A 45,759-nucleotide genomic window follows, 5' to 3' on the forward strand; every position below is an offset into this window, starting at 1 on the left:
TGCCCGCGAGCACGCCCGGCGCGTACATGATCGCGATCACCTGCGAAATGTGCCCGGCTTCGAGGTTAATGACGTTGAAACAGGAGAATGAGAATGCCACGGCGCCTATCGCTGCGAGCCAGCCGCCCGCGCCCAGCACGAGGAAAAGCACATAAGCGCTCACCATGCCGATCAGGAAATAGTTGGCCGGCGCCGGGAGCAGCTTGTTCACCCCCTGCCCGATTTTCGTGGGAATGCTGGTAGGATAGTCGGCCGACACCAGGTATGCGGGCATCCCGGCAAACATGCCGTTCGTCCACCACGAACGCTCGTTGGTTTGCTTATAATAATCCATTACCTCCCGCGCACCTCCCAGCGCCTGTATCTCGTCGGTAGCGCTGAGTTTCTTGCCTTGCAGCACCGGAGAAACGTAAGCGACGGACAAGATCATGAAGCCAATGACAGCTACCAGGTGGGGCCAGAGACGTTGCCAGGAGAACAGATTTTTCATTTTGGTAATATTAAAGCTACGGGTTGATTTCGGATGAAAGCGGTACCGGCCACGGTCCGCCCTGAATATGACTTTTCAAACAGTAATAGTAGCAACGAACGCCGGTTGAGGGATATTAAATTTCCATTAACCGGCGCAAATATAGGAGTATTGGTATATGTTTGAGATGCTGAAAACGATTCTTGTTCCGGCATTTTTTTAACATAATTAAGAATCAAGGCATATATTTTAAGAAAATACCGGATAAATTTGCGGAAATTGTGCCTTTTAAGGTTCGATTGGAGCTGTACATAGAAAGATTAGAAGTAACCCGAAATTATTAAATGAAACGAATTGGAGTTTTTACCTCAGGAGGAGATGCCCCTGGTATGAACGCCTGCATCCGGGCGGTAGTACGCGGAGCATGCTACCATGGTATTGAAGTATTTGGAATCAGAAGAGGATATAGCGGAATGATCGCCGGTGATGTCTACAAAATGGAGTCTCACTCGGTCAGCAATATAGTTCAAAGAGGAGGTACTATCCTCAAATCGGCCAGAAGCAAAGAATTTATGACCCCGGAAGGCCGCAAGAAAGCATACGACAACTTGCAGGAACTCGGCATCGAAGGGCTTATCGCCATCGGTGGTAACGGTACTTTCACCGGCGCGATGATCTTCGGAAACGAGTACGGCATCCCTACCGTAGGCGCTCCGGGAACGATCGACAACGACTTGTACGGAACCGACTACACTATCGGGTTCGACACGGCGGTAAATACTGCATTGGACGCGATCGACCGTATCCGTGACACCGCCAGTTCACACGACCGCATTTTCTTCATCGAAGTAATGGGCCGCGACTCAGGCTACATTGCCATCCAGTCGGGTATCGCAGGTGGCGCGGAACTGGTAATGGTTCCGGAAGTACTGACGCCAATCTCGCAGGTGGTCGACACCCTGAAACAGGGATGGAGCCGTTCGAAATCATCTTCCATCATCATCGTGGCGGAAGGCGACGAAGAAGGCAGCGCGCAGGAAGTAGCCGATAAAATCAAAGTTCAGGTGGATGAGAATGCGGATATCCGCGTAACCACGCTCGGCCACACCCAACGTGGAGGAACGCCGTCTGCGTATGACCGTATCCTCGCTAGCCGCCTTGGATTGGGCGCATTGGAAGGCCTCATTGCAGGACAAAAGAATGTAATGGCCGGTATCATCAACAATGAGCTGGTGTATACGCCTTTCGAAGACACTATCAGACTTCCGAAGCCTATCAACGAGGATTTGTTGAGAATGGTGAAGATCCTGAGTGTGTAACCCAGGCAACGTTTAGCAGTAACCTACTGCTTTATAGGCAACATAGCCTACAAATTCATGCCATAGCTTGCAGAACTGCATGAAGGCATTGGGGTCAGGTATCAGGTCCTGAAGATCAAACTTATTGTATCCCCCACGAAAGTCGGCCGGGAAGGGGTCTGTATCGATTCCTATTTTTTCGAAACACCCGGCCGACCGGCGCATGTGAAATGCGGAAGTAATCAGCAGGTATTTTCCGGAAGGAAACATTTTGTTCAGGATACGGCGCGAGTACACGGCATTTTCATGTGTATTACGGGCCATTTCTTCAAAAACAATATCATTGGCAGGCACCCCCCAGCTTACCAGGAGCGACGCTGCCTGGCGCGTTTCTCCCTGCCTTTTCGCCATCAGCATCTCCCCGCTTGTGCCGGTGATCAATATTTTCCTGATCTTGCCGTGCTTGTAGAGCAGATATGCTTGCAGGACCCGGTCGCCATGATTACCCATTGCCGGGCGTTCCTGCCTCGGGGTGGTGGTGGAAATCAGGCCGCCCGACAGCAGAATACCAACGTCGTAAGTCCCTTTCACTTCATCGGGGTTCAAGAATTTCGCTTCCCACGCGTTAATAGCCTTCGTAACCAGGTACGAGTTGGAAGCCAGCCCCAGCAGCACGATCACCATGCCCACCGAAAGCTTCCTGCGCCGGTCGCTTTTGGTGAAAAATGAATAGATAAGTATAAAAAACACAACGCTCAAAGGCATTATGAGAAAGTCGATTGCTTTGGAGAGAAAATAAAACATTTGAATAAGAACCCTGCTGATGTTAGCGTTTTGAAGTTAATTTTACAGACTTCAAAATTTGAAATAATCCAATAAACTGCTTTAAAGCAAACTTCCCATAGCCCGATGAGAGATTATACCCGCACTTTCCTATTGCTAGTACTCGCCGTTTCCGGCCTTTTTTCAACCAGTTACGCCCAGGGCTACCGCATCGAAGCCACCATTAAAGGAATGGGCGATTCCTCTTTCGTCATCGGGCATTATAACCGCAATGCTACGCTGTTTGTCCCCAAAGATACCGCCAAGGCCGATGCTACCGGGAAGGTTGTGTTCGAAGGCAAAACGGCACTTCCCGGCGGCCTTTATGTGATCCTTTTCCCGGGTAACCAAAAGATGATCGAACTCATCTATTCGGGCAAAGAGACCAACTTTTCACTCGAAGCGGATACCGCCGACGTAAATACCTCCATTAAGATAACCGGCTCCAAAGAAAACGACCTTTTCTATGGTTATCGAAAAGAATTAGCCAAAGGCAGCAAGGAAATCGAGGCGTTGGGCAAGCAGTCGACACCCGAGGCGCAGGCACGCATTCGTACCATACAGGAAGGATTTGGCACCTATCGCAAGAAATTGCTGTCGGAAAACACCGGAAGCTTCACCGCACAGCTGCTGAAAATGTCGGCCGACCCCGAAATTCCTGCCGCCCCTAAATTAGCCAACGGCAAAACCGATTCGATGTGGGTGTTCAACTACTACAAGGCGCATTACTGGGACGCATTCGATTTTTCGGACCCGCGCATTGTAAATACCCCGTTCCTCGAACCTAAAATGGAACGTTACTTCAAAAACCTGGTCGTTCAGGTACCTGATTCCATTATCAAGGACGCAGACCTGATCGTGAAGAAGGTTTCGGCCAACAAAGACCTTAAATCGTGGACGGTATTTTACATTACCAATCAGTATGAAAACCCCAAAACGGTAGGTACCGAGGCTGTGTGGGTGCATATGGCCAACAAATACTACCTCTCCGGTGAAATGGGTGTGGGGGAAGATGTTAAAAAACGCGTTGCCGAAAAGGTAGCGACGATGAAGGATCTGCTGGTGAATAAAACCTTCCCCGCATTGACATTGACCGACCCTGCCGGTAAAAAAGTGAGCGTACAGGCCATCGACGCCAATTATACCGTGCTATTCTTCTTCGCACCCTCGTGCGGGCATTGCAAGGAAGCTTCGCCTGTACTGAAAGCGTTTTATGATAAGAACAAGGCTAACGGCATCAAGGTAATGGCCATTTCGACCGAGCATAATGTGGAAGAATGGAAGACTTTCGTGAAGACTTATCACCTCGAAGGATTGCTCAACGGCTACGATGCCCTGAACCAGATCGATTTCAACCGGAAGTTCGATGTGGTGACGACGCCGACGATCTACATTCTCGATAAAAACAAAAAGATCATCGCCCGCAAAATGCCTGTGGAGCAAATCGAGGACTTTTTGAACTACTACCAAAACAAAATGGCCAGAAAACTCTGACCATCTCGCTGAGGCGCTATTTAAATCTCACTTACAGGAATGCTACGCAAATGGGCATTTTCACGGCAATGCTTTCGTGCTTGAACGTGAATTTGCCCGTTTTTTCATCCACATCATACACCACCAGATTGTCCGACGCCTGATTGGCCACGATCAGGTATTTCCCGGTCGGGTCGATATTGAAATCGCGCGGAGTAGCGATGGATTTCGTCTGCTGGTCTACCATTTCAAGTTCGCCATTGCCCAATATTTTGAATGCGGTGATCGAATTATGGCCGCGGTTCGAAACATATACGTAATTGCCGTTCGGGTGCAAATGGATGGCCGCGCTGGTATTGCTCGGCCCCGAATAGTCGGCTGGGATTGTAGGATAGGTCTTAATGGCCGTAATCGCCCCTTTTTTATCAATCGAGCAGGCGGTAACTGTTGCATCCAGCTCGTTCAGCAGAAACAGGCGCTTGCCTTGCGGATGGATGATCAAATGACGCGGGCCGGCACCGGCTTTGCCCTGAAAAAAGGGCTGAGCCTCATTTGGCGTCAGTTTTCCGGCAATGGCGTCGGCACTGTAATTCATCACTTTGTCGCTTCCTAGATCCGTCACATACACGTACTTCCCATCGGGGCCCGCCGTCGCGAAATGCGCGTGGGCTTTTTCCTGGCGTTTGGCATTGGGTCCGGTCCCGGTGTATTGCTCTTTGTAAACGGGCGCGCTTAGCTTTCCATCGGCGTCGATGCTATAAGCTGAAAAGCTGCCGCCGCCGTAATTGGAAACAAAAGCCATTTTACCCGTTGGGTGTACCGAAACATGGCAGGGTCCCATACCTTCCGAGGGCTGGCTATTCTGAAATTTCAGTTTCCTGTCCGCGCCGATGGCATAGGCCGACACTTTATTATCCGACCCGATCGCATACAAATGCTGCTTGTTGGGCGAAATGGCCACATAGCCCGGCGCTACCGACTTGTTGATCGTGTCGATGAGCGTAATCTGGCCCGAAGCCAGGTTCAGCTCGCAGCGGGTGATCGAGGAATTCGACCCTTTGTCCTGTGTACCGACGTAAAAAGTAATGTTCCTGTCCTGCGCGAAGGCATTTAACCCGGCCGAGAATAGTATAATGGACAACAGCAGTTTTTTCATGTTTGTGTTTTTAGTGAATCCCCTATTGCTTGGGAAAGGGATGTTAAGGGCTTTTTTAATGTTGGTTTCCGCGAATCTTGCAAACCGCAGCCAGAATTGTGTAACGCTGCCGGCAGCATTGGATTTTATTTTTGTATACCAATTCTGAAAGACTATGGAAACGACAACAGATATAAAAAAAGCTACCCTCCCGGTTACCGGCATGTCGTGTGCGGCGTGCGCGGTGAGCGTGGAATCCATGCTGAGCCATACCGAAGGGATCACGAACGCCGCGGTGAACTACGCCAATCAATCGGTGTCCGTATCCTACGACCCCGAACTCGTCGACTTCGCGGCCATGGACCGTGTACTGCAAAGCATCGGTTATGGGCTTATAATCGAAGAAAACGAGGAAGATGCGATTGCCGAACAGGAGAAAATCCAGCAGGAGCATTACCAGAAACTGAAAAATAAAGCCATTTATACCGGCATTCTGACGTTACCGGTGGTGGTACTGGGCATGTTCTTGATGGACTGGGAATATGCCAATTACATTATGCTGGCCCTCACCATCCCGGTGCTCTTTGTTTTCGGGCAGGATTTCTTCGCAAATGCCTGGAAGCAGGCGCAGCACGGCAAGGCTAATATGGATACGCTGGTCGCGCTTAGTACCGGCGTGGCTTTTCTTTTCAGCACATTCAACACCTTCTTCCCCGCGTTCTGGCATGCGCGTGGCCTGCACCCGCATGTATATTTCGAGGCGGCGGCGGTAATTATCTTCTTCATTTTGCTGGGTAAACTCATGGAAGAGCGTGCCAAATCGAATACCTCCGATGCATTGAAGAAGCTGATCGGTTTGCAGCCGAAAACCGTACGGGTGTACCGCGACGGCGTCGAAACCGAAGTCCCTGCACGCGACGTACGCATGGGCGACGAGGTCATTATCCGCTCTGGTGAAAAAATCCCGGTCGACGGAAAAGTAGCCAGCGGCAGCTCGTTCGTTGACGAAAGCCTCATGACCGGCGAGCCGATTCCTGCCGAAAAGAAACCCGGCGATAACGTGTTCGCCGGAACGCTCAACCAGACCGGCAGCTTTACTTTCATTGCCGAAAAAGTGGGCAAACAGACGGTCCTGGCGCAGATCATTAAAACCGTCCAGGCGGCCCAGGGCAGTAAAGCTCCGGTTCAGCGGCTCGCCGACCGCATTGCCGGCATATTCGTACCGGTCGTGATAGGCATCGCCATTCTGACATTTATTACCTGGATGCTACTGGGAGGTGAAAATGCCATCACGCACGCCATGCTCACGGGGGTATCCGTGCTCGTGATCGCCTGCCCGTGTGCGCTCGGGCTCGCCACACCCACGGCCATGATGGTGGGGGTAGGTAAAGGTGCCGAAAACAATATTCTGATCCGCGACGCGGAAAGCCTTGAAAAAGCCTATAAAGTCGACGCCGTGATACTCGACAAGACCGGCACGCTTACCGAAGGACGACCCGAAGTAACCGATTGGAAATGGATCAGTACCCTTGAAGACCGGGACTTGCACCTGGCCGCTGTTAAAACACTTGAAGCCCGCTCGGAGCATCCGCTCGCACAGGCCATCGAACAATACATCGAAGACGACACCCAAATAGCCGTTTCCGACTTCCAATCGATAACTGGCAGCGGCATCCGCGGCATTGCCGGCGGCAGCGAATACATTATCGGGACATTGAAATTCCTTGAAAAAGAGCACATCGACATCGCTCCCGAGCTTCAAGCCGCCTACGAAGTACTCACAGCTCAGGCCAAAACCGTGATCGGCATCGCCATCAACGGCCGGCATGCCGCGCTCGTAGCCATCGCCGACCAGCTGAAACCCACCTCGCGCGAAGCCGTTCAAAAACTGCACGCCCAAGGCATCGAAGTACATATGCTCACCGGCGATAATGCACAAACAGCCGCGGCAGTAGCCTCACAAGTCGGCATCGATAGCTTCCAGGCCGAAGTAAAGCCCGACGACAAGATGCAGTTCGTCAAAAAATTGCAGGCGCAGGGCAAGACCGTCGCGATGGTGGGCGACGGTATCAACGACTCCCAGGCCCTGGCACAGGCTGACGTGAGTGTGGCCATGGGCAAAGGCTCCGACATCGCCATGGATGTCGCCAAAATGACCCTCATCACCTCCGATCTCCTTGCATTGCCCAAAGCCTTACGGCTATCCCAGAAAACGGTGGTAACCATCAAACAAAACCTCTTCTGGGCATTCATTTATAATATCATCGGCATTCCCATCGCCGCCGGTATCCTCTACCCTCTCAACGGCTTCCTCCTAGACCCCATGATCGCCGGCGCCGCGATGGCACTGAGCTCGGTTTCAGTGGTGATGAACAGCTTGCGGTTGAAGGGCGCGCGGCTGTAAAAACACGGCTGATTGGATAGAATCCCAATTGTGCAAAAAATGCACAATTGGGATTTGCCTTAATGCGGAGGTCAGGCTAATTGTTTTGATTGATCAGACTGACCACCACTTTCACCATCATATCCTTTTCCGAGGGACTGCTTTCGGCAATCATCAGCGTAAGCGCCACCAATGCATTGTCCGCAAGCCTCTTTGAGCCATCCGGTTTGTAGAGAATGCTGTTACGTTCAAGAAACCACACGAAAATCAACGCCGCGATTCGTTTGTTACCATCTGTGAACGAGTGATTTTTGATGATAAAGTACAGAAGATGTGCGGCTTTCTCTTCAATGCTGGGATAAAGTTCGATCCCATCGAAAGTCTGGTAGATTGTGTTAATGGAGCTTTTGAAAGAATCGTCCTTTTCGCGTCCGAAGAAACTGTGTTGTTCAAATTTGCTCCGTAAGCCCTGGATGGCTGAAATAGCTTCTTCATAGGTAATTACGTAAAGTTGCTTTTCGGATACGCTCTCGATGCCTAGTGCCTTTTGATCGTAGCGATCGAGAATATCGAGTGCATAGGCGTAATCTGAAACCACCTGGATGAGGCCTGTCGCCTCGCCAGCGGTCAGCTCCTTGTTGTGAATGACATTGGCAAGCAGCGCAACAGTTTTTTTCAAATTTTCCAGCTGACTTAGCTTCAACTTTTCCTGTGTAGCAAAGCCCTTAATGAGGTAATCCTTTAAAATTCGATTAGCCCAAATCCGGAATTGGGTTCCCTGCTTTGATTTGACGCGGTAACCAACTGAAATAATAACATCAAGACTATAATAAGTCGTCACATAACCCTTTCCGTCAGCGGCAGTATGTCGGAAATCCCGACATACTGATTTCCTACTTAACTCCTTCTCTTTAAATACGTTGCGAACATGCTCAGTGATAGTTGATCTCCCTTTCCCAAACAGCTCGGCCATCTGAGCTTGCGTAAGCCAGACTGTATCGTTTTCTAATTGTACTTGAAGTGTCATCTGGCCTCTCTCGGATTCATAGAGAAGGATTTCACCATGCGGTGATGTAGTTGACGTATTCATATGGTGTTTAGATTTAATGTTCACCATTGATACGCCTCGTCACAGAATTGGTCACTGCTTGTAGAACTAACCTCCACCAACGTCAAAAGCAATGTGCAAAAAATGCACATTACTCTTACTTGCTCGCCGAATCCGACTCCCAACTGAATTCAGTATGTCGGAAATTCCGACATACTGAACTGAACCCAAAAACTCTGCAACGCCATCCCACAATTGTGTAACAATCCCCAAACCCTCACCACCGATATTTGTAAAACAATCTAACACATAGCCAACCCGCCGGAGCGCGGATTTTAGTAACGATGGAAACTTTGAAATTTAAAACCAATATCAAATGCGGCGGATGTGTCGCTACTGTTACGCCATTTCTGAATGGGGATGAAAATGTTGAAAACTGGGCGGTGGATCTGGAAAGTGCGGACCGCGTACTGAAAGTGGAGACGAGCCATTCGCCGGAAGAAATTCAGCAGCTGATCAAAAAGGCCGGGTATGTAGCCGAGAAAATCGCCTGATAATTAGTAATTTTGCCCGATATGAAAAACAAACTGCATCGATCGATCACCATCCTGATGGCCTTCCTGGTACTGCTGAGCAGCACGGGGTTTGTGCTGACAGAGCGCCAGTGCGCGATGATGGCTAGCAAGTCGATGCAGCTTGTGGGCAAATCCAAAGAAAATTCCTGCAAACCGAAAGTCGTTTCTTCCTGCTGCGCCAAAAGTGCGTCGATGAAAATGACGAAGGGCAAATCCTTTCAAAAAGCAGCCTGCTGCAAGGAAAGCCAGAAGCTCGAAAAACTGAATGTGGCTTCGGTGGACGCGCAGGTGCTTGCAAAATTGCTGAAATCGGTAGCAACCGGCGTTACCTGGTCGGTGACGCGCTACCAGTTCATCCGGGCCGAATGGACGCTTCCGTCCTCCCCCGATTTTCCCGACATTTCCTTTTCTTCCCGTCTTCATGGGAGAAGTATGCTCGCATTCATCCAGTCGTTCCTGATTTGATATCATTGAATAACAGTCATTTAATGCAAAAACACACGCATTCCGCGGCGGTTTTGACAGTGAATCTCTTATTCCAATGAATCCATGAAATCATGAACAAATACCTTCTGGGAGGACTGCTTCTACTGATATCCTCCTGCATTTACGCACAACGTATAGCCGGGTCGGTCAACGAACAGGAGCCGCAAACGAAAAACCTCAAACCCATTACCGGAGCCAATGTGTATTGGGCCGGCACCACACAAGCGGCTGCTACCGACGAAAACGGTCGGTTCAGCATTCCGCGGTCGGCGCAGTCGGTTCTGCTGGTAGTGAGTTTCGTCGGGTTTCGGAACGATACCATTAAAATCGGCCAGGAAAGTGAATTGCAGGTGGTGCTGCAAAACGATCAGACGCTCGACGAGGTGACGGTTCGTGCCGGAAATACATCCATCGACCGCGTTTCTCCACATCAAACCGAAATCATTACCACCCGCGCATTGGCCAAAGCGGCCTGCTGCAACCTTTCCGAAAGTTTCGAGACCAATGCTTCGGTTTCAGTTTCGTATGCCGACGCCGTGACGGGCTCCAAACAAATCCAGATGTTGGGCCTGAATGGTACCTATATTCAAACGAACGTCGAAAATATTCCCTCGATCCGCGGATTGGCGTCGACATTCGGGCTCAACTTCGTTCCCGGAACGTGGATCCAGTCGATCGACGTCGGCAAAGGCGCCGGCTCGGTGGTGAACGGTTACGAATCGATGACCGGGCAGATCAATGTGGAACTTCAAAAACCGGATACGCAGGAAAAATTGTACCTGAATACTTATGTCAACAATTTCGGCCGCGGGGAGGTAAACCTGAACCTCGCACACCAGCTCAACAAAAAATGGAGCACCGGGCTACTCACGCACGGGAGCACATTGCGCAACCGCATCGACAAAAACGGCGACGGCTTCCTCGACCTGCCGCTTTACACCCAGTACAATGCGATTAACCGCTGGAAATACCAGGGCGATAAACTAATGGCGCAGTTTGGTGTGAAAGCACTTTATGAAGATCGCCTCGGCGGGCAGAAAAGCTTCGAACGTGAAATGAAAGGCACGACGCAAGCCTACGGTTTCGGTGCAAAAGTGAACCGGTATGAGTTTTTCTCCAAAATAGCCCGGCTTTTCCCCGAGCAGCCTTACAAAGGCCTGGGATTGATTCTGAATGCCTCTATTCACGATTCCAAATCGCATTTCGGACTGAATAATTATGATGGCACGCAAAAGACGCTGTACGGAAACCTGATTTATCAGTCAATTATCGGCAACACGAACCATTCCTACAAAGCCGGTATCAGCTACATGCTCGATAATTATGATGAGTTGTATAAAGATATCCGCCTGAAACGGAACGAATCGGTGCCCGGCGCTTTCTTTGAATATACCTATAATCACCTCGACAAATTCGTGATGGTAGCCGGTGGCCGCGTCGATTTCCATAATCTCTACGGTACCCAATGGACGCCGCGCCTGCATTTGAAATACAGCCTCACCGACCAAACCACCCTGCGCGCATCCGCAGGCCGCGGGTTCAGGGTTTCCAACCCGCTGGCAGAGTATTATGGCAACCTGGTGAGCTCGCGTAATGTGCTTTTCCGCGAGGCGATACGGCCGGAAGTGTCGTGGAATTATGGTGCCAGCATTACCCAGGAGTTCAAAATCGGGGAAATGAGCGGGAATTTTATCATGGATTTTTACCGGACCGATTTCGAAAACCAGCTCGTTGCCGATATGGAAGATCCGCGCTATATCCGCTTCTATAACCTCGAAGGCAAGGCTTATGCCAACAGCTTCCAGGCCGAAGCGAACCTGACGCCCATCAAACGCCTGGAATTGAAACTCGCCTACCGCCTCTTCGACGTGAAACAGACAATCCGGGATGTGTACGACCAGAATACCTTGCAGCCCCGGATGATGGTAAGCCGCGACAGGGTGCTTTTCAACGCCGGTTATGCGCTGCCGTACGATAAATGGAAGTTCGACGCCACCGTGCAATGGAATGGTAAAAAGCGCCTCCCGTACATGGGCCACGTGCCCGACCACCACGTTGCTACCGACCTGACATCGACCTGGGCGCCGTCGTTCTACAACTTCAATGCGCAAATCACGCGGACGTTCCCGAAATGGGACATTTACCTCGGCGGCGAAAACCTCGCTAACTTCCGCCAAAAAGATCCGATCATGGGCGCCAGCGAGCCATTCGGGCAGCATTTCGATGCGGGAATGGCGTGGGGGCCGGTTGCAGGGCGAATGATTTATGCGGGAATGCGTTATAAGATTGTTCGGTAATTTTGAAAAAAAGGGGAGGAATGGAGGAAGGTCTTCGACTGCGCTCAGACTGACATTTAAGATAGACTTGACATTTTACTATGAAATTATATATCAAAAATATGGTGTGTGACCGCTGCAAGCGGGTGGTGCGGGAGGAACTGAACGGGCTGGGCATTGACTTGACTTTCGTAGAACTCGGCGAAGTGGAAACGATGGCCGAGGTGAATACCGACAAATTGCAGCAAGTGAAAGCCGTGCTGGAAGCGAATGGTTTCGAGCTGCTCGACGACCGCCGGCTGGCATTGGTGGAGCATATCAAGACGCTGGTGATTGACGAGGTGCAGAATCTGAAAGCGCACAAGCCCGCACAGATGAATTTCTCGGATTATCTGTCGGAAAAGATCGGTTATGAATATTCGTACCTGAGCAACCTGTTTTCTTCTGAAACCGGGCAGACGATCGAGCAATATATCATCGCGCAGAAAGTTGAAAAAGTAAAGGAATGGCTTTCCTATAACGAACTGACATTAAGCGAAATCGCATGGCGGCTTTCGTACAGCAGCACCGCGCATTTGAGCAACCAGTTCAAAAAAGTGACCGGTATGACGCCCGGAGAGTTCAAAAAAGGCACATTACAACGGACAGCGCTCGACCAGGTCGGGCAATAGCGATCATCCATTGCATTAGTATAAAATATAGATTATCAGGAATTTAAACTTCAACTGTATGAACAAAGTCATTATCGCCTCCCTGCTGTTCCTATCTGCCGCCTGTTCGGGAAATAAATCTGAGAAAGAGGCAGCAGGTGCCGAAACCCACGCGGTAAGCGAAAAAAAGTACGCGTGCCCAATGCAATGCGAAGGCGAGAAAACCTACGCCGAAGCCGGCAAATGCCCGGTTTGCAAAATGGAATTGCAGGAAGTGGCGCTGGCCGAGACCGATTCGACAGGACATCAACATTGATTTTTTAACAGAAACATCATGAAAACAACCATTTTGAGCATCATAACAGCCCTTTTCCTGGGCCTGAATATCGCCTACGCCGACGGTACCAAAGAAGTTAAGATCAAAACCTCGGCTATTTGCGAAATGTGCAAAGCGCGGCTGGAACGTAACCTCGGCCTTTCGAAGGGCGTGAAAGAATCGAACCTCAATCTTTCCAACAAGGTGATCACGGTGAAATACAACCCGGACAAAACCACCGCGGAGGCCATCAAGGCGACGATCAACAAAACCGGCTACGACGCCGACGAGCTGCCTGCTAACCAGAAGTCACACGACAAACTACCAAGCTGCTGCCGCAAAACCGCCGCTGCGCACTAGCACCAAATCACTTCATTATGCTTCTCGACAAACTTATTTTGCTGGCGGCCGTCGTCACGGCGGCCGTCACGCAGCCCGCATTTGCCCAGCACGAGCACCATCAGCAGCCGGCCAAAGACACTGTTAGCCATGAAATGCACGACATGAAAAGCATGGATCATGGGCAAATGGGCCACGAAGGTCCTTCGCACATGACCCACAGCTTTTCATTGAGCCTACCCATGACCCGCAACGGCTCTGGTACCGGCTGGCAGCCCGACGCCACACCCATGTATGCCTACATGAAGCACGGCAGCAAATGGAACTACATGTTGCATGGGAGCATTTACCTGCGCTACACGGCCCAAAACTTCAATAACGACGGCAAAAGAGGCTCCGATTCGAAGTTCAGCGCGCCCAACTGGTTTATGGGAATGGCCCGGCGGCAGGTAGGCAAAAACGGCTTGCTGAATATCCGTGCGATGGTTTCTTTCGACCGCATTGTCGACGGCGGGGCCGGTTACCCGCTACTTTTCCAGTCCGGCGAGAGCTGGAAAGGCAAGCCGCTCATCGACCGCCAGCACCCGCACGACCTCATTTCAGAACTTTCGGTAGGTTATACCCAGCGGCTCAATGATAAAGTAGATCTGACCATCTACGCGGGCTACCCCGGCGAACCTGCCCTTGGCCCTACCGCATTCATGCACCGGATGTCGGCATTCAACAACCCGGACGCCGTGCTCGGCCACCATTGGCAGGATGCTACGCACATTACATTTGGCGTCGTGACGGCGGGCATTCGCTATGGTAAGTTCAAACTGGAAGGCTCCTCATTCACCGGCCGCGAGCCGGACGAAAACCGCTTCGATTTCGACAAGCCCCGCTTCAATTCTTACAGTTACCGTTTGCTGTTCAACCCCTCGGCCAACTGGGCATTGCAGGCTTCGCGGGGTTTTATCAAAAGTCCCGAGCCCCGCGAGCCCGACGAGGATGTGAACCGCACCACGGCTTCGGTACAGCATTCGGGTAATTTGGGTGGAAAAAACAAATGGATTTCCTCGACACTCGTGTGGGGACTGAACGATGCCGGTGCGCACCATAAGGAACATTCCGTGCTGGCCGAAACCAATTTGCAACTCGACAAATGGGCTGTGTATGGACGCTACGAATGGATTCAGAAAAGCGGCGGCGAGCTCGGTTTTGAGACCGGTGAGCACGACCCGTTGCTCGAAAGGCTACCCGTTTCCATGTTTTCGGTGGGCCTGAACCGGCAAATCGCCTCGTTCGGCAACACAATACTGCAAGCCGGAGCGCAGATTAGCCTCTACAAACCTGACAAGTTACTGGAAGGTATTTATGGCAAAACGCCGCTTTCCGGGCAGGTGTACTTGCGCATTACGCCTGCGCTTATGCGTATGTAAGCGGCCTTTTTTAGTAGTTTTGGGTTTTAATTTAAACCAAAATACTACCGTGGCCTGGTACCATACCTACTTCAAAGGACTCCCGCAACGCGCCTGGAAACTGAACCAGGACGAAGAATACACAGATTATGAGGTCGATTTCCTGCGCGATGTCCTTGAAATAACGGCCGATAGCAGAGTACTCGACGTGCTCTCAGGCTACGGACGCCACGCCATTCCCATTGCCGAACAGGGAACTGCATTGACTTGCATCGACATTTCGCAGGAGTATTGTGAGGAGTTGCAGACCGTCAGCAGCCAGCAGCAATTGCCGGTTGAAGTGATTTGCGCGGATATTTTGAACTATCAATTGCCCGAAGCTTCTTTTGACGCGGTGTATTGTTTCGGCAATAGTTTCAGCTTCTTTCCAAGGGCCGAAATGCAGCAGTTTATAAATCAAATTGCGAATGCATTGAAACCGGGGGCCCACGCGGCGATCCATACCGAAAACCTGGCCGAAAGCATTCTGCCCAACTTCCAGGCGCGCAACTGGATGCCCGTGCAGGACGACATTATCTACCTCGCCGAAAACGAATACCGTGCCGAAGGCGGCTACATCGAAGCTGAGCAAACCTTCATTTCCGGCCCCGAAAAAGTGACCCACAGCGTTCGTCAGCACATTTATACACTTGGCGAGCTTACTTATATGTTCGAATTGGCCGGGTTGCTTGTGGTGGGCACATTCGGCAATCTCGAAGCCGACCCGTTCCAGTTGGGCGACGAGCAGTTATACCTCGTGGCAAAGAAGCAATGATCAATGCGGGAGCCGCGCGCGGACGAGTCCGTATACCCAGGTTCCCGCAATGGCACTCAGTAATGTGACTGCCACAGCGAGGTAACCCGCCCCGATTTGTGCAAACAGCGGTCCCGGACAAGCACCGGTAATGGCCCAGCCGATCCCGAACAGCACCCCGCCGTAAATCTGACCTTTATCAAAAGTCTTGTCGGCAATGCTCACCTGCTCGCCGGATAATGTTTTGATATTGAATTTCTTAATCAGCCAGATAGACACCAGGCCCACCACCACCGCCGAGCCGATGACGCCGTACATGTGGAACGAATCGAGCCGGAACATTTCCTGAATGCGGAACCAGGAGACGATCTCCGCTTTCAGAAAGACAATCCCGAAAAGAATGCCGACCACCAGATATTTAAGGTTCGCGGTAAACCCTTCGGTAGATTGTTGCCGATTTGCACCGTCGCAGCCATCGATTTTAATGTTGTCAAAATCGGGATACTCGGGTTCGGCGATTGGAGAATGTTGATGATACTTTTCCATTGTCGAGTGAATGTTAAAGATGCTTTAACCTGATATGCGCTTTTACTGAACCAAACCGAGCAGCAACGGAAGGAGTAAATGCGTACTTGCAAACCCGCCGATCATAAAACTGATGGTAGCTACCAGCGACGGCCATTGCAAATTGGAAAGCCCCATAATCGCATGTCCGGACGTGCATCCTCCCGCATAACGCGTCCCGAAGCCAACCAGGAAACCGCCTAGCACAAAGAATATCAGGCCTTTCAATGTAAATACATTACCTAATGCGAATAGGTCGGCCGGCATGAGTCCCGAAAAGTCCTGAACTCCCAATGCAGCCAGGCTCTGGCGCGTGTCGTCCGCCACGACAATCGCATCGGGGTTGCTCAGCCAAAAATTCCCCACAAACCCGCCAATCAGAATACCAGCCACAAAAAACAGGTTCCAGACCTCTTTCCGCCAGTTATATTTAAAAAAAGGCAACCCCGCCGGAATCACCGCCGCGCAGATATGCCGGAACGACGACGATATCCCAAACGACTTGTTGCCCAATAGCAGCAGCACCGGCACCGTAAGCCCTATCAACGGCCCGGCCACATACCACGGCCAGGGGCGTTTGAGTAATTCGAAGATTTCCATGTTAATATATCGGATTTATATAGTATTAAGATATAATTTACATTTTTAGAGCTTGTTGGGATTAATCATCTCTAATTGGGTAATGCCTGAGAAATCCACTTCGTTGTCTGTCAGCAAAATAAGATCATTAACAATTGCTGTCGCGGCTATTATGGCATCTGGCGTTCTCATCCTTCTTTCACGTCTTATCTTTACACACATCCCAACGATATCTGTCGTTAATGCAAATATTGAACTGTCATTAACGAATTCTTTTACCCGTATATCAAAGCCACTTTTCCAGCACAACAATTCAATTTGTGTCATCACCGACAGTTGAGGAATTGAATCGATAACAGAGTCCAACAAACGTTCACCTTCCTGTGGCAATAATCCAGACAAATACTTCGAAACAATATTAGTATCGATTAAATATCGTCCCATTCGCTTCGCATCTGGTTTACGTGATTGATAAGGTCTTCACCCGCCTCTTTCGGAAGAATTCCCCTGTATTTTTCAGACAGCTTTTTTTTCGGAGTTTCATTCTCACTATGCAAACGAATAATATCCATTGCTTCCAAATCTCTCAGCAATTGCAATGCATTTTTATGAGTAAGCTCCACGACCAGCGTTTCCATAACCAACCAATTGATTTTCCCTTAATCTACAAATAATCAACCAAATAATCACGCCTCGGCTAAAACCGGGACGTTCGTTTTCGCTACTGCGCCGTAGCCTCCTTCGATGTTGACGACGTCGTCTACGCCGCGGGATTTCAGGATCGAGGCGGCGACCATGGAGCGGTAACCTCCTGCGCAATGGATGTGCAACTGGCGGTCCTTCGGAAATTCCGGCATCAGGTCATTAATGTAATCCAAAGGCAGGTTGCGTGCGCCCTGAATGTGCCCGGAAGCAAATTCATCCGGTTTGCGGACGTCGATTACTTCCACATTCCCGGCTTCAAATCGTTTGGCAAACTCCCCGGCGCTCACCGATTCGACAGTATCGACTTCTTTGCCAGCCTGTTTCCAACTTTCGAAGCCGCCATTGAGATAACCGATAGTATAGTCGTAACCCACGCGTGCAAGGCGCGTTACGACCTCTTCCTCCCTGCCTGGTTCGGTGACGATCAGCAACTGCTGTTTCAAGTCCGGAATCAATGCGCCTACCCACGGAGCAAAGCTGCCTTCGATGCCGATATTGATGGAATTTGGAATAAACCCCTGGGCAAAATCTCCCGGCTTGCGCGTGTCGAGGATCAATGCGCCGGTATTATTGGCCTTTGCCTCGAATGCTTCCGGCGACAATGCCTGGTGGCCGCGTTCGAGCACGTCGTCGATGCTTTCGTAGCCGTCGCGGTTCATTTTTACGTTTTCAGGAAAATATTGCGGCGGCTCGGCAAGTCCGGTTGTGACCTCCCTGATAAACTCCTCTTTGTTCATATCCGCACGCAATGCGTAATTGAAACGCTTTTGGTTGCCGAGCGTGTCGGAAGTTTCCTTGCTCATATTTTTGCCGCAAGCTGAGCCTGCGCCGTGAGCCGGGTAAACAATCACATCATCCGGAAGCGGCATGATCTTCGAACGAAGGCTGTCGTAAAGTATTCCAGCGAGGTCGTCCATCGTCAGATCGCCTTTTTGGGCAAGATCAGGACGGCCGACATCCCCGATAAACAAGGTATCCCCACTGAACAGCGCCTGCGGAGTGCCGGATTCATCGAGCAACAAATAGCTCGTGGACTCCATTGTGTGCCCGGGCGTATGCAATGCGCGGATCACGACATTACCGAGCTTGAACTCCTCACCGTCGCTGGCAATGTGCGCTTTGAAACCGGTTTGCGCGCCAGGACCATACACAATCTCCGCACCCGTTTTTTCGGCCAGATCGATATGGCCGGAAACGAAGTCCGCATGAAAATGGGTTTCAAAAACATACCGGATTTTAGCCCCGATCTTTTCAGCTTTCTGGATGTAGGGAGCTACCTCACGCAGCGGATCGATCACCGCGGCTTCGCCATTTGAAACAATAAAATAAGCGCCCTGCGCCAGGCATCCGGTATATATCTGTTCTATTTTCATGCTTTCTGCGGTTATGTGATGATTTGCGGAATGGTCAGGTGTTGTCAGGTTTGGTCGAGGATAGTCAGGTGTTGTCAGGTTTAGTCGAGGTTAGTCAAGAATAGTCAGGTGTTGTCAGGTTGTTGTCAGTAGTCGGGTGTTGTCAAGTTTGGTCAGAGGTCGTTTTGACGGGCACTATTACCTATGATAACAAATATACTGCTCATGGCTACGCATCACAACTCCTGACGCATCCTGCCAGTTCCAAATATTCCTGGCAAATCCTGACTAAACTTGACTGCACTTGACCAAACCTGACTACACCTGACCAAACCTGACAACAATTGACCAAACCTGACAACAATTGACCAAACCTGACTACACCTGGCTACAATTGACCATCCCCGACAAAACCTGACCACTAGTGCTTCCTCGCCACCTTAACGCAATACCGTACCACGACCAGACCGTGCCTGACCAATGCAATTAATACATGACTTCCCCGAATAATTCCAGGCATATTTACACTTTAACGACCTTCCATCCCCCAAGGCGGAACCGCCATATGCCCAGCATTGCCAGGACGGCTTCCGCGATGGGTACCGCTGCAAAAACTCCCACCGGTCCGAAATCCAGGATAACGGCCAGTACATACGCAGTCGGGATTTGTACCGTCCAGAACGCGATCAGGTTCAGGACTGTCGGTGTTTTGGTGTCCCCGGCGCCGTTCAGCGACTGGATCACCACCATTCCGTATGCGTAAAACCCATAACCCAGGCACAGCACCCGCAATGCCAGTTTGCCCGTTTCGACCACATGCGGTACAGTGCTGAAAAGGCCGATAATGCCTTCGGCGCCGATAAACATGACCACCGCGAGTGCTCCCAGGAACATCAGGTTGAATGATGCGCATTTCCATACCGACGCTTCGGCGCGTTCGGGCTTTTCCGCACCCAGGTTCTGCCCTACCAGCGTTGCGGCGGCATTGGCCAATCCCCAGGCCGGCAGTAATGTGAACATGATCACGCGAATAGCGATGGTATAACCCGCCACGACATCGCTACCGAATTCGGAAAGAATGCGCGTCAGGAAGATCCAGCTCGCCGAGCCGATCAGGAACTGAACCGTACCACCCGTCGCGATTTTGACGATGGCCCTGATCGTTTCCATGTTCGGTTTGAGGTCTTCCCAAAGCAGGCCCAGTGCTCTTTTACCTTTCGTAAGCGAAAACAATTGATAACCAACACCGATCGTACGTCCTGTGGCAGTAGCCAGTGCCGCGCCGGTTACGCCCAGTTCAGGAAATGGCCCTATGCCGAAGATCAACATCGGCCCGAGCAGCATATTGAACCCGTTCGCGATCATCAGCGAGCGCATGGCCGTTGCAGCCGCACCCGCTCCACGCAATGCTCCGCTGAGCGAGTATAACAATACCACTACCGGGCTGCTCAGAAACTGAATGCGGGCAAAGTCGGTACCGGTTTCTATCACCTTATGATCGGCGCCCATCATCCTAAGAATGTCGCCTGCAAGCAAATAACCCACCACCGCCGCGACCGACGAGATCGCCAGCGAAATGAATATCACCTGCCCTACCGCATGGCGCGCCTGGCCCAGGTTACCTTCGCCCGTCCGCCGGGCAATGGTGGCCGTAGCCGCCGTACTCAGACCGATCGCGAGCGAATAAACCAGCGTAATGACAGATTCAGTAAGCCCAACCGTCGCGACGGCCTCGGTACTTACTTTTGAAACAAAGAAAATATCGACCACCGCGAACAGGGACTCCATAACCATTTCGAGGATCATGGGTACGGATAGCAGAAATATGGCACGGTTGATGCTTCCTTCGGTAAAACTTTCTTCGGAGCCACGAATAGCTTCACGAAGCAGTGTAAACCACTTTTTCATGGATAATAAAAATTTGCAATAATGGATAAAACAGAAATTGCACGACCAGCGATGGGTCGTAAAAAAGTGCCTGTTAAAAGGCCGAGACTGAATGGTGGCTAAGTATTAGCCGAAGATGAGCACCAACATAGGCTTAAAGAATTTCGGCAAAGATACAAAAGTCTTTTTCGAACAATCAAATAAAAAAATGGATTTGTTAAATGGTAAATGTAATTTCACGAATTCCTGCAATGAACTTTTGCGTACGGCAAACCGTTGCAAATCTGCCCCTTTCCGGCATGTGGGTATGCTGATGCAGGATTTTGAGCCGGAACAAGTACACAAAAACACCAGTGCATGATTGATAAGAAAAAATTATATTCGACAGCTGCCAAAAAGGAAACGGCCGTTCTGGTCGCTGTGAGCACCCAAAAACAAAACGCCGAGAAGACCCGGGAATACCTGGACGAGCTTGCATTCCTGGCCACTACGCTGGGCGTCGAAACCGTGCAGACTTTCACCCAGAACCTCGAACGCACCGACATCCGCACTTATACCGGAAAAGGCAAACTCGAAGAAATCCTGATTTACGTCACCGCCAACCCGGTGGACATGATCATTTACGACGACGACCTTACGCCGTCGCAGGTCCGCAACCTGGAAGCCGTTTTCAAGGACATCAAGGTGATCGACCGCAGCTTGCTCATCCTCGCCATTTTCGCGATGCGCGCACAAACCGCACAGGCAAAATTACAGGTAGAACTCGCTCAGTACCAGTACATGTACCCGCGGTTGACACGCATGTGGACGCACCTTAGCCGGCAGTCGGGCGCGGGCGTGGGTATGCGCGGACCGGGTGAAACCGAGCTCGAAACCGACCGCCGGATCGTGAAAGACCGGATTGCATTCCTGAAAGAAAAGCTGGAAAAAGTCGACAAACAAAGCGTTACCCGTCGCAAAGAGCGCGACCGCCTCGTGCGCGTCGCCATCGTGGGTTATACCAACGTAGGGAAATCGACATTGATGCGAAACCTCTCGAAAGCTGACGTTTTCGCCGAAAACAAGCTCTTCGCGACCGTGGATTCCACCGTACGGAAAGTGAATATGGAGAATATCCCGTTCCTGCTTACGGATACTGTCGGTTTCATCCGCAAGTTGCCCACGACGCTCATCGAGTCGTTCAAATCGACCCTCGACGAGGTACGCGAAGCCGACATTCTGATGCACGTGGTGGACATTTCGCACGCCTCGTTTGAAGAGCACCTCGACGTTGTGAACAAAACCCTGGAAGAAATCGGCGCAGCCAACAAGCCTTCCATATTGGTTTTCAACAAAATAGACTTGTACAAACCATCGTACAACAACGAAGAGGAGGAGGAAACAGAAGCAGCTCCCTCGACTCAGGATATCCTCAACCAGCTGAAACGTAGTTACATCGCCGAAAAAGCGGACCATGTGGTATTCATCTCGGCCCAGGAAAAGGAAAACATCGACGAGTTGAAGCGGACGCTGTTCTCATTGGTGAAGGAAAAACATTTCTCCATTTACCCCAACTGGCTGGATCTCGGTTACACACCCGTAGAAACGGAGGAATAATCATTTGTAATTCAAACGAATTTTTCTCAGTTTTGCACCCCGATTGCCCTGTTGCCGGGCAATTACAGGCAACGCGTCGCGGGTCCGATTCCCGTCGCGGTTACTTATTTGAAGCTACATATTTTTTATAGCGCTGACTGCGTAGTTCAACGGATAGAATAGGAGTTTCCTAAACTCTAGATATGGGTTCGATTCCCGTCGCGGTCACCAAGCCAGGCATAATGCCTGGCTTTTTTGCTGCCTAGCCCTGCCCATCGCCCCGTCATACATTACCTGAGACGCGCAGAAACTTCGCAGGCACGGCATCTACCAAACATACCCGTTCTCCAAAACGAGAAATTCATAGCCTACTTTCGCATTGCCATTTTCACCAGGATGGCATGGTTTGATATATAGATTTCGATTATCTTATCAACTTCAAATCCGTTTTGCATTTGTCATGTCAAAATCCTCTCCTGCGAACAAACCCGAATCCGCTCAGAAGTTAGAACCTGAGCTGACGCAATATCCGTCCGACAGTGTTAAACATGAAGTTTGGCAAGACGAAGAAGGCTTGACCACTGTATGCTTTTCTGATGAGCGCGGCGACGATTGCCGGGCCTTACTCGAACCCGGTAGCAAAATTATTTATGAGTATTATGCCAATTGCCACTTTGATTCAATGACGATTTACTACAAATTTATGGATTGGGGGCCGTACACTACTGAGTTTGAAATTGATAAGGAGCTTTATTGAGCACGATCACCAAAACTACCACTTCCGATGCCCAATTTTATTTCAAGAAACGGTCGTTTCAGTCTGACGCTACCACAAGATTGGTTTGAATATGACGACAGTGACGAAGACGATGATTCGATGACCTACGCCTTTTTCAATAATTCCACCGAAGATTGGAGCGGAAACCTCAGGATCACCCCCTATCATCGCTCGAACGATCCCGAATCTAAAATAGATCATGCCTCCGACCATGTTCAGAGTGTGCTTAAAGACACCTCTGATGCCGTAAAAATAAGGTTAGGCCAGCTTGAACTCGCATACTACACAGAGGAAGATCCAGATGGCGAAGAAGCAAATGCCTACTATTATTGGATTGGTGGTGTGCGGGACGACCTATTTGTCTGCTCGTTCGTTGTCGATAAGGATCAAAAAGGAACAGTTTTGAATTCAGAACAATTAGACTCCGTACAAAGTATACTGCGCAGCATAACCCTTCATTGAATACTTTCAACGACGAAGAATCTAGACAAAATAACAGAGATTTTGATTATGTGCCGAAGAGGAGTAATGAGTATCGGAGGTATTTCCATAATGAAATAAGTCAATCGCCAATTCCCTCGTCCGCTAAATTCGCTCACCAATAACCTCTTCCTGTCGCGGTCAATTAAGGCCAGGTATAGAACCTGGCATTTTTGTTGACCGACAACACAACTAGCCATTTGGAGTTAGAAAAATCGGTTAGATATTCTCCTCTGTCAAAACAATTCTCCTGACTCGTACCGAATAATAAGAAGATATTGGGACCAGCGTCCATTTCAGTAGAAATTTTCAAATTAGTTCTTAAATCAATGCTATTTAAGCCACTCTTCTCAGTAACAAATAATCATTTATCTAAATGGACTTCAAGGATCAGATTAAACAATTTAGTGAACGCGTCAGCAAATTAAGAGACAGTATTCACACAGAAGAGGCTACGAAAAATGCGTTTATCATGCCTTTTCTTCAAATTCTAGGATATGATGTATTCAATCCTTTGGAGGTTGTGCCCGAATTTATTTGCGACATAGGTATTAAAAAAGGTGAAAAGATCGATTACGCCATTTTCAGAGACGGATCACCCATTATCCTTGTTGAATGCAAGCATTGGAAACAAAAACTAGATGTTCATGACGGCCAGCTACTCAGATATTTCCATGTATCCAAGGCGAAATTTTCTATTCTTACCAATGGCACTGTTTTCCGTTTTTACACTGATTTGGTCGAACCAAACAAAATGGATGAGAAACCGTTTCTTGAATTCAATATTGAAGAGATCAAAGATGGTCAGATAGAGCAGCTTAAAGAGTTCCATAAAACATATTTCGATATTGATAACATTTATCAATCGGCAAGCGAACTCAAATATATCAACGAGATTCGTCACTTAATCACCCAAGAATTCAACGAACCGAACGACGAATTTGTGAAGTACTTTGCGAGGCAGGTATATCCATCTGTCATGACATCTAAGGTTGTTGACGCATTTAGAACGTTGGTAAAAAGAACAGTAACAAATATTATCAACGACACGATTAACGAGCGGCTTAAATCAGCCATTGCAAAAAATGACGCTCCAATACAAGAAGAGCCGGCGCCGGGAACAATGACGGTAGCAAATAGCAATGCAAACAATCAGGACAAGGAAATCGTAACAACGGAGGAGGAACTTGAAAGCTTTTATATTGTTCGGTCGCTCCTAAGAAACAGAATTCCAGCGGTTCGCATCACGCATCGGGACGCTCTTTCTTATTTCGCCATCTTCGTTGACGACAACAACAGAAAGCCAATATGTCGGTTATACCTGAATAGTCCCACCAAACGATACATTGGAGTATTTGACGCAGATAAAAAAGAAACCAAATTTGAGATTAAGACAATTGACGATATATACAATCATTCAGAGTCACTTATAAAAATAGTTGACGTTTATCTGGAAGCGAAAAAGTAAACGCAATACATCTATCAACTAAACCCCCGAAAACCCCACCCTAGCCACAACCTTCCCCGCCACCGCTTCAATCCCAAATTCCACATTCAGCAACGCGGCGATATCCCTGACCAAAATCAGGCCCAGCCCTTCACTATTTCCCGCTAGATTGGCAGCATTACGTTTGGAAAAGCCCTGCGGGTCCGCATGCGTAATTCCATTCAGAGGCATGTGGTTAAGCGGATTTTGAATGCAGAGATAAAGCCGGTCACCAATAGTCTCGCTCAAAATTTCGATTTCGCCGTTGCGGGTGTTTTTGGAGGCGTTGTCGAGCAGGTTGTGCAGAATTACGCCCAGGAGATTGGCATTGCTGAGTACGGTCAGGTTTTCGTGCAGGGAGAGGCGGAGTTTGCTGCCGTTCGAAGTGATAATCTGCTCGAACAGGCCTGCTTTTTCCCGAATCAGCGTGGGCAGGTTTATGCAGGCCGAATGCAGTGCGCCTTTGTGGACCTGGCTTCTGGCGAATTCCAGCAGGTTTTGCATATATACTGCCATATCACCCAAACCACGTTCTACCTGCTGATTGTATTCAGCAGCCTCCGACAACTGACTGGTAATGATCAGGTTGCCAGTATGCTTGGTAGCGGCGACGATAAATTGCAGCGGCGCGTGAACGTCATGGGCGATGGATGCCACCACACGGGTGAGGAGATGTACCTGGTGGTCCAGTTCCTCCTGCGATTCACCTAAAACGGCAAGTGCATCTTCCAAATCCGCCGTCCTCTCCGAAACGAGCATTTCCAAAACATGCTTTTGCCGCTCGGCCTCGACGGCGCGGTCGCGCTCCCGCTTTAATGCTTCTTCCTGCCGCTCACGCTCGGTTTCGAGCAGGAAAATAATGGGGACTATGATCAGCCCCAGCATGATGCCACGTAAAGAGAGGCGGATGGTCAGGAGCCAAAGTGGAAGCTCGCGTACTGATTTGATCGGGTAGTCCGCAAAAAAGCGGAACGATGCCAGAAAGAACACATTTGAAATAACCGCACAAAACAGCAGTGCGAGCGCCACTTTTTGCCACTTTACTATATTGAACCTGTGATAAGCCTGATAGCTCGACAGCCAGGTAGCCAGGCACATCAGCCAGATCACAACTTCCGACCCGATCAGACTTACCAGATTGGCACCTTGCCCCTCGGAAAGCCGGACCGGCACGATCGCCAGCGTCACTACCGTCGCGATCAATGCACCGAGTTGCAGATTGTATTTTTTAATGGAGGATCTCATACTAACAAAAATTGGCGCAATATAGCAGGTTACGGCCCTAACACGGGTAGCCGGATGGGTAAGTTGCCCGAAATGCAACTCTTTAAAAACAAAGTCAGTATCCTTCCCCGCCTCCGGACTTATTAGGACGCTTAACACCACCAAAGCTCCTAATCCTATGAAAATAAAACTTTTAGCAGCATTACTTCTGATTACCTCCGCAAGTGCATTTGCGCAGCAGCAAGCGGCAAACCGCCCGACAATGGTGGCAGGTTTTCCGGTGAATTACAGTGAAGATTCGGTCGGGAATTACACATTACCCGAGTTGCTGAAAACGTCCGATGGCAAGCCGGTCACCACAGCCAAACAGTGGACCGAAAAGCGCCGGCCCGAGTTACTGCGGCTGGCGGAGGAAAATCAGTTCGGCAAAATGCCACCGAAGCCAAAAGACCTCGCATTCCACGCATTCGACAAAGGCACGCCTGCTTTCAATGGGAAAGCGATTCGCAAGCAGGTGACGGTGTATTTCACAAAAGATACATCGGATCACAAAATGAATGTACTGATCTACCTCCCCGCGAACGCCAAGAAACCCGCGCCGCTGCTGATGAACATTTCTTTCGCGGCCTATAACCAGATCATCGAAGACAATGGCCTGCGCGTAGGCGAGATTTGGAACAAGGAGGGCAAAAAGGTAAAGGCCGACAAGCCGACGCCGTTCGGTAAGCTGAATGTGGAACAGTTTATCGACGCGGGCATTGGCTTCGCAACGGTGTACTATGGTGATATCGAGCCGGATTTCAAAGACGGCCTGGCGTACGGCATTCGCAAAACTTACCTGAAAGCCGGTCAAAACGAGCCTGCCGCCGACGAATGGGGTGCAATCGCGGCGTGGGGCTGGGGGCTTAGCCGCGCGATGGACTATTTCGAAACGGATAAGCAGATCGACAGCAAGCGCGTGGCATTGCAGGGCGCGTCACGTCTGGGAAAAACGGTACTATGGGCGGGCATTCACGACCCGCGTTTCAAAATGGTGATCGCCAGCATTTCCGGCGAGGGCGGTGCCGCATTGGCCCGGCGTAATTATGGGGAAACGATCCGGCACATTTCGGACCCATCGCGGTACCTGTACCAGTTCGCGCCGAACTACCATGGCTGGGCCGATAAGGTGAATGCGATGCCGATCGATGCGCATATGCTGGTGGCGCTCATGGCCCCGCGGCCGCTGTTGCTGCAAACCGGAAGCACAGACTACTGGTCCGATCCGAAGGGCGAATTCCTTTCGGCCGTTGCCGCGGCACCTGTTTACCGGCTGTTCGGGGAGACGGGGCCTGCTGCTTCGGCGACTATGCCTGCCGCCGGGGATACTTCTTTGCTGATGAACCATCTCGGGTATTATATGCATGAAGGTGGGCATACGGTGCTACCGGAGGATTGGAAGCTGTTCATTAGTTATATGACGAAGTTTCTGTAAGAGGTTCGTCTAATTTTAGTAATGCCACGAAGGCACGAAGCAGCACGAAGATCATTCGTGCTGCTTCGTGCCTTCGTGGCATTAAAACATCCTTAAAATTAAACGCAATACATTTAATGCAAACGTTTGCATAAATATCAACTTACAGTTGCATTTCCATTAATCAATGCTTTATTTTGACTCAAATTCAAGTATTTTATATTAATTAAAATATTTTAAAAATAAATTTTCATCATAAACTCAGATTATTGGAAATGTCAAATATCGATAAGAAGATAAAAGTGGCGATCGTGGGCGTGGGAAACTGCGCCAGCTCGCTTGTGCAGGGCGTTGAATACTATACACACTATTCAGACAAAACCTCGGGACTGATGGCCGACAACATCGGCGGTTATCGTGCGGCTAATATCGAATTCGTCTGCGGTTTCGACGTCGACGAACGTAAAATCGGGTTGAAGCTGAAAGATGCCATCTTTACCAAACCGAACTGCGCGATCGAACTTTACACCGACATTGCCAGCGAAGCGCCGGTATACCGCTCGCCGGTGCTCGATGGAGTTTCCCCGCAAATGCTCGCTTACCCTGCTGATAACCGCTTCGTAGTAAAAGAAGAACTAAAAGGGACCGACTTGCTCACCAGCGGCGAGCAATACAATGCAGCATTGACAGCCACGATCCGCCAGGAAATCGTCGCCCGCCTGCAAGCACACGAAGCCGAGGTGCTGATCAATTATCTGCCGGTTGGTTCGCAGCAGGCAACGGAGTTTTATGCTGAGATCTGCCTTGAACTGGGCATCTCGCTGGTTAACTGCATTCCAGTATTCATCGCGTCGGACCCGGAATGGGAGCAGAAATTCATCGATGCGGGCATCCCTCTGATCGGCGACGATATGCGCAGCCAGTTTGGGGCAAGTATATTGTCGCAAATGTTGCAGGAACTGGCCTTCGAGCGCGGCCACCACGTGAAAGCGCACATCCAGCGCAATGTGGGCGGCAACACCGATTTCCTGAATATGGAAGACAAAAACCGTCTGAAATCGAAGAAAATTTCGAAAGAGAATGTGATCCGCGCGCAAAATGACATTCGCGGCATTTCCACCACCGACAGTTTCCTGCACGCCGGGCCGTCGGAGTATATTGCATTCTATGGAGATAATAAGGTTGCCAACTTCCGTCTCGAACTGGAAGGATTTATGGGCTCACCCGTGACGCTCGATGCGCAACTTTCGGTGCAGGATTCGCCTAACTCGGCGGGTGTCGTGATCGACGCCGTGCGTTATGTATACGTGGCGCGCGAGATGGGACTCGTGGGCGCATTGCGCGGACCTTCGGCAGCTACGCAAAAGACCCCGCCACAGCAAATGATGTTCGCCGATGCCACATATGAATGCCACGCGCTGGCCAAACGCGAGCTCACCGCATCGACCCGAAAGCAATTGAAACTCAGCCCCGAACTGGCCGACAAAATGGATTAGCGCGCGACCAGCACCTTCACGCCACGGTCTTCCAGCGCCTTGACGGCCTCGTCCGAAACGCCGGCATCGGTCACGATGTACTGCACTTGGTCGAGGTCGCAAATCTTCCCGATCCCCCGCTTGCCGAACTTCGTATGGTCGGCAAGCACTACCACAATCTGCGCCGTACTGATCATCTTCTGATTCAATCCAGCCTCCGTTAAGTTGCTGATTGACAACCCGAAATCGAAATCAATCCCGTCGACGCCGATAAAAAGGACGCCGCACGAAATATGGTCGAGAATATACTCGGCATAGGAGCCCGCCACGGACGACGAATTCTGGCGGATCAGCCCGCCCAGCTGCAACACCTCTACATTGGGCCGGTTACTGAGTTCCAGCGTCACCTTCACCGCCGGTGTAATCACCGTGATCTGCTTCGTAGGATGCAGGCAGCGCGCCAGCTCGAACACCGTCGTCCCCGACCCGATCATGATCGAATCCGTTTGCCGGATCAGGCTCAGCGCCTCACGGGCGATGCTTTGCTTTTCGTCGGATTTAATAAATTCCTTCTCATTGATCGGCCGCTCCACCGCATACGGGTTGTTGAGCGAGCCTCCGCCGTGCGTTCTGAACAGCAGATTCTTGTCTTCGAGGAGTTTCAGATCCTTCCGGATCGTCACGCCGGAAACCTGCATTTGCTCCGAAAGCTGGACGATACTCACCGTCCCCGCCCTTTTGAGCTCCTGCAAAATAAATTGATGCCTTTCTGTAATAGTCATTTCAATACACTTTGAAAGCAAGTATAACCATAGTTTCCAAAAGACGAAAACCCGCTCGCACACTCCTCCGCCCGATACCGCCAGATTTATTTTTCAAATACAAATAATACAATACAAAGGATGAAAAGCGCCTGGATTACTATCCTGGGGCGGTATTATCATTTCATTAACATTCAACATCAAATGTTTCATTTAGTTTAATAAACTTTAATTTTGTTTAAATAGTTTAATTTTGTTTTGTTTACATGCTATTTCCTAAACCAATCCTACCATGACACCGACGACACCCTTTGACCGCATCGGATTGCCGAGGCACCTCGCCTGGGGCTATCTGGGCATTCTGATCTTCATGATGGGCGACGGCGTGGAACAAGGCTGGCTCAGCCCCTACCTCCTCGACCGCGGCATGACCATCCAGCAATCGGCCTCGCTATTCACCGTTTACGGCATTACTATCGCTATTTCGTCGTGGTTTTCAGGGGTACTAGCCGAAGGGTACGGTCCACGCAAAGCCATGCTGATGGGCATTTTGCTGTACGTAATCGGTACCGTCGGGTTTGTGGGATTGGGTATGGAATCGCTCAATTTCCCGGTAATGCTGCTCACTTATGCGATCAGAGGATTTGGGTATCCGTTGTTTGCCTACTCTTTCCTGGTGTGGATCACGTACCGCACGCCGGAAAATGCGCTGGGGCGAGCGGTGGGCTGGTTCTGGTTTGTATTTACCGGCGGACTCAATGTATTCGGTGCCTATTATTCGAGCTGGGCTATCGACCGGCTTGGCTACCAGAATACCCTTTGGAGCTCCATTTTCTGGGTTTCTGTCGGGGCATTTTTTGCATTGGTTTTAAATAAAGACCAGTTCCACTCCACCGGCGAAGCTGCCGGCAAGGCCAAAGAATTGTTGAAGGGCTTCACTATTATCCGGGAAGAACCCAAGGTACTCATCGGCGGTATTGTGCGCATTATCAACACCACCGCACAGTTTGCATTCCCCGTTTTCATGCCCACCTACATGGCTGCGCACGGGCTGTCGACACAGGAATGGCTGTGGATATGGGGCACTATTTTCACCAGTAACATCATTTTCAACCTCATTTTCGGCTTCGTAGGCGACCGGCTGGGCTGGCAGAACACCATCATGTGGTTCGGCGGCTTCGGCTGCGGCGTGAGCACCCTGCTGTTTTACTACTCCCCGGCCCTTTTCGACGGCAACTTCTGGCTCATCCTCATCCCCGGCATTCTCTGGGGCGGATTACTCGCCGGATATGTGCCGTTATCGGCATTGGTACCCTCGTTGGTGAAAGAAGAAAAAGGCGCCGCCATGGCCATCCTGAACCTCGGCGCAGGCCTCCCGGTATTCATCGGCCCGGCCATCGTAGGCCTGTTTATCGGCTCGATCGGCAGCGAAGGCGTAGCATGGACGCTGGCGGTCCTGTACTTCATCAGCGCGGTGCTTACAAGGTTTATTACGTTGCCGCAGGCGAGGAGCGTTGAGGCTGAAATGGTCAGTAGTGGTCAAGAATAGTCAAGTATTGTCAGTAGTAGTTAAGAATAGTCAGGTGTTGTCAGTAGTGGTCAAGATTAGTCAGGTGTTGTCATTGTTAGTCAAGTGACAACACCTGACCACAGTGACAAAACATGACAACATATAACATTAAAGAACCGTATCGACACCTAATATGAAAATCCTCATCACCGCCCCCTACCATGATAAGGCGCAGCAGGCCTTGACAGAACAATTCGGAGAGATCATTTATAAGCCATGGAAATTGCAGGAGCGCGCCTACAACGAGGGCGAGCTCATTGCATTACTGACTGAAACCCGGGCCGACGCGCTCATTACCGAGCACGACCACGTGACTGCGGCGGTGATTGAAGCGTTCCCGGGTTTGCAGTTCATCGGCGTGTGCCGCGGCACGCCTTCCAATGTGGCTGTGGCAAATGCTACGGCCAAAGGTATCCCGGTTTTCAACACCCCCGCGCGTAATGCGCAGGCGGTGGCGGAAATGTTTATGGCCAACCTCATCAACCTCATGCGCAACACGCTCGCAGGTATAGCGTGGCTGGAAGGCGAGCATTGGGAGGCGGGCGCGCATACTTCCTATTTGCAGTTCAAAGGGAATGAAATTGCGGGAAAAACGATCGGAATGGTCGGTTTTGGAGCCGTGGGGCAAACTATCGCAAACCTCGTGAAGCATTTCCCGGCTGAGATTCTTTATTATGATCCGTTTTATACATCGGAAGATACTGATTACAAAAAAGTTAGTTTGGAAGACGTTTTCCGGCTTAGTGATGTGGTATCCATTCATTTACCGGTAAACAAGGAAACTGAGGGAATGATCGGGGAAGAACTCATCGGGCTAATGAAAAAGGACGCCATTTTCGTGAACACGGCGCGGGCAGTGGTGGTTAAGCGCGAGGCATTGCTTTCGGCTATTGAAAACAACGCGATCCGTGGCGCTATTCTCGATGTTTTCGACCACGAACCGCCTGACGAACTGGATTACAGGCTCATCCACCACAAAAATGTACTCGCCACGCCGCATATCGCCGGGGCTACTTTCGAGGTGGAAGATCATCATGCCGACATTATGAACAAGGCCCTGCGTGACTTTTATGTGGAGGGCAACCGGAACATCCGCCAGCTGGTGAACCGCGAAGTATTGTCTGTCAAAACCCATTAATCCAAAACCAATGACTTTGAAACAGGCTTATCTGGTGGCCGACATCGGTACCGGCAACGTGCGCGTCGCCATTGCCGATGCCACCGGCGCGATCCTCGGCGTGGCCAGCGGCGATATGCGCTACCAGAAAGACGAGCATTATCCGGAATCCATATTTTTTGACCCCGATGCACTTTGGGAGCAAATAAAAAATCTCGCTAAAACCGCATTGGCACAAGCCGGCGCGGTAACCATTGCAGCCATTACCGCTACCAGCCAGCGCGAAGGCATCGTAGCGATCGACAGCACGGGCCGTTCGCTCATCGGCATGCCCAATATCGACCACCGCGGCCGCGAATGGGAGGATATTACACCCGATAAGCACAGCATTTACATGCTCACGGGCCGCTATCCCACCTCGCTTTTTTCCGCATTGAAACTCGCGGGCGTCCGCGAACGCCGCCCGGAGCTCTGGCAGCAGGTTTCCACATTCCTGAGCATCAGCGACTGGGCGCAGTTTATGTTCAGCGGGGTAAAAGGCTACGAGCATTCGCAGGCGTCCGAAACGTTGCTTTATGACGTGGCCCAGGGAGAATGGTCGCAAAAGCTTTGCGATGCGTACCGGCTAGATAGCGCATTACTCCCGCCGTTGGTACATTCAGGTTCGGTTTTGGGTAAAATAAAAATTGAAGTCGCGCAGGAACTCGGCATTTCCGATACTGCCGACGTCGTGGTCGGCGGCTCCGATACGCAGCTGGCGATCATGAGCATCGAGCCGTCGGTAGAAGATATCGTGATCGTTTCGGGCACTACCACCCCCATCATTAAAATAGCCGACCATTACATTACCGACGCGCAGGAACGCACCTGGACCAACCGGCATACCGACCATGCAAACTTCCTGCTCGAAGCCAATGCGGGCGTCACCGGGCTGAATTACCAGCGTTTGAAAGAGATTTTTTACCCCAACGAACCCTACGAGCTGATCGAAACCGAAGTAGCTGCCATTCGCGATACGCATTGCGTGGGCGCATTAGGCTCGCTGCTCGCAGGCGAAAAGTCGCCGCTGATCCGCGGCGGGTTCATTTTCAATACACCGGTTTCCCACCAGCTTAGCCGGGCGCATTTCGTGTGGGCCACGCTCTGGGACATTGCGTGCAGCATTTCCGAAAACTATAATGTGCTCCGCGAGGTCGCGCACCACGACCAGGACTACGTATGGATGTGCGGCGGCGGCGTGCAAAGCCGGTTGTTACGGCAGTTCATCGCCAATTTGTTAGGCAAAAAAGTGATGATCCGCACCAATTACCGCCAGGCATCGGTCTCGGGCGGGGTGGTGATTTGCAACAATGCATTGGGTATTCCGAACAATGCACCGGAGACATTAGAGATTACCCAACCGCAAAACGACAACGCCTGCCGCGAATGGTATAACGAATGGAAACGCAGCCGCGAGGCATTTAAAACATTGAATTAGCATGCATTCATATTTCATAGGAATCGACGTCGGGACGCAGGGGGTGCGTGTGGTAATGCTCGATGAAGCGGGCCACACCATCGGCAGCAGCGAGAAGGTTTTCCCGCTCACTCCGCATTCGCGCGAGGAGCAATCGCCGGCGCTATGGTGGGACTCGGTATGGGAATGCCTGCAAAAACTGCTCACCGATGCGCGAAAAAGCATTGATTTGAATGCTATCAAAGCGGTTTCCGTCACATCCACATCCGGCACCGTGATCCCGCTTGATGAACAGAACGAGCCGCTGCACGATGCATTGATGTATTCCGACACCCGTCCTGCCGCCGAAGGAAAGTATTGCCGCGAAATAGCCGAGCGCCACCACCCGGAAGGTTACACGGGCTTTAATGCATCGAGCGGTTTGTCCAAAATGGTGTGGTATTCCAACCATTTCACCGAACAAGCAGCGCGGATCAAAACCTGGATCCATGCCACGGATTTTATCATCGGCAAGCTCTGCGGCGACTATTCGGTGACGGACTATACCAATGCATTGAAATCAGGCTTCGACGTGGGAGCGGGCGAATGGCCGTCGTGGCTGACGGAGCACTTGCCATTGCGGAAAGAATGGCTGCAAAAAGTGGTTCCTTCCGGCACGCACATCGGCACATTGATGCCTGACCTGGCTGCAAAATTGGGTATACCCCGCATACAGATCATAGCCGGCATGACCGACGGCTGCGCATCACAAATAGCATCCGGCGCCGTACAGCCCGGCGATTGGAATACGACCATTGGCACCACGCTCGTCGTGAAAGGCGTTACCGTGCAGGAAATCCGCGATCCGGAGGGCCGGCTGTACAGCCACCGCCATCCCGAGGGCTACTGGATGCCCGGCGGGGCCGGCAACATCGGCGCCGACTGGGTTTCGGCAGGCTTCGCGGACGACCTTCCTACATTAACCGAGGCAGCCGCGAACCTGATCCCGACCGGCCTGATCGCCTATCCATTGCTCCAACAAGGCGAGCGCTTTCCCTTCATTGCACCGCAGGCACGGGGTTTTGAACCTGCAAACACCAGCCGTGCAGCGGCATTCGCCGCGAATATGGAGGGTGTCGCGTTCGTGGAACGCTACGCTTACGAGATGATCGAAAGCCTGTCGGGCGAGGAGGTGAATGCAGTGTACACGGCCGGGGGCGGCAGCAACAGCGATGTGTGGCTTACCATCCGTGCCAATGTACTCAACCGCCCCGTGCACAAATGCGGCAATGCGACCGGGGCCGCGGGTGCGGCCATCGTGGCTGCGGCAGGTTCGCATTTCGGAACGCTCACGGAGGCCGCGCGGGCTATGACTCGCATTGAAAAGACGATCCACCCGGAGCAGGCTCTGACGAAAGCCTATGCCGCTCAATACGATAATTTTATCCAAACTTTAACCGAAAAAGGCTCCATAGCAGGGCCTGTGCCCATAACCCATTGACCATGCTTCACGTATATCTGCTCCGCCACGGAGAAACATTCTGGAACGCCGACGGCAACCGCTACTGTGGCGCCACGGATATTGGCCTCACCGAAAAGGGCTTCGCGCAGGCGCATTCCGCAGCGACATTGCTGAAAGGCATTCAATTCGACGCGGTTTATACCTCACCGCTCCAACGTGCGCATCGCACCGCCACCATCGCCTCGGGCAACTATCCGGGCATTGTCGTCGATCAGCGCCTGATCGAGGCCTCTTTTGGCGAATGGGAAGGCAAAACGCGGACTGAGTTCATCGCCGAAAATCCCGCGCTCTGGGACGCATGGGCGCAGGAGCCCGACCACGCACATGCGGGCGGAACGGGTGAGACAGCCGTCGAGATCGTGACGCGGGTCGATGCGTTTTTCAATGATATTTCACAAAAACACCCCAACGGAACGGTACTCGTGGTGGCGCATAATGCTGTAAACCGCTTCTATATGGCCTGGAAGCTCGGGATGCCGCTCAAAAACTACCGGCAGATCGTTCAGGAGAACTCTTCGGTAACGCTTTTCAGCCTGGATGCGCAGGGCGAATTCAGCCTTTTAAAACTCAACTGCCGCTCTTAATTTTTAATATCATCATGAAAAAGAAATTCCTCAACCTATTCGTCCTGACCGCCTTGCTGACCATCGGCAACACTATTGCCAGCTTCGCCCAGGACAAGCTCAATACCCTGAAAATCAAGACCACGAAAGATTTGCATGCTTATTTCCAGTTCACCGGGAACGACCCTATCCTGATCGCCGGCCACCGTGGCGGGATGGTGAAAGGTTTCCCCGAAAACTCCATTGCCACTTTTGAAAATACATTGAAACACACCCCGGCATTTTTCGAAATCGACCCGCGGCTGACGAAAGACAGCGTGATGGTACTCATGCACGACGCCACGCTCGACCGCACGACGACCGGGACAGGCAAGCTGTCGGATTACACTTACGCAGAACTAAAAAAATTCCGCCTCAAAGACGCAGAAGGCAACATCACCGACTTCCCTATCCCGACCCTTTCTGAAGTAATCGAATGGGCCCGCGGCAGAACCGTCCTCAACCTCGACCATAAGGACGTACCCCTTGCCATGACCGAGGCTCTCATCAAAAAACACAAAGCCGACGCCTTCGTCATGCTCACCGTCCACAGCGCCTCCGAAATGCAGTATTACCTATCCCAAAACAAAAACCACACTTTCTCGGCATTCATCCGGAACATGAAAGAGTACGACGACTACGAAAAAGCAGGCGTCCCTTTCACCCAAATGATCGCCTACATAGGCCCGCACGTAAAGCCCGAAAACAAGGAATTATATGCATTACTGAACAAAAAAGGCACTATGTGCATGATTTCAGCCGCATCGTCCTACGACAAACTAAAAACCGCCGAAGAACGCAAAGCGGCATACATTGCCATTGCGAAAGACGGCGCGTCCATCCTGGAATCCGATTATCCCATTGAGGCGGCCGAGGCGGTGAAGGAATATGTGCAAAAGAGCGGGTCGAAGCAGCGTTTTTTTGGGAAGGAGTAGGCTTTGGAAATGTGGGACAGTAATGCCAAGGCGTATTAATGAATATTGCCAGCGTTTTGCATTCGCTCGGCCCCTCTTACGGTGCGCTGCACCTTGTTATTCCTTGCTAATCAATCGCCCACAAATATTGCGGTGCGCTGCACCTCGTTATTCGTTGCTAATCAATCGTCTACAAATATTGCGGTGCGCTGCACCTTGCTTTTCGTTGCTAATCAATCGTCTACAAATATTGCGGTGCGCTGCACCTTGCTTTTCGTTGCTAATCAAACGTCTACAAATATTGCGGTGCGCTGCACCTTGCTTTTTGTTGCTAATCAATCGTCTACAAATATTGCGGTGCGCTGCACCTTGTTATTCCTTGCTAACCAATCGCCCACAAATATTGCGGTGCGCTGCACCTTGCTTTTTGTTGCTAATCAATCATTTACAAATGTTGTAATGCTCTGCATCTTTTCCAAAAAGGCGCAGAGCGCCATAATATTTGTAGCACAAGTAGTCGACAACAATAGCGTCAGGTGCAGCGCACCGTAATAATTGTCGATAACAAAATCGGTTAAGATGCATTTATTATGTTGATAGAGCTTTGGCGAATGGCTCCCAGCTTCGTGATTAAATTGGTCGAATTCGAGCACTTTAATCACTTAAGAGTAACGTAAATAAATACTCCGAAGTGACACTCGCTTTCACGATGTTCACGTACAACCGCGGACAAACAACGTCCGCTTTTGAACAGGGCTTTTTCATAAAATACCTTCAATTTCAATGTAAATGCAGTTTCCAATATTTGGCAAGGTATTTTACATACGGAAATAGATCATATAACTCCGGACATATATATGCGACGAAGCGATTTGGGTGAATTTGAAGAAATCGTGTTGCTGGCGGTGGCGGCGCTGGCACCGGCGGCCTATTCGGTGAGCATCGCCGAAGAGCTCGAAAACGAAACCGGGCAGCCCGTGAGCACCGGCGCGGTACATGCCGCATTGCAGCGGCTCGAACAGAAGGGCTACCTGAGCTCTTACCTTGGCGAGGCCACACAGGAACGCGGCGGGCGGCGCAAACGGCTGTTTACCGTAACAGCCTATGGCGGCAAAATCCTCCATGAAGCGCGTACAGTGCGAAACAGCCTCTGGAACCGCATTACGCCGGCCGAATTGTCAAAAATGGGTCTCGATTTCTCAAACAGCTGAACCATGCAACCACTCCCTCCCCGCTGGCTCGATAAGCTGGCCACGCGCATTTGCGCGCCGCACCTGCGCGAAGAACTCCTCGGCGACCTGCACGAGCGCTACGCCCTGCGCCACCGCCGCACAGGCGCTCGTAAGGCCAATTTTTTCTTCCTCCGCGAAGTGGCCGCATTGGTCCGCCCTTCGATTATGAAGCGGAAACCGTCGCCATATGGCTCACCATCCGCATTCAGCCGCGATATGCTGCGTAATTATTTCAAAATCGGCTCACGCGTTCTGCTCAAAAACAGCAGCTATTCGCTGATCCATTTAACAGGGCTTTCCATCGGGCTTTGGGCTTGTATGATGGTGGCCACCGTGGTGATCGACAGCCTTTCGTACGACCGGCAATGGAGCCGGAAGGATGATATTTACAGGATAGTGAGTGTAAATAAAATGGGTGGCGACCTGGTTGAACGCCACACTTCATCTCCTGCCAACCTTGCACCCGAATTGCAGAAAATATACGCGGAAGTCGAATCATGGTCTTCCGTGGATTCCTATGATATTCATTTTAAAATTCGTCCAGAGGACGCCGATGGTATCGAGACCTCCATGCTCACGGTGGATACAATGGCGAATAAAGTACTGGGAATTAAACTCCTGGCCGGTAGCCTCGAACGGACCACGCAAAGCCGGTGGAGTTTGCTCGTCACGAGGTCGTATGCAGCCAAAATATTCCCTGGCCAGGACCCGGTTGGGAAGATTATTCATGACATTCCCACATTCAGTTCAAAACCTACGCCTTACGAAATCACAGGCCTGATCGAAGACCTGCCTTACAACAGCCACCTCCGCGCAGATGTAATCCGTCTGAAACGTACGGAAGTAGGGCCACTGGTCAGCAACGGTATGATCTTTTTTGGCCGGAATTATCTGTTGCTGAAATCCGGTACGGACGTGGCCGCATTTACCCGCAAAGTGAATGCCTGGTATGCCCGTTTCATGAAAAACGATAAAAACCAATTTGAATTCCAGCCGCTGAAAGACATCTACCTCCACTCCGATTTCGCGGAAGGGCAGAGCGTCCGAGCGAGCATCCGGACGATCTACACCTTTGCCGGTGTTGCATTGCTGCTGCTGTTCATTGCTTGTGTCAATTTTGTGAATCTCAGCACGGCAAAAGCATTTGCACGGGTGAAGGAAGCAGGCGTACGGAAAGTGCTCAGCGGATCGAGGACGCAGCTGGTGATGCAGCTTCTCACCGAAACCCTCCTATTGTTCAGCATTTCGGTCGGTATTGCGGTATTTGTTTACTTTTTCACATTACAACCAGTTGAAAACTTCCTCGGGCACAGGTTGGTACTGACATTTACTTCCAATACAATGATGGCGGGAGCCGCATTACTGATGTTTTTCCTCACCGCCTTGCTCACCGGCCTTTACCCGGCCTGGGTTATCTCGGGTTTCAAACCAGCCGATACGTTACGGGGCATATTCACGGCATCGCTCGGGCAAACCGGGCTTCGCAAAACACTCGTTGTAGCGCAGTTCTCCATTTCCATCATCGTGCTGCTCGCTACCATTGTAGTCTGGCAGCAATTCGATCTGATGAAAAACAAAAAACTCGGCTACGATAAAAACAACCTGATCGGTATCGAGCAAATTGCCTGGAACGGCAAGGGAGGCGCTTTTAAGAACGAACTGCAACGGATACCGGGTGTTGTGCGGAGCAGTCTGAGCACGTGGATGCCAGGCGAAAGCGCCGGATATATGCAGCGCGAGGTGGACGACCCTGCCCATGCAGGCCGCCGCCTGCGGGTGTGGTACGTGGCCGGAGATGTGGATTTACCCGCTATCCTGAGATTGAAACTCGTGAAAGGGCGCTCATTCAGTGACCGTTTTGCCGATGCGCTCAATTCCGACTCTTTGCAGAACGAAAGCTTTGAGAAACTTGAAAAGGCACAGATGAACCAGAATTCGCTCATGACCGCTTCGGCTGCGAAAATGCTGCGGATCAAACAGCTGGATGTGCAAACCAAAAACGCGCATTCGGTGCCCGTGGGCATTGTCGGCGATTTTCACAACGAATCGCTTTACGAACCGCTGAAACCAACTTTCATTCTTGCGCAAAAGGCACCGGAGTATGCGAGTATGCTCATCCGCATTCAGCCGGGAACCGAAATGCAGGTCGGGACGGGCGTTCGCAAGCTCTGGAAGCAGTTCTTCCCCGAAAAACTCCTTCGCATCCATAACATCGAAGAAAAACTTAACAAACAATACGAAGCCGAATCCAAACTCCACCAGCTTTTCCTCTTTTTCAGCGGGCTGACGATGTTCCTTTCCGCATTGGGCATTTTCGGGCTCGTGGTGCAGGCGGCGGAGCAGCGGGCCAAGGAAGTGGGTATCCGTAAAGTGCTGGGCGCGTCGGTTGCCGGGATTGTGGGATTGATTTCGAAGGATTTTGTCAAACTGGTGATGGTCGCCATCGTGATAGCCTCGCCGCTGGCCTGGTATGCGCTGCAAAAGTGGCTGGAAAGTTATCCTTACCGGACGACGATCCATTGGTGGGTATTCGTGGTGACGGGCGTGGCTGCATTGGCCGTTACCGTCGGCACGGTAAGCTTCCAGGCTATCCGCGCCGCCACCGCCGATCCTGTCCGCAGTCTCCGCAACGAATGACACATAAATTCCCCATTTTTAATGCCAGGTGCCGCTGCGTGCCTGGTTTTTCTTTTAGCATGACAATTGTATTACCTTTCGCAGCACCAAATCAACGTTCGTAATGCAAATGCTGTCCGGAATGGGCAAAGCCCGATATGTACCCCTCCTGATACTTTTCACCCTCGCCATCATGCAGTCCTGCCGGAAAAACCCGAAGGAAATGACGGATGCAGAACTGGCAGAGGCGATCAGCAGCAAGGATATTTACAACGACCTGCTTTCGCAGGCTGGCAATGCGGGGATCGATACGAAGAAATTTGAAGCAAAAAGCGGCAATGCACCCGTATTCGCCCTTTTGGAGGAATTTGCATTCGGCCACAAGCCTACCATCCGTTTTACCCAGAAGAAGGTGAAAACCGACACCGCACTGATCCGCGATGCGGCCGAAAAGCTGGTGAAAGGGCAGTCCGTGGAATCGGTATTGGAGAGGCTCGAACCCGTTTTCCCGGTTTACCATAACCTGAAAATCCATTACGACCGTCTGCTCAAAACCAATAAGAAAGACAGCGCCGCTTACGTGGCCCAGACATTGAATGCCTACCGCTGGATTCATAGGCAAATCCAAGGCGCGCCACGTTTTGTGATGGTCAATATCCGGGGCGCTTACCTTACTGCTATGGATTCGGCAGGCAAAAATGTGCTTACCATGCGCACGGTCGTAGGCAAGCGCGACACGCCTACGCCTACGATCGACACCTACGCGACGAGCATTGTCACGCACCCGTACTGGAATGTGCCCAAAAGCATTGCCATCAAAGAAATTTTCCCGAAAGCCGCCGCCGACCCCGAATATTTGTCCAGAAACCGCATTCAGGTAATTGGCAAGGATGGGCAGGCCATTAACCCCGAAGAACTGGAATGGGGCGACCTTACCGCCGACAAATTCCCCTACCGCTTCCGCCAGGAAACCGGCGAGGATAATTCACTAGGTCTATTAAAAGTAGAAATTAAAAACCCGCTGGCCATTTACCTGCACGATACCAATGCGCGGTACCTTTTCAAAAGCAACCAGCGCTGGCGCAGCCACGGGTGCGTACGCGTGCAAAAACCGACCGACCTTGCCAATTACATGGCTGGCACCGAACTGCTCGACAGCGATTTCATGACCGAGCCGGATACGGTTTCGCATCCGCCGAAATGGCACAAACTGAAAGTACGCGTGCCGGTGTTCCTGCTGTATCTGCCGGTTGATTGTAATGAAAAAGGGGATCTGATCTATTTCCCAGACGTTTACAAACGGGAAGCGCCCAATGCGTGAATAGCTGGAATAGCCTCCATTCCGGTCAGTAATGACGATTTTTCGAGGTAATGCTGGTCGCCGGAGTAGATAAACAGCCCGGCGCCCTGGTAAAGCATATTGATCAGCTTTTTGGAGTCGGCGATGGAAACGGCGGGGCAACCGAGGCTGCGACCAAGCCTGCCGGTGCTTTTAATGAATGCTTCGCTTACGTAATCCGCGCCATGCATAACGATAGCGCGTTCCAATGCACGGTCGTTAATACCTTTTTCAAGGCCTTCCAGGCGGAGCGAGAGCCCGTGCTTGCCCTGGTAGGTGCCTAATGTTTTGTAAAAACCTAAACTCGACTGGAATGAAGAATTTGCATTCGAAAAATGCTCCGCAAACTCGTTCCCGGAGTTGCGGCCGTGGGCTACGTAGGTGTTGAAAAGCACTTTCTTTTTGAGCAAATCAATGACATACAACCGCTTATTGCGCGATGACTGTGTAAAATCGACAATCGCCATGATCGGGTTATCGAGTTTGACCTTCTGGAATCCGAACCATGCACAATAGAATGCACGTTCCGACAAGCCTTGCTTTTTCAGGCCCAGCGAGTCATACAATGAAATCCATTCGGAACGGGTAACAGCCGAGTCGGTCTTCGCGACCGGCAATGCTTTTGGTGTAGAATGATTGGAAAGTGAGTCGGCCCGGTGCACACCTAATGAAATGCCTGCTGCTATCAATACCGCTGCCAAAACCCCATGCGCTTTTGTCATTTCCTATTGTTTTGTTGAGACTATATGCTTCAAAATCAATCAAGAAGAGGTGCCATTAAAAGACCCTAACCTAACAGCCCAAAAAACGCAAATGGTTCCGAGAAGCTTCGAAACCACTTGCAAATAACTAACAATCAAGAGATTAAGTTTAAAGTTTAAGGTTTAAAGTTTAGAGTTCAAAGTTTAAAGTTTAGACTCTAAACTCATAAACTCTAAACTCATAAACTCTAAACTCTTAAACTCTAAACTCTTAAACTCTAAACTCTTAAACTCTAAACTCTTAAACTCTAAACTCTTAAACTCTAAACTCTTAACTCATAAACTCAAAACTCCCCTGACTATTTCTTCTCAATTCCTGCCAAAACCCGCCCGATATCATTTGCCCGGGCCATATATGAAAGGCTGGCATCCATATCGCGGCCGTCGATCGCCTCTTTGAATTTTTTCAAAAGCTCGATGTAGTCGCCCAGAGCCTTGGAAACGTTCTTTTTGTTCTGGTCAAAAATGGGCGCCCACATGGCCGGGGAGCTTTTAGCCAGACGAACTGTGGAAGAAAAACCGGTACTCGCCATATCGAAGATCGCGCGCTCGTCGCGTTCCTTGTCCAGCACGGTCATACCCAATGCAAACGAGCTGATATGGCTCAAATGCGACACGTAAGCCAAATGCAAATCGTGCTCTACGGGCTGCATATAGTGAATTTTCATACCCACGTCGCGCAGGAAAGTCTCTACCAATGCCAGCGAATCGGGATTGCTCTTCTCCTTGTCGCAAATGATCACGTTTTTATCGATCAAAAGCTCTTTAAATGCCGCTCCCGGGCCTGAATTTTCGGTACCGGCCATCGGATGCGCGGCTACGAACTGGCCGCGTTTGGGATGCTTGTCTGCCAGTTTGCAGATCAGTTCTTTCGTAGAGCCCAGATCGGTGATCGTGCGGCCGTCGGGCAGGTGATCGAGCATATAAGGAAGCAATTTGGTAATGGCGTCCACAGGCGTGGCGAGCACGTTCAGCTCGGACACCTGCAATGCCTCGTCGAGCGTCAGGATTTCATCCACGATCCCTTTCGCCAATGCTATTTTCTGATTAACCGACGAGTTATCCACCCCCACGAATTTCACATGCGGGTATTTCTCGCGCAGTCCCAGGGCAAACGACCCGCCCAGCAGGCCGATCCCTATGATACTGATTATCATTATTTTGAATTTAAATACCTTTGAAATATTACCCTTTAATCCGCTCCACGGCCTGCCAGATTCGCTCCTTGGGGAGGCACAATGACAAACGGATATATCGCTGGCCTTTCGGACCAAAAATGAAGCCGGGCGCGATGAAAACGTGCTTTTCAACCAGAATGCTATTCACCAGCGCCTCCGCCGACTCTGTGGAATCGGGCAGCTTGCCCCAGAGGAACATGCCTTCCTGCTTATCATCCCACGTGCAGCCGAGCGTGCGCAAAAGCGCTTCCGACGCTTCCAGGCGCCCCTGGTACACCGCATTACGCTCCGCGTGCCATTCGGCGGAATTGCCCAATGCTTTCGCCCCAGCCTCCTGCATCGCCCAGAACATGCCCGAATCGACATTGCTCTTGATCGTCAGCACCGCGCTGATGTACTCCTTTGCGCCCGAAAGCCACCCCATACGCCAGCCGGCCATGTTATGTGACTTGCTCATCGAATTCAGCTCGATCGCCACTTCCTTTGCCCCTTCCACCGAAAGCAAGCTGATAGGCGCTTTCTTGTTCAGGATCAGGCTGTAAGGATTATCATGGCAAAGCAAAATCCGGTGCTTTTTCGCAAATGCAACCGCCTCTTCAAACAGCTCCTGCGTAGCGGGCGCACCTGTTGGCATATGCGGGTAGTTGAGCCACATAAGCTTCGTTTTCGGCGTCACGAGGCTTTCCATCGCATTCCAGTCGGGCTGCCAGCCATGGTCTTCGCGCAATGGATATTCCTTCACCACCGCTCCTACCATCTGGCTTACTGCGCGGTAGGCCGGGTAGCCCAGCTCTGGCACCAGCACCTCGTCACCGGGATCGAGGAACGTCAGCGAAATGTGGGTAATGCCTTCTTTGGAGCCAATGAGCGGCAATATTTCAGTATTCGGATCGAGTGTTACGCCATAGGTACGATAATAAAAATCTGCAACTGATTTTCTGAAAGCGGGGGTGCCTGTATAAGGCTGATAACCATGCGCCTGCGGTTGATAGGCGGCGGTTGTCAATGCTTCCAGTGTTTCTACTGAGGGCATCATATCCGGGTTTCCAATCCCCAGATTAATGACGTCATGCCCTTCGGCAATCAGTTTGCGCACTTCGGCCAGCTTCACCGAGAAATAGTATTCCGATGTCTGCCTGGTGCGCTGTGCAGTTTCTATGATCATTATAATGATTAAATTGTGCTTTTAGCCATTGGCTATCAGCGGTTAAATCGCCCGTCCGGAACAGCCCGGCGAAACGGGGCGCAATTTACGACAAATTCGCGAGGGGACGCGTTTTTGGCGTATTGGAAAGGAAGTTATCGGTTGGAAGCGCCGTTTCGCCGGAACAGGAGGCCCCGCCGGGGCCGGGAGACGTGTTGTCTCGTCCTGGAAAAAGTTTACAGTTTAGTTAATAAATCCTGACATAAGTTTACAATCGTTTGCTAATCCTAAAACTGGTTTACAGGTGCTGTTTTTTTAGAATAATAGCTTTTCCATAATTTAGTTGTTTTTAGTGGTTGTTGATGGACTTGGTTTGGCGTCAGGTTCCCAATGCTCATATGCGGCCTTTCATTGTTATACAGATCCACTGCGGTTCTCAGGAATTCCCTGACATCCTGATTTTTAAGGCGGTAAGTATCTAAATATTCATCCTTGATAATCCCGTTGACCCTCTCGGCGATTGCATTTTCCAGTGGGTCGCCGTTTT

The 45,759-nt window shown here is 50.9% G+C and carries 44 protein-coding genes and 1 tRNA gene (1 of these 45 running past the window's edge); 29 read left to right on the forward strand and 16 right to left on the reverse strand.

From position 1 onward, the window contains the following. A protein-coding gene (locus tag BLQ88_RS08315) for a hypothetical protein (RefSeq protein WP_090148352.1) crosses the window boundary here: on the reverse strand, positions 1–490 show its 5' end (the start). 2,006 nt of this gene lie to the left of the window's left edge; 490 of the gene's 2,496 nt are visible here — the first part of the coding sequence; it begins with the start codon at positions 488–490; the stop codon falls past the left edge of the window. A gap of 323 nt (positions 491–813) precedes the next feature. Here BLQ88_RS08315 and pfkA point away from each other — a divergent pair, with 323 nt between their 5' ends. After that, positions 814–1,788, forward strand: a complete 975-nt coding sequence (pfkA, locus tag BLQ88_RS08320; protein WP_090148353.1) for a 6-phosphofructokinase — start codon at positions 814–816, stop codon at positions 1,786–1,788. Positions 1,789–1,800: 12 nt separating this feature from the next. Here the strand turns inward: pfkA and BLQ88_RS08325 are convergent, their stop codons facing one another. After that, positions 1,801–2,532 carry a YdcF family protein gene (locus tag BLQ88_RS08325; protein ID WP_229212624.1) on the reverse strand — a complete coding sequence of 244 codons (732 nt, stop codon included), beginning with the start codon at positions 2,530–2,532 and terminating at the stop codon, positions 1,801–1,803. A 144-nt stretch (positions 2,533–2,676) separates the two neighbouring features. Here BLQ88_RS08325 and BLQ88_RS08330 point away from each other — a divergent pair, with 144 nt between their 5' ends. Further along, a complete protein-coding gene (locus BLQ88_RS08330) occupies positions 2,677–4,083 on the forward strand; it encodes a TlpA family protein disulfide reductase (protein ID WP_090148356.1) in 1,407 nt (468 codons plus the stop codon). Positions 4,084–4,114: 31 nt separating this feature from the next. On the opposite strand, the gene BLQ88_RS08335 is transcribed toward BLQ88_RS08330, so the two are convergent. Then, a complete protein-coding gene (locus tag BLQ88_RS08335; RefSeq protein WP_090148358.1) occupies positions 4,115–5,218 on the reverse strand; it encodes a lactonase family protein in 1,104 nt (367 codons plus the stop codon). Positions 5,219–5,372: 154 nt separating this feature from the next. On the opposite strand from BLQ88_RS08335, the gene BLQ88_RS08340 reads away from it, so the two are divergent. Then, entirely contained in the window at positions 5,373–7,601 is a 2,229-nt protein-coding gene (locus tag BLQ88_RS08340) for a heavy metal translocating P-type ATPase (RefSeq protein ID WP_090148359.1), read from the forward strand. A 76-nt stretch (positions 7,602–7,677) separates the two neighbouring features. Here the strand turns inward: BLQ88_RS08340 and BLQ88_RS08345 are convergent, their stop codons facing one another. Then, positions 7,678–8,697 (reverse strand): virulence RhuM family protein/type II toxin-antitoxin system death-on-curing family toxin, encoded by a 1,020-nt coding sequence (locus BLQ88_RS08345; RefSeq protein WP_310590144.1) that lies wholly within the window; start codon positions 8,695–8,697, stop codon positions 7,678–7,680. 275 nt (positions 8,698–8,972) lie between these two features. Here BLQ88_RS08345 and BLQ88_RS08350 point away from each other — a divergent pair, with 275 nt between their 5' ends. From BLQ88_RS08350 to BLQ88_RS08385, 8 genes are all read left to right on the forward strand, one after another. Then, positions 8,973–9,182: a heavy-metal-associated domain-containing protein gene (locus BLQ88_RS08350; RefSeq protein WP_090148361.1), complete on the forward strand. Its 210-nt coding sequence runs from the start codon at positions 8,973–8,975 to the stop codon at positions 9,180–9,182. A 21-nt stretch (positions 9,183–9,203) separates the two neighbouring features. Next, positions 9,204–9,668, forward strand: a complete 465-nt coding sequence (locus BLQ88_RS08355) for a hypothetical protein (protein ID WP_090148363.1) — start codon at positions 9,204–9,206, stop codon at positions 9,666–9,668. Positions 9,669–9,760: 92 nt separating this feature from the next. Then, on the forward strand, positions 9,761–11,986 hold the full coding sequence (locus BLQ88_RS08360; protein ID WP_090148365.1) for a TonB-dependent receptor: 2,226 nt from the start codon (positions 9,761–9,763) through the stop codon (positions 11,984–11,986). Between the two features lie 80 nt (positions 11,987–12,066). After that, on the forward strand, positions 12,067–12,636 hold the full coding sequence (locus BLQ88_RS08365; RefSeq protein WP_090148367.1) for a helix-turn-helix domain-containing protein: 570 nt from the start codon (positions 12,067–12,069) through the stop codon (positions 12,634–12,636). 58 nt (positions 12,637–12,694) lie between these two features. Beyond that, positions 12,695–12,931 carry a heavy metal-binding domain-containing protein gene (locus tag BLQ88_RS08370; protein ID WP_090148369.1) on the forward strand — a complete coding sequence of 79 codons (237 nt, stop codon included), beginning with the start codon at positions 12,695–12,697 and terminating at the stop codon, positions 12,929–12,931. Positions 12,932–12,949: 18 nt separating this feature from the next. After that, positions 12,950–13,291 (forward strand): heavy-metal-associated domain-containing protein, encoded by a 342-nt coding sequence (locus tag BLQ88_RS08375; protein ID WP_090148370.1) that lies wholly within the window; start codon positions 12,950–12,952, stop codon positions 13,289–13,291. 17 nt (positions 13,292–13,308) lie between these two features. Then, positions 13,309–14,691 carry a hypothetical protein gene (locus BLQ88_RS08380; protein ID WP_090148371.1) on the forward strand — a complete coding sequence of 461 codons (1,383 nt, stop codon included), beginning with the start codon at positions 13,309–13,311 and terminating at the stop codon, positions 14,689–14,691. 49 nt (positions 14,692–14,740) lie between these two features. Next, the gene (locus BLQ88_RS08385; RefSeq protein ID WP_090148446.1) at positions 14,741–15,484 is read left to right on the forward strand and encodes a class I SAM-dependent methyltransferase; all 744 of its coding nucleotides are present in this window, start codon (positions 14,741–14,743) and stop codon (positions 15,482–15,484) included. Here the strand turns inward: BLQ88_RS08385 and BLQ88_RS08390 are convergent, their stop codons facing one another. The 6 genes from BLQ88_RS08390 to BLQ88_RS08415 form a co-directional block, all read right to left on the reverse strand. Continuing rightward, a complete protein-coding gene (locus BLQ88_RS08390; protein WP_090148372.1) occupies positions 15,485–16,009 on the reverse strand; it encodes a YeeE/YedE family protein in 525 nt (174 codons plus the stop codon). A gap of 42 nt (positions 16,010–16,051) precedes the next feature. Next, a complete protein-coding gene (locus BLQ88_RS08395; RefSeq protein WP_090148374.1) occupies positions 16,052–16,627 on the reverse strand; it encodes a YeeE/YedE family protein in 576 nt (191 codons plus the stop codon). 45 nt (positions 16,628–16,672) lie between these two features. Continuing rightward, on the reverse strand, positions 16,673–17,050 hold the full coding sequence (locus tag BLQ88_RS08400) for a type II toxin-antitoxin system VapC family toxin (protein WP_143016813.1): 378 nt from the start codon (positions 17,048–17,050) through the stop codon (positions 16,673–16,675). Beyond that, complete coding sequence (locus BLQ88_RS08405; RefSeq protein WP_090148377.1) at positions 17,035–17,244, reverse strand: hypothetical protein; 210 nt, start codon at positions 17,242–17,244, stop codon at positions 17,035–17,037. Before BLQ88_RS08405 ends, BLQ88_RS08400 begins: the two co-directional genes overlap by 16 nt. A 48-nt stretch (positions 17,245–17,292) precedes the next feature. Beyond that, positions 17,293–18,684 (reverse strand): MBL fold metallo-hydrolase, encoded by a 1,392-nt coding sequence (locus BLQ88_RS08410; protein WP_090148379.1) that lies wholly within the window; start codon positions 18,682–18,684, stop codon positions 17,293–17,295. A gap of 501 nt (positions 18,685–19,185) precedes the next feature. Further along, complete coding sequence (locus BLQ88_RS08415; protein WP_090148380.1) at positions 19,186–20,571, reverse strand: MATE family efflux transporter; 1,386 nt, start codon at positions 20,569–20,571, stop codon at positions 19,186–19,188. Between the two features lie 115 nt (positions 20,572–20,686). Here BLQ88_RS08415 and BLQ88_RS08420 point away from each other — a divergent pair, with 115 nt between their 5' ends. The 6 genes from BLQ88_RS08420 to BLQ88_RS08450 all read left to right on the forward strand — a co-directional run bounded on the left by BLQ88_RS08420 (position 20,687) and on the right by BLQ88_RS08450 (position 24,851). Beyond that, the gene (locus BLQ88_RS08420) at positions 20,687–20,911 is read left to right on the forward strand and encodes a hypothetical protein (protein WP_090148382.1); all 225 of its coding nucleotides are present in this window, start codon (positions 20,687–20,689) and stop codon (positions 20,909–20,911) included. Continuing rightward, on the forward strand, positions 20,908–22,146 hold the full coding sequence (hflX, locus tag BLQ88_RS08425) for a GTPase HflX (RefSeq protein ID WP_090148384.1): 1,239 nt from the start codon (positions 20,908–20,910) through the stop codon (positions 22,144–22,146). Before BLQ88_RS08420 ends, hflX begins: the two co-directional genes overlap by 4 nt. A 135-nt stretch (positions 22,147–22,281) precedes the next feature. Then, positions 22,282–22,356: transfer RNA gene (locus BLQ88_RS08430), tRNA-Arg, on the forward strand. A gap of 229 nt (positions 22,357–22,585) precedes the next feature. Next, positions 22,586–22,882 carry a hypothetical protein gene (locus tag BLQ88_RS08435; RefSeq protein WP_218132897.1) on the forward strand — a complete coding sequence of 99 codons (297 nt, stop codon included), beginning with the start codon at positions 22,586–22,588 and terminating at the stop codon, positions 22,880–22,882. A gap of 27 nt (positions 22,883–22,909) precedes the next feature. Further along, positions 22,910–23,365 carry a DUF3805 domain-containing protein gene (locus BLQ88_RS08440; RefSeq protein WP_090148385.1) on the forward strand — a complete coding sequence of 152 codons (456 nt, stop codon included), beginning with the start codon at positions 22,910–22,912 and terminating at the stop codon, positions 23,363–23,365. A 394-nt stretch (positions 23,366–23,759) separates the two neighbouring features. Then, complete coding sequence (locus BLQ88_RS08450) at positions 23,760–24,851, forward strand: type I restriction endonuclease (RefSeq protein ID WP_090148387.1); 1,092 nt, start codon at positions 23,760–23,762, stop codon at positions 24,849–24,851. Positions 24,852–24,869: 18 nt separating this feature from the next. Here BLQ88_RS08450 and BLQ88_RS08455 read toward each other — a convergent pair whose 3' ends face one another. Beyond that, the gene (locus BLQ88_RS08455) at positions 24,870–26,114 is read right to left on the reverse strand and encodes a sensor histidine kinase (RefSeq protein ID WP_090148389.1); all 1,245 of its coding nucleotides are present in this window, start codon (positions 26,112–26,114) and stop codon (positions 24,870–24,872) included. 157 nt (positions 26,115–26,271) lie between these two features. Here BLQ88_RS08455 and BLQ88_RS08460 point away from each other — a divergent pair, with 157 nt between their 5' ends. Together BLQ88_RS08460 and BLQ88_RS08465 are read left to right on the forward strand one after the other, a co-directional pair. Continuing rightward, positions 26,272–27,567 carry a glucuronyl esterase domain-containing protein gene (locus BLQ88_RS08460; protein ID WP_090148391.1) on the forward strand — a complete coding sequence of 432 codons (1,296 nt, stop codon included), beginning with the start codon at positions 26,272–26,274 and terminating at the stop codon, positions 27,565–27,567. Positions 27,568–27,821: 254 nt separating this feature from the next. After that, positions 27,822–29,042 (forward strand): inositol-3-phosphate synthase, encoded by a 1,221-nt coding sequence (locus BLQ88_RS08465; RefSeq protein ID WP_090148392.1) that lies wholly within the window; start codon positions 27,822–27,824, stop codon positions 29,040–29,042. On the opposite strand, the gene BLQ88_RS08470 is transcribed toward BLQ88_RS08465, so the two are convergent. Then, entirely contained in the window at positions 29,039–29,803 is a 765-nt protein-coding gene (locus BLQ88_RS08470; RefSeq protein ID WP_090148394.1) for a DeoR/GlpR family DNA-binding transcription regulator, read from the reverse strand. The two genes, BLQ88_RS08465 and BLQ88_RS08470, sit on opposite strands and share 4 nt — an antisense overlap. A gap of 271 nt (positions 29,804–30,074) precedes the next feature. On the opposite strand from BLQ88_RS08470, the gene BLQ88_RS08475 reads away from it, so the two are divergent. The 10 genes from BLQ88_RS08475 (at position 30,075) to BLQ88_RS08520 (ending at position 42,111) form a co-directional block, all read left to right on the forward strand. Beyond that, positions 30,075–31,331 (forward strand): MFS transporter, encoded by a 1,257-nt coding sequence (locus BLQ88_RS08475; protein WP_090148396.1) that lies wholly within the window; start codon positions 30,075–30,077, stop codon positions 31,329–31,331. Positions 31,332–31,485: 154 nt separating this feature from the next. Then, positions 31,486–32,490 (forward strand): 2-hydroxyacid dehydrogenase, encoded by a 1,005-nt coding sequence (locus BLQ88_RS08480; RefSeq protein ID WP_090148398.1) that lies wholly within the window; start codon positions 31,486–31,488, stop codon positions 32,488–32,490. Positions 32,491–32,500: 10 nt separating this feature from the next. Continuing rightward, positions 32,501–33,946 carry an FGGY-family carbohydrate kinase gene (locus BLQ88_RS08485; protein ID WP_090148400.1) on the forward strand — a complete coding sequence of 482 codons (1,446 nt, stop codon included), beginning with the start codon at positions 32,501–32,503 and terminating at the stop codon, positions 33,944–33,946. Between the two features lies 1 nt (position 33,947). Beyond that, positions 33,948–35,405 carry an FGGY-family carbohydrate kinase gene (locus BLQ88_RS08490; protein WP_090148402.1) on the forward strand — a complete coding sequence of 486 codons (1,458 nt, stop codon included), beginning with the start codon at positions 33,948–33,950 and terminating at the stop codon, positions 35,403–35,405. Positions 35,406–35,407: 2 nt separating this feature from the next. Continuing rightward, positions 35,408–36,010: a histidine phosphatase family protein gene (locus BLQ88_RS08495; protein WP_090148404.1), complete on the forward strand. Its 603-nt coding sequence runs from the start codon at positions 35,408–35,410 to the stop codon at positions 36,008–36,010. Positions 36,011–36,024: 14 nt separating this feature from the next. Next, entirely contained in the window at positions 36,025–36,963 is a 939-nt protein-coding gene (locus BLQ88_RS08500) for a glycerophosphodiester phosphodiesterase family protein (protein WP_090148406.1), read from the forward strand. A 93-nt stretch (positions 36,964–37,056) separates the two neighbouring features. Beyond that, complete coding sequence (locus BLQ88_RS36410) at positions 37,057–37,494, forward strand: hypothetical protein (protein WP_143016814.1); 438 nt, start codon at positions 37,057–37,059, stop codon at positions 37,492–37,494. A 305-nt stretch (positions 37,495–37,799) separates the two neighbouring features. Continuing rightward, positions 37,800–38,153, forward strand: a complete 354-nt coding sequence (locus BLQ88_RS08510; protein ID WP_090148409.1) for a PadR family transcriptional regulator — start codon at positions 37,800–37,802, stop codon at positions 38,151–38,153. Positions 38,154–38,156: 3 nt separating this feature from the next. Beyond that, a complete protein-coding gene (locus BLQ88_RS08515; RefSeq protein ID WP_090148413.1) occupies positions 38,157–40,811 on the forward strand; it encodes a permease prefix domain 2-containing transporter in 2,655 nt (884 codons plus the stop codon). 103 nt (positions 40,812–40,914) lie between these two features. Continuing rightward, the gene (locus BLQ88_RS08520; protein WP_090148414.1) at positions 40,915–42,111 is read left to right on the forward strand and encodes a L,D-transpeptidase family protein; all 1,197 of its coding nucleotides are present in this window, start codon (positions 40,915–40,917) and stop codon (positions 42,109–42,111) included. Here the strand turns inward: BLQ88_RS08520 and BLQ88_RS08525 are convergent. From BLQ88_RS08525 to BLQ88_RS08540, 4 genes are all read right to left on the reverse strand, one after another. Further along, positions 42,084–42,851, reverse strand: a complete 768-nt coding sequence (locus tag BLQ88_RS08525; protein WP_090148416.1) for a murein L,D-transpeptidase catalytic domain family protein — start codon at positions 42,849–42,851, stop codon at positions 42,084–42,086. The two genes, BLQ88_RS08520 and BLQ88_RS08525, sit on opposite strands and share 28 nt — an antisense overlap. Before the next feature lie 338 nt (positions 42,852–43,189). Then, a complete protein-coding gene (locus BLQ88_RS08530) occupies positions 43,190–44,047 on the reverse strand; it encodes a prephenate dehydrogenase (protein ID WP_090148418.1) in 858 nt (285 codons plus the stop codon). A 28-nt stretch (positions 44,048–44,075) separates the two neighbouring features. Then, positions 44,076–45,233 (reverse strand): pyridoxal phosphate-dependent aminotransferase, encoded by a 1,158-nt coding sequence (locus tag BLQ88_RS08535; protein ID WP_090148419.1) that lies wholly within the window; start codon positions 45,231–45,233, stop codon positions 44,076–44,078. A 266-nt stretch (positions 45,234–45,499) separates the two neighbouring features. Next, positions 45,500–45,759, reverse strand: a 260-nt coding sequence (locus tag BLQ88_RS08540; RefSeq protein ID WP_143016815.1) for an integrase core domain-containing protein, incomplete at its 5' end; no start/stop codon positions are given.

Source organism: Dyadobacter soli (assembly GCF_900101885.1).
GTDB lineage: Bacteria > Bacteroidota > Bacteroidia > Cytophagales > Spirosomataceae > Dyadobacter > Dyadobacter soli.

Excerpts from the sequence above, each read along its gene's own strand:
- pfkA (WP_090148353.1), top strand. The coding sequence starts at position 814 with ATGAAACGAATTGGAGTTTTTACCTCAGGAGGAGATGCCCCTGGTATG.
- BLQ88_RS08325 (WP_229212624.1), bottom strand. The coding sequence starts at position 2,532 with ATGCCTTTGAGCGTTGTGTTTTTTATACTTATCTATTCATTTTTCACC.
- BLQ88_RS08330 (WP_090148356.1), top strand. The coding sequence starts at position 2,677 with ATGAGAGATTATACCCGCACTTTCCTATTGCTAGTACTCGCCGTTTCC.
- BLQ88_RS08335 (WP_090148358.1), bottom strand. The coding sequence starts at position 5,218 with ATGAAAAAACTGCTGTTGTCCATTATACTATTCTCGGCCGGGTTAAAT.
- BLQ88_RS08340 (WP_090148359.1), top strand. The coding sequence starts at position 5,373 with ATGGAAACGACAACAGATATAAAAAAAGCTACCCTCCCGGTTACCGGC.
- BLQ88_RS08345 (WP_310590144.1), bottom strand. The coding sequence starts at position 8,697 with ATGGTGAACATTAAATCTAAACACCATATGAATACGTCAACTACATCA.
- BLQ88_RS08350 (WP_090148361.1), top strand. The coding sequence starts at position 8,973 with ATGGAAACTTTGAAATTTAAAACCAATATCAAATGCGGCGGATGTGTC.
- BLQ88_RS08355 (WP_090148363.1), top strand. The coding sequence starts at position 9,204 with ATGAAAAACAAACTGCATCGATCGATCACCATCCTGATGGCCTTCCTG.
- BLQ88_RS08360 (WP_090148365.1), top strand. The coding sequence starts at position 9,761 with ATGAACAAATACCTTCTGGGAGGACTGCTTCTACTGATATCCTCCTGC.
- BLQ88_RS08365 (WP_090148367.1), top strand. The coding sequence starts at position 12,067 with ATGAAATTATATATCAAAAATATGGTGTGTGACCGCTGCAAGCGGGTG.
- BLQ88_RS08370 (WP_090148369.1), top strand. The coding sequence starts at position 12,695 with ATGAACAAAGTCATTATCGCCTCCCTGCTGTTCCTATCTGCCGCCTGT.
- BLQ88_RS08375 (WP_090148370.1), top strand. The coding sequence starts at position 12,950 with ATGAAAACAACCATTTTGAGCATCATAACAGCCCTTTTCCTGGGCCTG.
- BLQ88_RS08380 (WP_090148371.1), top strand. The coding sequence starts at position 13,309 with ATGCTTCTCGACAAACTTATTTTGCTGGCGGCCGTCGTCACGGCGGCC.
- BLQ88_RS08390 (WP_090148372.1), bottom strand. The coding sequence starts at position 16,009 with ATGGAAAAGTATCATCAACATTCTCCAATCGCCGAACCCGAGTATCCC.
- BLQ88_RS08395 (WP_090148374.1), bottom strand. The coding sequence starts at position 16,627 with ATGGAAATCTTCGAATTACTCAAACGCCCCTGGCCGTGGTATGTGGCC.
- BLQ88_RS08400 (WP_143016813.1), bottom strand. The coding sequence starts at position 17,050 with ATGGGACGATATTTAATCGATACTAATATTGTTTCGAAGTATTTGTCT.
- BLQ88_RS08405 (WP_090148377.1), bottom strand. The coding sequence starts at position 17,244 with ATGGAAACGCTGGTCGTGGAGCTTACTCATAAAAATGCATTGCAATTG.
- BLQ88_RS08410 (WP_090148379.1), bottom strand. The coding sequence starts at position 18,684 with ATGAAAATAGAACAGATATATACCGGATGCCTGGCGCAGGGCGCTTAT.
- BLQ88_RS08415 (WP_090148380.1), bottom strand. The coding sequence starts at position 20,571 with ATGAAAAAGTGGTTTACACTGCTTCGTGAAGCTATTCGTGGCTCCGAA.
- BLQ88_RS08420 (WP_090148382.1), top strand. The coding sequence starts at position 20,687 with ATGAGCACCAACATAGGCTTAAAGAATTTCGGCAAAGATACAAAAGTC.
- hflX (WP_090148384.1), top strand. The coding sequence starts at position 20,908 with ATGATTGATAAGAAAAAATTATATTCGACAGCTGCCAAAAAGGAAACG.
- BLQ88_RS08435 (WP_218132897.1), top strand. The coding sequence starts at position 22,586 with ATGTCAAAATCCTCTCCTGCGAACAAACCCGAATCCGCTCAGAAGTTA.
- BLQ88_RS08440 (WP_090148385.1), top strand. The coding sequence starts at position 22,910 with ATGCCCAATTTTATTTCAAGAAACGGTCGTTTCAGTCTGACGCTACCA.
- BLQ88_RS08450 (WP_090148387.1), top strand. The coding sequence starts at position 23,760 with ATGGACTTCAAGGATCAGATTAAACAATTTAGTGAACGCGTCAGCAAA.
- BLQ88_RS08455 (WP_090148389.1), bottom strand. The coding sequence starts at position 26,114 with ATGAGATCCTCCATTAAAAAATACAATCTGCAACTCGGTGCATTGATC.
- BLQ88_RS08460 (WP_090148391.1), top strand. The coding sequence starts at position 26,272 with ATGAAAATAAAACTTTTAGCAGCATTACTTCTGATTACCTCCGCAAGT.
- BLQ88_RS08465 (WP_090148392.1), top strand. The coding sequence starts at position 27,822 with ATGTCAAATATCGATAAGAAGATAAAAGTGGCGATCGTGGGCGTGGGA.
- BLQ88_RS08470 (WP_090148394.1), bottom strand. The coding sequence starts at position 29,803 with ATGACTATTACAGAAAGGCATCAATTTATTTTGCAGGAGCTCAAAAGG.
- BLQ88_RS08475 (WP_090148396.1), top strand. The coding sequence starts at position 30,075 with ATGACACCGACGACACCCTTTGACCGCATCGGATTGCCGAGGCACCTC.
- BLQ88_RS08480 (WP_090148398.1), top strand. The coding sequence starts at position 31,486 with ATGAAAATCCTCATCACCGCCCCCTACCATGATAAGGCGCAGCAGGCC.
- BLQ88_RS08485 (WP_090148400.1), top strand. The coding sequence starts at position 32,501 with ATGACTTTGAAACAGGCTTATCTGGTGGCCGACATCGGTACCGGCAAC.
- BLQ88_RS08490 (WP_090148402.1), top strand. The coding sequence starts at position 33,948 with ATGCATTCATATTTCATAGGAATCGACGTCGGGACGCAGGGGGTGCGT.
- BLQ88_RS08495 (WP_090148404.1), top strand. The coding sequence starts at position 35,408 with ATGCTTCACGTATATCTGCTCCGCCACGGAGAAACATTCTGGAACGCC.
- BLQ88_RS08500 (WP_090148406.1), top strand. The coding sequence starts at position 36,025 with ATGAAAAAGAAATTCCTCAACCTATTCGTCCTGACCGCCTTGCTGACC.
- BLQ88_RS08510 (WP_090148409.1), top strand. The coding sequence starts at position 37,800 with ATGCGACGAAGCGATTTGGGTGAATTTGAAGAAATCGTGTTGCTGGCG.
- BLQ88_RS08515 (WP_090148413.1), top strand. The coding sequence starts at position 38,157 with ATGCAACCACTCCCTCCCCGCTGGCTCGATAAGCTGGCCACGCGCATT.
- BLQ88_RS08520 (WP_090148414.1), top strand. The coding sequence starts at position 40,915 with ATGCAAATGCTGTCCGGAATGGGCAAAGCCCGATATGTACCCCTCCTG.
- BLQ88_RS08525 (WP_090148416.1), bottom strand. The coding sequence starts at position 42,851 with ATGACAAAAGCGCATGGGGTTTTGGCAGCGGTATTGATAGCAGCAGGC.
- BLQ88_RS08530 (WP_090148418.1), bottom strand. The coding sequence starts at position 44,047 with ATGATAATCAGTATCATAGGGATCGGCCTGCTGGGCGGGTCGTTTGCC.
- BLQ88_RS08535 (WP_090148419.1), bottom strand. The coding sequence starts at position 45,233 with ATGATCATAGAAACTGCACAGCGCACCAGGCAGACATCGGAATACTAT.